This is a genomic window from Streptomyces sp. GbtcB7 (genome assembly GCF_019091445.1).
Taxonomy (GTDB): Bacteria; Actinomycetota; Actinomycetes; order Streptomycetales; family Streptomycetaceae; genus Streptomyces; species Streptomyces mirabilis.
This window is the reverse complement of the sequence record NZ_JAGXJM010000021.1, coordinates 55,002-110,655: the sequence shown is the minus strand read 5'-3', so window position 1 is coordinate 110,655 and position 55,654 is coordinate 55,002. Positions and strand designations below refer to the sequence as shown.

The following is a 55,654-nucleotide window of genomic DNA, read 5'->3' as shown; positions in this document are numbered from 1 at the left end:
CCCAGGAGCGGGCCGTGACCCTGCGCGACTACGAGGAACTGGCCCGGCGCGCCGCCCCCGAGACGGCCCGTATCACCTGCCTGGAGGGCGAGGAGGGCGAGCACGGCGCCTACGCGGTCCGTGTCCTGGTCGTCCCGCAGGCCGTGCCCGACCCCGGCGGACGCCTGCGCTTCGAGCAACTCGTCCCCGGCGACGCCCTGTTGCAGCGCATCACCCGCCACCTCGACGAGCGCCGGCTGATCGGCACCCGCCTCGCGGTCGGGCCGCCCTTTTACCAGGGCGTCACCGTCGTCGCCACCGTGCACGCCTTCCGCGGGGTCGACACCGACCGGGTGCGGCGCCAGACCCACGACGCGCTCTACCGCCATCTGGACCCGCTCACCGGCGGCACGGACGGCACCGGCTGGCCGTTCGGCCGGCCCGTGCAGGCGGGCGAGGTCTTCGCGGTGCTGCAACGTGTGCCCGGCGTCGAACTCGTCGACGCGGTGCAGCTCCACCCCGCCGACCCGCTGACCGGCAAGCGCGGCGACCCGACCGACCGGATCGACCTGGAGGCCCCTTCGCTGGTGTTCTCCTTCGACCACCGGGTCCGCGTCATCGGAGACGGCTCATGAGGGGCTCCATCGACGGCCTGGAGTCCTCGGCGCCGATCGGCGGCATGCTCCCCGCGGTCTTCGCCGACGACGACCTGGCGCTGCGCTTCGTCGCGGGCCTTGACGAGGTGGTCGCGCCGATCCTGCTGGCCCTCGACTGTCTGCACACCTACTTCGACCCGGCGCTCGCACCGGCCGACTTCGCCCGCTGGCTGGGCACCTGGGTCGGCGCCGAGGTCGACGGCACGGAACCGGACGCGCGGCTGCGCGCGGCCGTCGCCGCCGCCGCGTACCTGCATCGCGTACGAGGCACCCGCCGCGGTCTGTCCGAAGCGGTACGCCTCGCCTTCGGTGTCGAGCCGGAGATCACCGAGAGCGGCGCCGCCGCCTGGGACCCGCGTCCGCTCGGCCCGGTCCCCGGCGACCGCCGCCCCCGGCTGCACGTCACGCTCCGGCTGCCCGAGCCGACCCCGGCGGACGAGTACCGGCTGGAGAACCTCGTGGCGGCCGCCCGTCCCGCCCACATGCCCTACACGGTCCAGGTGACCGCCGCCGAAAGGATCCCCGAGAAATGACCACCCAGACCCCAGGCACCGGCCCCGGGCGCGCCCCGGCCTGCGCCGAGTGCGGCACCCGGGCGGAGCCCGGCCAGTCCTTCTGCGACGCCTGCGGCGCGGTGCTCGACTGGGCCGGGGACCCGGCTCCGGCGGGGGTCGCGGCCCGGACCCGTCGTCCCGCGGCTGCCGCCGACGAGGCGGCGCCGACGGCCGGCGACCAGGGCTCCCGGGCGGCGGGATCCGCCGGGTCGGCCGAGGGCGAGCCGGGCTGGGACGCGTTCGCGCGACCGGGCGCCGGTACGGGAACGGCTCGTACGGCGCACGACACGGCGGGCTCCATCGCGGACGCGGACACCGTGAGCGCCGACAGGGCGGGCACCGCGCGACCCCCACGCGACCCGCACGAGGACGATGCCGTCGGCGGCGCACCGGACGCGTCGACCCCCAGTACGCCGGTATCCGGTGCGCCGGTGTTCGGTGACGCGGCGGATCCGAGCCCGATGAGCGACGACACCGCGCGTCCCCACCCGGCCCCCGTCGCCGCCCACGGCTCCGTACCGGCCGCTCCCGCGCGGCCGGACGAGACCGCGGCCACCGAGCCCCTGCCCTCCGCCGCCCCCGACCGGGACTCCGCGGCCGAGCGGGCCAGGTCCCTGCTGGTGCCGGTGGCAGACCCGGAACCGCGGGTCGCGCCGTCGGTGTCACCCGTACTGCCCGGCCGCCCCGCGGCGAGCCGCCCACAGGTCCGTACCCCGGTCGCGGAGCCCGGTGCGGACGGGGGTGTGCCCTGTCCCTGGTGTGCCACTCCCAACCGGCCGGACCGGCACTTCTGCGGGCGTTGCGCGCTGTCCATGGCCGGGGAACGGCAGGCGCCGGGCCGGCTGCCCTGGTGGCGTCGGGTGCTCAACTCCCGCAACGGAGAGGTGCCGTGGGCCGGGGACCGGCCCCGACTGCGGCGGGGCTTCGGACGCGTCATGAACTGGGTGGTCGGCGCGGTGGTGCTCGGCCTGCTGGTGTTCGCCGTGACGAACACCGGTACGGCCGTGCAGGCGGTGAAGGACCACTTCGCCAAGCGGGTCCCGGTCGGCCCGGACCACGTGAAGGCGTCCCGTTCCTTCGCCGGCCACGGCGCGGGGCTCGCCTTCGACAAGCTCAACAACACCTGGTGGGGACCCGGCGTCTCGCAGTCCGGGGACGGCGAGTGGCTCGAGGCCCGCTTCGAGCAGCCCACCCGGCTGCTGGACGTGATCATCACCTCGGGCACCTCCGCCCGCCCGGACCAGCTCACGAAGTCGGCGCTGCCGCACCGTATCGAGGCCCGGATCACCACGGCGAACGGCAAGACGAGCACCCGCTTCCTCACCCTCGACCAGGTTGCGGGCGGTCAGCAGCGCAAGTTCCGCGTGGGCGATGTCACGGCGGTCCGTTTCATCATCCGCTCGGCCTATGGCACCGCCCAGGACAAGCAGGTCTCCATAGCCGAGATCGAGTTGTTCGGTCCGTCGAGCGCCAACGACTCGTAGGAACACCGACGGCTCGTGGGGAAGGTGCCATTCCTTGGTCGGGTGCTTCCGGTTCTGGCCGAACTGGGAGGATGAGTCCCGCGGTACCGCCGCGGCCTTACCGTAGAGGGAAGGCACCAGACCCGAGGAGAAGCGCCACCTGTGCACGACGCACCGATCTACGCCCAACTGATCTCCGAACGAGGGGACATACCCCTGCAGGTCCGCAACGAGGCCCGCAGAATCCAGCGCGAACTGGAATGGATCCTCAACAGGGATCCCTCGTCGGGCGGTCTCCTCCCGAGACCGCCCGGCGCTCCGGGCCCCGGCCCTCGCGCGCTGCCCCCGTCTCTTCCTCCCGGGAACAGCTCCACCGGCTGGCTTTCCTGACGGTACGTCAACTCCGGTGTGCCGCCCGGGTGGAGCGTGCCGCCGTCCCCAGGGAACGGCGGCCGCTTCACTCCGTCACCCGTCCGTCGCCGCACCGAGCCGGGCGCCGCGCCGTTGCGGTGCGGGAACTTCGGGTCAGGTCGTCGAGGACGGACCGCCCTCCGGCTCGTTCCCGTCCTTGTCCTGCTGTTCCGGGGTCCGCCGGTAGCTCTGGAGCTCCAGCAGTCCTTCCGTCTTCTCCGAACGACCTCCGGACTTCTGGTCGCCCGTGTTCTGGCCGTTCAGGTTCTGGCGGACCGAGTCCAGGATCGTCAGGCCCTGGGCGACCAGCCCGGCGGCGATCTCGCCCAGGCCGTCCGCGCCGTTCAGGACGTTGACGTTGGCGCCGGCGAGACCGCCCGCGGCCTCCTTCACGATCAGCGGGAGCTGGTCGATCAGCATCCGGTCGAGCGCCACGCGGTCGTGCGAGGCGGCGGCCTCGGCCTGGATCTTCATGCGTTCCGCATCCGCGATGGCAAGCACCTTGATCCGCTCCGCCTCGGCCTCGGCGGGCTTGACGATCTCGGCGACGAGCTGCTGCTGACGCAACTGGGCCGCCCGCTGGGCCAGTTCGGTCTGCGCGGCGAGCACCTCCTGCTGGGCGTGCGCCTGCGCCAGCGGTCCGGCCTGGGCGGCCTGCGCCTGCGCGCGGTCCACCTCGGCCGAGTACTCCGCCTTGACGACCGCGGTCTGCCGGGCGTACTCGGCCTGGTTGCGCGCGGCCACCTGCTCCGCCTCGACCGAGGCCTGGGTGGCCTGGGCCTGCGCGATCTGGGCCTGGCGCTGGATGGCCGCCTTGTGCGGTGCGGACATGGCCTCGATGTAACCGACGTCGCCGTCGTCGATCGACTGGATCTGCAGCGAGTCCACGATCAGGCCGATCTTGGCCATCTCGACCTTCGAGGTGTCCAGGACCTCCGCGGCGAGCTTCTGCCGCTCGGTGACGATCTCCTCGACGGTCATCGAGCCGATGATGGCGCGCAGATGACCGGCGAAGATCCGGCCCGTCAGCACCGACATCTGGTCCTGGTCGGAGAGGAACCGCTGACCGGCGTTGATGATGCTCTCGTGGTCGTTGCCGACCTTGAACGCGATCACGGCGCGGACGTGCAACGCGATGCCCTGCCGGGTCACACAGGTCTCGGTGACCTCGGCCTCGCACATCGACAAGGTGAGGAAGCGGGTCTTGCGAAAGACGGGGAGCACGAACTTTCCGTGCCCCGTCACCACTCGGAACGGCGCGCCCCCCAGTCCCCGCCTGCCTCCCGAGATCAGCATCGCCTCGTCGGGAGCGGGAACGCGGTAACCGAACATCCTGTTTCTCCTTAACCGGCGTCGACGGAGTCGCCGTCCAACGCGTCCAGCGGATCGACCCAGCGGATGACGTCGACCTCACGACATCCCCGGGATTCGACCACGAGCACAGTAGCCCCCACGGGCAGGGGCTCCTGCGACCAGGCGAGGAAGGTCTCGGATCCGCCTCTGACCCGCACAAGGATCTCGCCGGGACCGGCGGTTCCCCGTGTGCCGATGAGCAGCTCCCCGGTACAGCCGATCACGGCCTCGTCCTGCACCACTGTCGGCCGCCTCCCCGTTTCTCTGGTTCTGCTTCCGACCTTAGACCTCCCCCACCTCGAACGCCTATGCTCCCGTCGCCGCCCGTGTCACGCCCCGGGTACGGACGCTCAGCTCTTGGTGAACCGGTAGGTCTTGCTGTCTGTCAGGACGCAGAAGCCGGGCGACACGACGATCACACGCAGTGTGCCGGTGCGCCGGTCGTAGTCGATGCCCTCGGCCTCGAAGGTGCCCGAGCAGGAGCTGCGCAGCGGGAGCTGACGCAGGGCGGTGACATGGCCCGTCACGTCGCCGCTGCCACTGGGGGCGGCGGACAGGTCGATCTGGAGCAGCGGCTTGGTGATGCCGAAGAGGGTGCCCGCCGGGTCGTCGGAGGAGCACAGCAACTGGGTCGCGGTGACGAAGTCGCAGCCCTGTACGTCACGGACGGCGTGGTCGAGGTTGATGGTGGAGGCCTGCGGGAGGTTGGCCGAGGGAGAGGTGCTCGGGTTCACGCCGGGGGTCGGGAACACCAGCAGCCGGGTCATCGTGCCCCACTCCCCCGACACCATCCACTGGCCGTCCGGGGAGATGGTGTCGAAGGAGTTGTTCAGCGCCTCGCCAGGGCTCAGCGCGTGGACATACTCCGACCAGGCACCGCCGGGTGCCTGCACCCGGAACATCTTGGCGCTGCCGGAGTCGGCCTGGTACGGCTCGACGTAGTAGCCGTTGTAGGAGGCGTCCGGGTCTCCGACGTGGTTCCAGCCGCGGCTGCTGACGCCGATCGGGATGGTGCCGATCCCGGTGTAGTGGTTGGGGCTGCCGGCCGGGACCTCGACCGAGGTCAGGCCCTGGCTCTCGGTCAGCGGGTCGGCACGGTCGGAGCCCACCTCGGTCCAGGTGTCGGCGGCCGAGGCGGGCGTGGTGACGGAGACGGACAGCACGGCGGCCGTGGCGAGGGTGACGAGTCCGGCCAGGACCGCGTGACAACGTTGCCGGGCGGGCATGCGCATGAGGGGCTCCTCGGTGGGGGGTGCGGTTTCGGCGCACAGTCTGACCCGTCAACTGCGGTCATGTACAGGCCAATGAAGGAGCGTTGGCCGTCAACTCACGCACCGGCCAACGGCAGTTACCCACCCCGCCCCCTACACCCTTGTCACCACCCCGAGTTCCGTCCGGGCCCGGGACGCCGCGCCGATCGCCACCGCACGGCTCCCCAGCCGGGCCCGTACGACCCGGATCGGCTGTCCGCTGACCGGTGGCTCGGCGGCGAGCGCGGCGGCGATCGACGGTTCGAGGAGGTCCCAGGCCCGGCTGACCCCGCCGCCGATCACGAAGGTCGTGAGGTCCACCAGGCCCGCCGTGATCAGGATCGCCCGGGCGACGCCGGCCCCCGCGGCCTCGTACACGGCGAGCGCGTCGGGGTCTCCGTCCACCGCCGCCTCGGCGATGCCCCGGGCGGTCAGGGAGCGCCCCGTGCGCTCGCCGTAGCGGGCCGCCAGGGAGCGGCCGGAGGCGAGCGTCTCCAGGTGACCACGGCCGCCGCAGGTGCACGGCAGGTCACCGAAACCGGGGAGATGGCCGATCTCGCCCGCCGCCCCGTGCACCCCCTCGAACAGCGCGCCGTCCAGCCACAGCGCGCCCCCGACCCCGGTGCCGAGCGTCATCCCGAGTGCGGCGGGCTCTCCCGCGACGGCTCCCTTCGCGACCTCGCCGCGCAGGAAGGCGTTGACGTCGTTGTCGAGGAAGGCCGGTACGCCGAGCGCTTCCTCGACCGTCGCCGTCACCGGGAACCCGGCCCAGGAGTGGAAGGAGTCGCTCGCCACGAGGATGCGGCCGGCCCGGCTGTCGACGACGCCTGCCGCACCGACGCCGACGCCGAGCAGCCGCGAGGGCACGCGTTCGCGGAGCAGATCCAGAGCGGCGAGCGCGGCGCGGACCATCGCCCGTCCACCCTCGGCCGCCGGTGTCGGCACCTCCACGGAGTCGAGGACGGTGAGGTCGGCCGCGCAGAGCACGACGTGGGTGGTCGTACCGCCGATGTCGACACCGGCGTACACCTCGGGCGTCGGGGTGCGGTCCCCGGATACGGTCACGCCGTGACCCCCGTGGCGGCCCGCCGTTCCTCGCGCCGACGGCGTTGCAGCACCGGGTCGGGCACGGGCACGGCGGCGATGAGCCGTCGCGTGTAGTCCGTGCGCGGGTACAGGAGCGTGGTCGCGGTACTGCCCTCCTCCTCGATGCGCCCGGCCCGCAGGACGACCACGTGCTGGGCGAATTGCTGTACGACGGCGAGGTCGTGGGACACGAACAGGCAGGCGAACCCCAGCTCGCCCTGGAGCCCCGCGATCACCTCCAGCACAGATTGCTGCACACTCACGTCGAGCGCGCTCGTCGGTTCGTCCGCGACCAGCAGCCGCGGCTCGAGGACCAGCGCCCGGGCGAGGCTCACCCGCTGCCGCTGGCCACCGGACAACTCGCGCGGACCCCGATGGGCCAACTCCCTCGGCAGACGGACAAGTTCGAGTGCGTCCCCGACCCGGGTCCGGCGCTCGGCCGCCGACATGCCCCGGCGGTGCACGCGCAGCGGCTCGGCGACGCACTCCGCCACGCTCATGCGGGCGTCGAGCGAGGCCACCGGGTCCTGCAGGACCACGCCGACACCGGCCAGCAGGGCGCGCCGGGCCCGCCCCCGGGTCCTGCCGAGGTCGGCGCCGAACAGCGACACCGAGCCGGACGACGATGGTACGAGGCCCAGCGCGACGCGCGCCGCGGTCGACTTGCCCGAGCCCGACTCCCCCACCAGACCCACGGTCTCACCGGCCCTGACCGTCAGCGAGACGCCGTCGAGTGCGCGGACGGCGCGGCGCCCGCGGCCGAACCGCACGCTCACGTCCCGCAGTTCGACCACCGGGTCCGCGGCGGGCCGATCCCCATCGGTACGCCGGGAGTCGGCCCCCGGCTCGGCGACGGCCAGCCGCGGCACCGCCCCGAGCAGGCGCTTGGTGTACTCGTGCGTGGGCCGCAGGAGCACCTCCTCCACCGGCCCCGTCTCCACGATCTCCCCCTGGAGCATGACGGCGACGCGATCCGCGAAGTCGGCGACCACTCCCATGTTGTGCGTGACCAGCAGCACCCCCGTGTCGAAGTCGGCGGCGAGCGACCGCAACAGGTCGAGGATCTCGGCCTGCACGGTCACGTCGAGCGCGGTGGTCGGTTCGTCGGCGATGAGCAGGCTCGGGGCGTTGGCGATCGCCATGGCGATGACCACGCGCTGCCGCTGTCCCCCGGAGAGCTGGAACGGGAACGCGGACGCCCGTGTCCCCGGATCCGGGATACCGACGCGGCGCAGGAGTTCGACCGCCTCCCCGGCGGCCTCCTTGGCCGTGACGGGACGGTGGTTGCGGATGACCTCGGCGATCTGGGCGCCGATCCGGGTGAGCGGGTCGAGCGCGGTCGCGGGTTCCTGGAACACCATCGACGCGGTGCGACCCCGTAGACCCGCGAGGTCGGCCTCGGTGGCGCCGATGACGTCGGTGCCGCCGACGACGGCGTGGCCCGTGGCGCGGGCGGTGCCCGGCAGCAGCCCCATCGCGGCGAGCGCGACGGTCGACTTGCCGGAGCCCGACTCGCCGACGAGGGCGAGCGTCTCACCGGGCCGGACCCGCAACGAGACCTCTCGTACCGCGGCCACTTCACCCGTCTCCGCGGAGAAGGTGACGCCCAGGTTCTCGATCCGCAGGATGTCGGCGGTCATCCGCGTCCCCTCACGTCGAAGGCGTCGCGCAGTCCGTCGCCGATGGCGTTGAAGGCACAGACGACGAGGATGATGGCGAGGCCGGGGGGCACGATGAGCCACCAGCGTCCCGAGTACGCGGCTGTCAGACCGGCCGAGAGCATGCCGCCCCAGTCGGTCGACGGGGGTTGGACGCCCAGGCCGAGATAGGACACGTAGGCGACGAGGAGGATCGCGTCGGCGACCTGGAAGGTGGCGGCGACCACGACCGTCGAGACGGAGTTCGGCAGGATGTGCCGGCCGATCGCCCGGCCGTGCGTACCGCCGATGGCACGCAGTGTCAGCACGTAGTCCCGGCCCTTCAGGGTGAGCGTCTCGGCCCGGACGAGACGGGAGGGGACCAGCCAGGAGACCAGGCCGAGGATGACGACGAGCCCCCAGGTGTCCGGGGTGGTGATGGCGGAGACGACGAGGAGGATGAAGAGCGCCGGGATGGCGATTCCGGCGTCCACGACCCGCATCATCACGGCGTCGATCCAGCCGCCCGCGTAGCCCGCGACCGCGCCCCAGAGCGTGCCGATGACGGTCGCGAGCAGGCCGGAGGCGAGGCCGACGAGCAGCGACACCTTCCCGCCGTACATGAGCCGCCCGAGCTCGTCGTGTCCGACGGCGTCGGTGCCGAGCAGGTGCGCGCCGCTCGGTGCCAGGTTCACCTGGGTCAGGTGGGTGTGGGTCTGGTCGGTCGAGTGGAGCAGCGGGCCGGCGAAGCAGAAGAGCAGGAACAGGACGACGACCGCCAGACCCGCGACCGCGAGCCTGTTGCGCGTGAACCGGCGCAGGGCGAGGCGGTGGCCGGCGGCCGCCTCCACGGTGGGTGTCACCGGCAAAACGGCGCTCATGACCGGCCCGCCTTCACTCGGGGATCGACGATCCGCTGGACGATGTCGGCGAGCAGGGTGCCGACGACCGTCGCGACGGAGATGACGAGGACGCAGCCGAGCAGCACCGGATAGTCGGAGGACTGCGCGGCGCTCCAGAACAGCAGCCCCATCCCCGGGTAGTTGAAGAGCTGCTCGACGACGAGGGCGCCGCCGAAGAGGACGGGCACGTAGTAGCCGAGCATCGCGACGACGGGGGTCAGCGAGTTGCGGAACACGTGCCGCCACAGGATCGCGCGGGGCCGGGAGCCGCCGGCCCGCGCGGTGCGTACGTAGTCCTCGGAGAGGTTCTCCAGGGTCGCGGCGCGCATGTACCGGCTGAAGACGGCGACCATGGACGCGGCTCCCGCGACGACCGGCAGGACCAGCGCGTTCGGCTGGGAGAGCACCTGCCCGAGCGTGTCGCCCTGCGGCGCCTGCGAGGGGAACCAGGGCAGCAGCTGCGTGAAGACCAGGACCAGCACGAGCCCGAGGAAGTACACGGGGGTCGAGTACGCGACGAAGCTCAGCGTCGTGATGACGTAGTCCACCGGCTTGTTGCGTCGGACCGCCTGCCACATGCCGAGCGGGATCGCGAGCGCGAGCCCGGTCAGTGCGGACAGCACGGTGAGGACCAGGGTCTTCGGGAGGCGCTGTTCGATGAGCCGGGAGACCGCCTCGTTCAGGGTGTACGAGGTGCCGAGGTCGCCGTGCAGCAGGGTGCGCAGGTAGTAGAGGTACTGGACGGGGAGCGAGCGGTCGAGGCCCTGCTCGTGGTCGAACTGCGCGATCTGCTGGGCCGTCGCCTGCGGGCCGAGGATCCCGCGTGCGGGTCCGCCGGGCAGCGCGTGCAGCAGGCAGAAGACCACCACCGTCACGATGAGGATCACCGCGAGGGACTGCAGGAAGCGCCGGGTGAGATAGAGGAGGGTGTCCATGCGGTCAGCGGTTCCACTTCCACTGCGCCGGGTGGAAGTTGGCCAGTGAGTCCTGTGAGAAGCCGCCGAGGCCGTTCTTGACGACCGAGATCTGGTAGTCGGGCTCCGGCAGCCAGATGACCGGGAGGTCCTTGGCGACGGCCGCGCTGTAGTCCCGTACGGCCTGCGCGGAGTTGGACGTGGTGGAGGCGGTGATCAGCTGGTCGATCTCCGGGTTGGAGTAGCTGCCGAAGTTCGAGCCGCCCTTGCTCTGGAAGAGCGAGTCGCCGGTCGGGAAGGCGTTGAAGTACCAGCTGCCGGCGGTGCCGAAGAACGACAGCTGCCACGCGCAGATCGACTGGCTCGCGGTGCACGGCGGGGTCTGGGACAGCACCGAGTTCACGGGCGCGGTCTTGATCGTGAACTTGATCCCGGTCTTCTCCAGCGAGGACTGGATCGCGCTCATCATGTTGTCGGTGACGGTCGAGCCGGACTGCGACAGCACCTGCATCTGGAACCTGGTGCCCTTGGCGACCCCGTCACCGCACTGCGCGGCACCCGCGCCCGGATCCGTGCACACCATGACTCCACCCTGTTCGGTCCAACCGTGGTCGGCCAGCAGGGACTTGGCGGCCGAGGTCGAGAAGGGGTACGGATTGCCCTTCTGCGTGGGCGAGAGGAAGTCGCTCGACTGCGCCTGCGGGATCGGGCCGTAGCCGGGAACCGCGGTGCCGTTGAAGATGACCTTCGCCAGGCTGCTCTGGTCGATCGACCGCTGGACCGCCTGACGGGCGTACAACTGCTTGAACACGGCGCCCATGGAGGGGTTGTTGAAGTTGTACGGCATGTAGGTGATCGCCCAGCCCGACCAAGGCTTGACCGTGTACCCCTGGGCGGTGAACCGGTCCTTCTGGTCGAGGTCGGTCGCCTCGATGTAGCCGTAGTCGACGCTCCCCGAGCGCAGTGCGTTCTTCTCGGCGTCCGCCGTCGTGAACGGGAGGAGGTTCACGGTGGCGATGTCCGGCTTCTCACCTCCGTCGTACTTCTTGTTGGCGGTGAGCACGACCTTGCCCGCGGTCGAGAAGGACTTGACCGCGTAGGGACCGCTGATGGTCTTCCACAGCGCGTCCTTCTCGTAGCCGGAGATGTTCTTCGCGGCCGTGTTGAGGTACGTCCACACCTGCTTGGCGCCGGCGGCCGTCCGGTCGGCGTCCGACACCGCGGCCGATGCGGCCGTCTTGTCCCATGCGTGCTGCGGGAGCGGGTTGATCGCGCTCAGCTCGTTGGCGAGCATCCAGTCGGAGTTGTAGGCCTTGTCGAACGTGAGCGTGAAGTGGTGGTCGTCGACGGTCTTGAACGAGGTCCAGTTGTCCGGCGCCTTGCCGGGGTTGTAGCCCGCCCACTGTTCCTTGTTCGCCTTGATGAGGTTGAACCAGAACTCCACGTCACGCGAGGTGATCGGCTTGCCGTCGCTCCACCTGCGGTCGCCGAGCGTGAGGGTGACACTCTTGCCGTCGGGGGCGAAGGCGGCGGCGGTGGCGATGGACCCGTTCTTGTTCCAGGCGATCTTGCCAGTCGAGCCGTCGTACGCGACGAGCGGCTCCCAGAGGCTGTTGGCGATGGAGATGTTGTTGGTGTTGAGATGCGCCGCCGTGCCGATCGGCAGGATCCAGTTCGGGGTGAAGTTCGCGGGCAGCGCGTAGTTGATGGAGTCGGGGGACGTGGACGACGTGCCGCTCGTCCCGGAGCAGCCCGCGAGCAGCAGCGTGCCCGCCGAGACGACGGCACCGGCGACGAGTGTCGCGCGAGCAGGGGACATGACTCTCCTCGGGGTGAACAGGGGTGAACGAAGGGGCAAGGGGCGTGGCGGAGCCAGTCAACGACCCGACTGTTCGAAGAAACAGACACCCTCCTGTAAAAAGCCTGTTTCTGCTGTTCTGAAAAAAGTGGAGAGGCGGCTTCAGGGACGTACGCTCGGCATCCCGATCCCGTCGTCGGAAGTTACTTCGTCCATGCCTGAAAAAAGTGCGGTACACCGCAGGGGTGCCACGGGCGTCTCGTCCCTGGCCGAACGCGTCCTCGAACTCCTCGCCTCCGGGCAGGCGACCACGCGCACCGAACTCGCCGATCTGCTCGGGGCCGCGCCCTCGACGATCTCCCTGACGGTCGGTCAGCTCGTCACCCACGGGCTGGTGGCTGAGCAGGGCACGCGCTCCTCCACGGGAGGGCGTCCGCGCAAGGTCCTGCGGCTCGGCGGCAGCGACGGGTTCGCGGTCGCGGCCGAACTCGGGGGCAGACACGCGCACGTCGGTGTCGTGCTGCCGGGCGGCGGGCTCACGGACGTGTCGACGGTGCCGTTCCCGACGGCGGAGGGGCCCGAGACCGCGCTGCCCGGGCTCGCCGAGACACTGGAGGGCCTCGCCGAGCTGCATGGGCGGGAGCTGCTCAAGGGGGTCGGCCTCTCGCTGCCGGGGCCGGTCGACGTCGCCTCCGGAGTGGTGACGCTGCCGTCGCGCATGCCCGGCTGGAACCGGTTCCCCGTCCGGGCCTGGCTGGAGGACCGCTTCGGCGTTCCTGCGGCGATCGAGAACGACGCCAACTGCATGGCCGTCGGCGAGCACAGTGTCCAGCCGGCCGAGCGCCGCCAGTCGATCATGGTGAAGATGGGCTCGGCGATCGGCGCGGGCGTCATCGCCGACGGACGGCTCTACCGGGGCGGGACCGGCGCCGCCGGCGAGATCACCCACGTACGGGTCGAAGCGGGCCACGACATCCCCTGCTCCTGCGGCAACACCGGGTGTCTGGAGACCGTCGCGTCGGGCGCGGCGCTGGTGCGCGTCCTGCGTGAGCGGGGGCTCGACGTCGACTCGATCGAGGACGTCGTCCGGTTCGCGTCCGATGCCGACCCGGAGGCGACCCGCGCCGTCCGTCAGGCCGGCCGCTACCTCGGCATGGTGCTGGCCGCGAACGTCAACTTCTTCAACCCGGACGCCGTGTACCTCGGCGGCATCCTCTCCACGCTCGAACCGTTCGTCGCCGCCGTCCGCAGTCAGCTGTACGAGGGGTGCCATCCGCTGGTGACCAAGCACCTGGTGATCGAGCGGGCGAGCCTCGGCGCGGACGCGGGGCTGGTCGGCGCGGGCCAGTTCGCGCTCCAACGGGCGCTGGTCCACGCACTCCAGGCCGTGACCGGAGCGGGAGCAGGAACGGGACCGCGTACCGACCAGCGCATACGAATCGAGGAGCAATGACGCACCCCCGTACCGCCGTCGCCCGGCCCGTCATCGCCATCGCCGGACTCGGCATCGAGTCGTCGACGTTCTCACCGGCGCGGACCGAGGCACCCGCCTTCCACCCGCAGCGCGGCGAGGACGTCCTCACGCGCTATCCCTTCCTCGCGCCCGGGACGCCCCTGCGTGACGCGGCCTCCTGGCGCGGCGCGCTCGTCGGCAAGGCGCTGCCCGGGGGTACGGTGACCGCGGCCGCGTTCGCGGAGCTCTCCGCGGAGCTCCTGCGGCGGCTCGGGGAGCTGCCGCGCCTCGACGGGCTCTGGTACGACATCCACGGCGCCATGACGGTGGAGGGTGTCGACGACGCCGAGGCCGTCCTGCTCGCCCGGATCCGCGAGACCGTCGGAGCCGACGTCATCGTGTCCACCTCCATGGACCTGCACGGCAACGTCTCGCGCGAGCTCGCGCACATGAGCGACCTCATCACCTGCTACCGGATGGCTCCGCACGAGGACCACATGGAGACGAAGGAGCGGGCCGCCCGTCATCTCGTGGATCTGCTCGCCACCGGTGCGCCCCGGCCGGTCAAGGCCTGGATCCCGGTGCCCGTGCTGCTGGCCGGTGAGCAGACCTCGACGCGCATCGAGCCCGCCAGGAGCGTGTACGCGGCCATCGACGAGGTGGAGGCGACGGACGGCGTGACCGACGCCGCGATCTGGGTCGGGTACGCGTGGGCGGACGAGCCGCGCAACCGCGCCGCGGTCGTGGTCGCCGGGCCGTCCGAGGCCGCCGTCGCGCAGGGCGCCGAGCGGCTGGCGCGCGGATTCTGGGAGGCGCGGGGCGCGTTCGCGTTCGTCGCGCCGACCGGGTCACTGGACGAGTGTCTCGACGAGGCGCTGGCCTCCTCCCCCGACGCCCGGCCGTTCTTCATCAGCGACACCGGCGACAATCCGACGGCGGGCGGGGCGGGCGATGTCACGTGGGGGCTCGAACGCGTCCTCTCCCGGCCGGAGTTCAAGGAACCGTCCGGGCCGACGGTCATCTACGCGTCCGTGCCGGGGCCGGCCGCCGTCGAGGCCGCGGAGAAGGCGGGCGTCGGCGCGACCGTCACGGTCACGGCCGGTGCCGAGGTGGACGACCGGCACGCCGGGCCGCTCACCATGACCGGGGTGGTCCACGCGGTCCGGCACGGGGACCGGGACGCCGGGACGGAGGTCGTCCTGCGGGTCGGAAGCGTGTACGTGATCATCACGCGGCTCCGCAAGCCCTACCACTACGAGCACGACTTCACCGGCCTGGCGCTCGACCCGCGCGGCGCCGACGTCGTCGTGGTCAAGATCGGCTATCTGGAACCGGAGCTGTTCGCCATGTCCGCCGGCTGGAAGATGGCGCTGACCCCGGGCGGCGTCGACCAGGACCTCGTCCGGCTGGGCCACCACCGCATCCGCCGCCCCATGTTCCCCTTCGACCCGCACATGCCCGACCCGGACCTCACGGCCCGCATCATCCCCCCGTCGAACGAACCGCTGAGCGGGACGGACGAGTAACCCACCGAGCGCCCCACATCCAGACCCCCACCGGGACGGGCGGCGCCCCGCCGGGTCGGGGGCGGACTGCCGGGGTCGGGAGACAGAACCCCGGGTCGGGGGCAAACTGCCGGGCCGGGGGGACAGAACCCCGGCTCGGATGGCAGATCGCCGGGCCTGGCAGCGCTCAGCCAGGACCAGTGGCTGTCTGCGGGTGGCGGCCCGCCGCTACCGGTGGCCGCCTGCGGGTGGCCGCCCGCCGGGACCGGTGACCACCCGCGGGTGGCAGCCCGCCGGGACCGGTGACCACCTGCCAGAACGGGTGTCGACCCGCCGGGCCGGGTGGCAGTCCGCCGGGATCGACGGCCATCCGCCAGGACGAGCAGCGGCCCGCCGACACCCGTGGCAGTCCGCCAGGACAGATCCCCCCTCCGCCGGGACCGGTGGCCGTCCGCCAGGACCGGCGACCCGGCGCCGAAGCCGGTGGCCGTCCACCATGTCCGACAGCGGTTCGCCAACACCGACGACCGTGCGCCGAAGCCGGTGGCCATCCGCCAAGACCGGCAGCCGTCCGCCAGAGCACGAGACCACCCGCCCAAGCCGATCACCGTCCGCCAGGAAAACGTGGCCGTCCGCCGGGAAACGGCGACCGTCCGCCAGGACCGGCAGCCGTCCGCCAGAACGGGTAGCCGTCCGCCGATGACCGGCAACCGTGCGCCCACGCCGGTGGCCGTCCGCCAGGACCGATGGCCGACCAGCGCATCCGGCAGCGGTTCGCCATCACCGACGACCGTGCGCCGAAGCCGGTGGCCATCCGCCATGACTGGTAGCCGTCCGCCAGGGCACAAGACCACCCGCCCAAGCCGATCGCCGTCCGCCAGGAAACGGTGGCCGTCCGCCGGGCAGGGGAAGACCTGCCCGGCGCGGCTCGGCGGTCAGCCGGTTCAGTTGTTCGTGCAGGTGTTCCCCGTGGCCGGGTTCAGCAGACTCAGCAGGTCGAGGGAGTTGCCGCAGAGGTTGAGGCCGAGGTCGAGGGGGATCTGGATGACGTTGCCGGACAGGACACCAGGACTGTTCGAGGCGACACCGACCGGGGTGGGGTCGGCGGCGGCGGTCCCGGCGGTGGCCAGCAGGGCCACGCCCGCCAGCCCGGCGGCAGCCATCAGACGAATACGCATTACATGCTCCGATCAGTCGCAGGGGTGCGAGTGCTTCCACCATCACCTCCGCGGCCGACGACCGACATCGTTGTACGTCCGAATGGGGCGCGGGCACCCCGAACCCTCCCTGAACAGCGTCCGCACGGGGCGTGTCGCGCGGGGTGTGCGGAATGCCCGTAGCGTGAGAACAGGTCAGGTGGAAGAGGGAGAGATCATGCCAACAAGCCAGCCCGATTCGTCCTCACCGTCCGACGACAGGGCGACCCCCGACTCGCTGCTGCACACCGGCTCCGAAGGCCCCGTGACCGCCGAGGACATGGTGCTCGCCGCGGGTCGCGACCTCAGTCCGAAGAACCTCGCCTGGGCCGAGCGCAGGCTGCGGGAGGACGGACCCACAGCCATCGAACGACTGCTTCCCTAGCTCGCCCGGCTACCCGAAGCTCGCCCGACTACCCGACTACCCGACTACCCGACTACCCGGCCACCCAGTTCGCCGGCTCCACTTGACCGGCTCCGATGCGGCGGAGCCGGTCAAGGTCATGCGGACGGAGCGGGAGGTCAGGAGGCGGGGCACTCCTTCCAGGCGAGGTGGTAGATGGTGCTGATGTCACCGTCCGTGGAGTCCATGGTCATGAAACTGCTGCTGCCGGGCGTGGACGTGCCCGCGTTGACGCGCAGCTCGGTGTTGATGTTGAAGTTCCGCTGGACACCGCAGGGCGCCCACACCAGTTGGGCCCAGTCGGTGACGTCCGTGGACTGCCAGTTGTCGTTGTAGGGGCCGCGGAAGGGGTGGGTGATGGCCGCCGTGCTCGACGAACCCTGGAAGTAGTACGAGGCCTTCTCGGTGCTGCTCGCGCCCGACTGGAGTGCGGCGAAGCCGCGGTAGTCCGCGCTGGCGATGGCGTACGTGAAGCCCTGCGGCACGTGGACGATCAGGTTGAGCTGACAGTTCTTGCGGAAGGCGGTGGGGTCGGAGTTGCCTCCGACCTGGGCGAGGTAGTCGCTGTAGGTGACCGTGAAGGCCGTGTTGTCCGGGGAGACCGCGACGGCGGCGGTTCCCTGCGGACAGCCGGAGCCGTTCACGGTGGCGACCTTGATGACGATCTTGTCCGGGGGCGGGTCGATGATCCCGGAGGACGGGTCCGGACCCGGTAGTGCGGTGGCGAACAGGGCGGCTATCGCGCCACCCAGAAGCAGCCCACCAGCCATGGTGCTCCAATCCGTTGCGTTGGTGTCTACGGCGGTACGGAACGTGTGCCGCCGTGAATTGGGGGGTGCGGCGCCTCACGCGGACGTGCGGCGCCGTCGCAGACCAGTGCGTTGGATCAAGCGCGGTTCGTTGAAGCATGGACATGTCAAGCACATGTCTGTGCGACCCCGCCCTGTGAAGGAGCTGTGAAGGCCGGGATCGACCGCATCGTATGTACGCCCGTCACGCTTGGGCAGGGCGATCTCCGGCCATTCAGCCCGTACGCCCGTAGCGCCCGACGAGGGTGCCGGAGCCCACGGTGTGACCGGCCAGCGCGCGCCGTACGGCGTCGACGGTGGCGTCCCCGGGAAGGTGCAGCCTCTCGTCGGCGGCGAGGACCGAGAAGACGTAGTGGTGGGGTTTGCCGGCGGGCGGGCAGGGACCTCCGTAGCGGCGCTGCCCGAAGCCGTTGCGGCCCTGCACGGCCCCCTTCGGGACGGCGCCCGCACCCAGCGTCGTCTCGTGCGGGTCGACGCCCCACATGAGCCAGTGCACGAAGGTGCCGGACGCGGCGTCCGGGTCCTCGGCCAGCACGACCAGCTCGGCCGCGCCACCCGGCACACCGGAGAGACGCAGCGGCGGGGACACGTTCGCACCGTCGCAGGTGAAACGGCGTGGGACGGTGCCGCCGTCCCCGAACGCCGGGCTCGTCACCGCGATCGCCCCCGAGGCGCCCGGTGTCGGTGCCGCGGACGCGGCGGGTGGCCCCGAGGCACCCCCGCACCCCGCGGTGAGGGCCACCACGGCTGCCGTCACGACGGTTCCGAGCCAGTTCCCACGGCGCATGTCCGCCACGTTAGCGCCGGCGTGCGGCCCGGGTGGGCAACCCGGCCGCCCGACCCCGCTCCCCCGGCACCGGGCGGCGCGCTTCGTGAATCCCGCGCCGCCTCACCGCTCCCTGCGCGCCCCTGCGACACTGAAGGGCATGGAGCCCCGACACCTCAGAATCGGCCGCCGTCGCATCTGGATGCTCAGCGGGGCCTGCCTCCTCGTGCTCGGCCCGATCGGCTACTTCCTCGGTGGCTGGATTCCTCTTACCTCGCTCACCGTCTCCCTCCTCGCGGCCACCACCGTGGCCCACTGGAAGGCCGCCGCCTGGCTCGGGCCCGCCATCGCGCGGGGACAGCGGGAGAGCCGCCGGGACGTGGCGACCTTCTGCGTGGTGATAGCGGTCAGCGGCTACGCCCAGCCCCCGGCGCGGCCCGCGCCCACCGCCGAGGAACTGACGGCGCTGCGTCTGGAGGCGTACCGGGCCGCGGCGCACGACGACCTCGCCGAGGATCTCCGGGGCCTGGCGGCCGACGCGCTGGCCGCCGCCGACACCGCGCACACCGAGGACACCCCGGTGGCCTGGCGGGCGGCACGCGCGAGCGCGGAGCGCCTGGCGCACTCCGCACAGGAGGGCAACCCGTACGTACGCCAGCTCCTCATCCAGTGGGTCGAGGGCAACCCGGCCGCGGACCGCTAGGACAGGTCGCACACGCTCACAGAGGACCGCCGCATCCGCACTGTACTTACGGTCTGACCTTTGTTATGTTTCGCAGATATCAAAGCTGCGGAGGGGTCCGACATCGTGGACTTTGAGCTGACCGAAGATCAGGAAACCATCCGCAAGGCAGTCGTCGGGCTCCTGCGCGACTTCGACGACCGATACTGGATGGAGAAGGACCGGGACCACCGGTTTCCCGAGGAGTTCTACGCCGCCGTCGCGAACGGCGGGTGGCTGGGGCTCACCATTCCGGAGGAGTACGGCGGTCACGGTCTCGGCATCACCGAGGCCACGCTGCTGCTCGAGGAAGTGGCGCGATCCGGCGGCGGGATGAACGCCGCGAGCTCGATCCACATGTCGATCTTCGGAATGCAGCCCGTGGTGGTGCACGGCTCCGAGGAGCTCAAGCGGCGCACGCTTCCCCGTGTCGCCACCGGCGATCTCCACGTCTGTTTCGGGGTGACCGAGCCGGAGGCCGGCCTGGACACGACGAGCATCACGACCTTCGCCCGGCGGGACGGCGACCACTACGTCGTCAACGGCCGCAAGGTGTGGATCTCCAAAGCCGTGGAGTCCGAGAAGATCCTGCTGCTGACCCGCACCACGAAGGTCGGCGAGGTCGCCAAGCGGACCGACGGAATGACGCTGTTCCTCACCGACCTGGACCGCGGCAGGATCGACGTCCGCCCCATCCCGAAGATGGGCCGCAACGCCGTGACCTCGAACGAGTTGTTCATCGACGACTTGCGCGTCCCGGTCGAGGACCGGGTGGGCGAGGAGGGCCAGGGGTTCCGCTACCTCCTCGACGGACTCAATCCGGAGCGCATGCTGATCGCCGCCGAGGCACTCGGGATCGGCAGGGTGGCGCTGGAGAAGGCCGTGAGCTACGGCAACGAACGCATGGTGTTCGGCAGGCCGATCGGCATGAACCAGGCCATCCAGTTCCCGCTCGCGGACTCGCTCGCCCGGCTGGACGCGGCCGAACTGATCCTGCGCAAGGCCACCTGGCTCTACGACAACGGCCGGCCGTGCGGGCGTGAGGCGAACACCGCCAAGTACCTCTGCGCGGACGCCGGATTCACCGCCGCCGACCGGGCCCTGCAGACCCACGGCGGTATGGGCTACTCCGAGGAATACAACGTGGCCCGCTACTTCCGCGAGGCCCGTCTGATGAAGATCGCGCCGATCAGTCAGGAAATGATCCTGAACTATCTGGGATCGCACACTCTGGGAATGCCGAGGAGCTATTGATGGCCGACAACACCGGTCTGTTCGATCTCAGTGGACGATCGGCCCTGGTCACCGGCGCCGCGGGGGGCATCGGTTCCGCGGTCGCCCAGGCGCTCGCGCACGCCGGGGCGGCGGTGCTCGTCACCGACGTCGACGGGGCGGCGGCCGCGGCGGTCGCCGAGAAGATCTCCGCGGCCGGCGAGCGGGCGGACAGTGCCGTACTGGACGTACGGGACCGCGCGTCCGCCGACGCGGCGGCGGCCCGGGCGGCGGCGCCGACCGGCGGGAAGCTGCACATCCTCGTCAACAACGCCGGAGTCATCGCGCCGGACATGTTCGAGAACCTCCAGGAGGAGGCGTTCCGCCGGATCGTCGACATCCACCTGATGGGCGCCTTCCACTGCGCCCAGGCCGCGCTGCCGTACCTGCCCACCGACGGCACGGGGCGGATCATCAACGTCACCTCGTCGGCCGGCATCGTCGGCACCCTCGGCCAGGTGAACTACTCCGCGGCCAAGGCGGGCATCATCGGCCTGACGAAGTCCCTGGCGCGTGAACTGGCACGCAAGCAGATCAAGGTCAACGCGCTCGCGCCGCTGGCCGCGACGCCGATGACGGAGACGATCCGCACCGACAAGAAGTTCGCGGACGCGATGCTCGCCCGGATCCCGCTGGGACGCTGGGCCGAGCCCGAGGAGATCGCCGGAAGCTTCGTCTTCCTCGCCTCGGACGCCGCCTCCTTCGTCACCGGGCAGGTGCTGCCCGTCGACGGCGGCATGGTCATGTGACCCGCGGCCGCGGCTCGTGGTGGCCATGAGCATCCGTACTATGCTGAATGGTTCAACCAAAGCAGTGGCATCGGTCCCAGGAGTACGTACATGCCCGGTAGGTCTCACCCGCGCTTCGACGCCCTGACGGTTCCGAAGGCATCGGACGTCCTGGCGTCGGAGGTACGTGAGCGCATTCTCTCCGGCGAGTTCACCGAGGGCATGGCGCTGCCGCCGGAGCGTCAACTCGTCGAGCAGACGGGGCTGAGCCGCGCCACGGTACGGGAGGCGCTGCGGATTCTCGAGGTGGAGAAGCTGCTCCAGATCAGGCCGGGCCGCGGGGGCGGCGCCTTCGTGCACCGGCCCGGCCGTGAATCGCTCGCCAGTACCGTGCAGTTGGTCATCCGGGGGCAGCGGATCCGGCTGGAGGCGCTGCACGAGACGCGGGAGGCCATCGAGCCCACGTGCGCCGCGCTGGCGGCGGTGCGCCGCACCGACCGCGACCTCGCCGAACTGGACGCGGCCCAGCGGGATCTCGTCGAGGCCGGGGACGACATCCCGCGCTTCCTGCGGGCGAACATCGACTGGCACAGCGCGGTGGCGAGGGCCAGCGACAACGAACTCCTGATCGGGTTCATGAGCGCGCTCTCGCAGTCGATCTACGCCGCCACGAACCTCGAACAGTTCATGGACGCCGAGATCCGCTCGATCACCGCCCGCGCCCACGCCAAGATCACCGAGGCCATCCGCGACCAGGACGGCCCGGCGGCGATGCGGCGCATGTCGCGCCATGTGTGCGGTTTCGCCGACGCGGCCGCGCGGGTGGACCGGCGGGGCCAGGTGGAGCTGTCCGGGCCCACGGAGGACTGACTGCCGCGAGCTCGAGGCGGGCCTCTCCGGATCATTGACGACCATTCGGTCTGACCTTTAATATCATCTGAGGTTGGGGCGACTGAGGCACTGGAGATGGGGTCCCCATGGGCGAGGTCAGCTCCGTCATCACCGTCGAGGCCGACGGCGACATCCGTATCGTCACGCTCAACAGGCCCGAGCGGCTGAACGGCGTGTCCGAGGAGCTCCACCGCCGACTGGCCGACGTCTGGCGGGAGTTGGCGGACGATCCCGGCGCACGGGCCGTCGTCCTCACCGGCGCGGGCCGGGCGTTCAGCGCGGGCGGCGACTTCGACCACCTGCGGCGCCACCACAGCGATCCGGAGCTGCGCGAGCGGTCGATCCGGCTCGACCGCAGCATCCAGACGGCGATGATCCGCTTCCCGCTGCCCGTCGTCGCGGCGGTCAACGGCCCCGCGGTCGGGCTGGGTTGCAGCCTGGCGCTGGGCTGCGACCTGGTCCTGATGGCGGAGGACGCCTACCTCGCCGACCCCCATGTCTCGGTCGGCCTGGTGGCGGGCGACGGCGGGGTGACCCTCTGGCCCCTGCTCACCAGCCTGCTCCGCGCGAAGGAGTACCTCTTCACCGGCGACCGCATTCCGGCCGCCACGGCGGTCGAACTGGGCCTGGCGAACCGTACCGTTCCCCCCGAGGACCTGCAGAAGGAGGCCCTCGCGCTGGCCCGGCGGCTGGCGGCCCAGCCGGCCGAGGCGCTGCGCGCCACCAAGATGGCCCTCGCCGTGGTGGTCGAGCAGGTGTCCCGGGGCGGCATGGAGGCGGCGCTGATGGCCGAGCGAGCGACCATGACCAGCCCGGACCACATCCGGATCGTCGAGGAGTTGGCGTCCCGCGCCCGGCGACGGCCGACCGTCACCGAGGCCGAGGAGGACTGACGGTGGAGGCCGAGGAGTTCCTGCTCGTGCGGGACATGTTCCGCACGTTCGCCGCACGGTTCCGGATCGGCTCGGCCGACGAGGTGAAGCCGACCGCGCGCACCGCCGCACAGGAGGCGCTCGGCGAACTGGGTCTCGCCGAACTGCGCCGCTCCTCACCCCCCGCCGCCACCGTCCAGGAGTGCGCCCTGCTCGCCGAGGAACACGGCCGGCAGCCCCTCAGCACCTCCCTGCTCGGCACCGTGCTCCTCGCCCCCGAGCTGCTGCGGCTCCTCGACCGTGCCGAACCCCCGCCCCACGGCACGACACCGACGATCGCCCTCGCCCACGACCTACGCTTCCCGGACTCCTCCCCGTCCCGACTCCTCGCCTGGGACTGCGAGGGAGCGGACAGCGCGCTGTGCGTCACACCCGATGGAACGGTGACCGCCCTCGAACTCGGCGCGACCGCACCGGGCATCGACCTCCTGCGCGGTATCCGCTCGGTGTCGTCCGAGTCGCCCGCACGGGTCCTCGGCCGGCTCGACGCACAGGAGTACCGGCACTGGCAGGCCTACGCGCTCGTCATGGTGAGCAGTGAACTCGTCGGCGCGGCCGGGTCGTTCGTCCGGCTGAGCGTGGAGTACGCCCGGGAGCGCCGTCAGTACGGGCGGGCGGTCGGCTCGTTCCAGGCGGTCCAGCATCTGCTCGCCGACGCGACGGTCCTCGTCGAGGCCTGCACCAGTGCCACCCGGTACGCCGCGTGGTGCCTGGACAACGAGTCGCCCGCGAGGGCCCTGACGGCCGCGCGCGTCGCCAAGGCCGAGGTGAACACGTCGGCCCTCAACGCGGTGTACACGGGCATGCAGGTCTTCGGCGGTATCGCCCAGACCTGGGAGCACATCGCGCACCTGTACCTCCGCAAGGTCCGCCTGGGCGCCATGACGCTGGCGACGACGGCCGATCTCCTGACGACGCTGGCCCAGCCGGAGCTGACCCGATGACCGACACGCCCCTGGACTTCGGCGACCCCGCGGACCTCGACCGGCTGCGCCGTCGGTTCCGTGCCTGGCTGGCCGACCACCCGCTGCCCGAACGCCTCCCGGACGAGCCGGTCCCGGTCTTCCTCCACCGGTGGCACCGCCTGCTGTACTCGGGCGGCTGGGTGGGCCTCGACGTCCCCGTCCAGTACGGCGGCCAGGGCCTGAGCGCGCTGCACCAGGTCGCCATCAGCGATGAACTCGGCGCCTGTCACGCCCCCGGGGTCCCCCGGATCGGCTATCTCGCCCACGCGCTCCTGGAGTTCGGCTCCGAGGAGCAGCGCCGGCGCTGGCTGCCGCGCATGCTCGCCGGTGACGACGTGTGGTGTCAGGGCTTCAGCGAGCCGGGGGCCGGATCGGACCTCGCGGGGATGAGCACGGTCGCGACCCCGCACGAGGACCACTACACCGTACGCGGGCAGAAGCTCTGGACCAGCTACGCGCAGTACTCGGGTCTGTGCCTGCTGCTCGCAAGGACCGACCGGTCGGCGCCCGCGCACCAGTCGATCTCGGCGTTCGCCCTGCCGCTGGACCGGCCGGGAGTGACGGTACGGCCGCTGAGGGCGGCGAACGGCGACGACGAGTTCTGCGAGCTGTTCCTCGACGACGTACGCGTCGCCCGCTCCGAGCGCATCGGCGCCGAGGGCGACGGCTGGCCGCTGGCCATGACGACGGTGTCGTACGAGCGCAACGCCCTGGACACCGGCCACCTCTCGAAGTACGGGCTGCTCGTCGAACGGCTGCGGCGCACCGCCCGGGAACGCCGGGCAGACCTCCCTGACGGGCTGCTGTCCGAGATCGGCCGGTGCTTCGTGGACTACGAGGTCCTGGTGGCGCACGCCCGGCGCCGCACCGCCGAGCGGCTGGGCGGACAGCTCGCAGGACCGGAGTCGTCCATCGACAAGCTGCTGATGACCAGGGCCGAGCAGCGGCTCTACGAGACGGCGCTCAAAGTCTTCCCCGAAGCACAACTCCGGGGCGAGGAAGAAGAAGGCGAGGAGCGAGCAGGGGAAAGCGAGCTCTTCGGGGACTACCTCTATTCCAGAGCCGCGTCCGTGTACGGCGGAACGTCGCAGATCCAGCGCAACATCATCGCGAAACGGGTCCTGGGTCTGCCGTCCGGCAACTAGGACCTGGATCAGCGGGATTTCATGTCCGATGGGAGTTCACCCGTGCGATACGACCTCGAATACCGGAGCATTCCCCATGTGATCAGAGTTGCCGCCAAGCAATTCGCGGACGCGCCGGCCCTCGTCGACGAGAGTCGCCGGTGGAGTTTCCGTGAGGTGGAGCAGCACATGGTCCGGGCCGTGAAGGCCGCCGTCGCGCTGGGGATCGAGCCGGGGGACCGTGTCGGTCTGTGCGCTCCGAACTCCGCCGAGTGGATCCTGGCCGCGCTCGGCATCCAGGGCGCCGGGGGCATCGTGGTGCCGCTCAACACGAGGTTCAAGGCACAGGAGATCTCCTACATTCTGCGCAAGTCCGGAGCGAAGGCCGTCTTCGCCTCGTCCTTCCTCGGCCATGACTACATAGCCGGGTTGAGGAACGCCGATCCGGATCTGCCCGCGTTGCGCAGGACGGTGTCGATTCTCGGCCCGCAGGGGGCGGCGGACCTCGCGTGGGAGGACTTCCTTCGCGCGGGAGAGGCCGACTCGTCGTCCACGGCCCACGACTTGATCGACCGGCTGACTCCGGACGACGTGTCCGACGTGATGTTCACCTCCGGCACCACCGGCCATCCCAAGGGCGTCGTGCTGACCCATGGACAGTCCCTGCGCGCCTATGGCTGGATGTCCGAGGAATACACGTTCACGCATTCCGACAGCTTTCTGATCATCCCGCCGTTCTTCCACTGCTTCGGTTACAAGGCGGGGTGGCTCGCTTCCCTGATCCACGGTGTGAAGGTCATCCCCATGCGCACCTTCGACGCGGGGCGGGCGCTCGAGATCATCGGCCGGGAACGGGTCAGCATTCTCCTGGGGCCTCCGACCATTTTCCAGGACCTGGTCAACCATCCGGACCGTTCCGCGTCCGACCTTTCCTCACTGCGGGTGTCCATGACGGGCGGCACCACCATTCCGGAATCGCTGATCCGCGCCATGAAGTCGGAACTGTCCTTCGACATCGTGATGAGCGCGTACGGGCTGACGGAGTCGACCGCGTTGGTGACGACCACCCGGATCGGGGACTCGGAGGAGACGGTCGCGCGGACCACGGGACGGACCATCCCGGACGTCGAGGTGAGCATCGTCGACGACCAGGGCCTGGCCGTTCCCACCGGGCAGGACGGCGAAGTCCTGGTACGTGGCTACAACGTCACCCGCGGGTACTGGGACGACCCCGAGGCCACCGCCACCGCCGCGGCCGTCGACGCCGAGGGCTGGCTGCACACCGGTGATGTCGGGCGCCTCGACGAGAGGGGAAACCTCTCCATCGTCGACCGCAAGAAGGACCTGTACATCGTCGGCGGTTTCAACGCCTATCCGGCCGAGATCGAGAAGCTGCTGCTCGGGAACGAGGCCATCGAGCAGGCCGCCGTCATCGGAGTGCCTGACGAGCGTCTCGGTGAGGTCGGCTGCGCCTTCCTCGTCGTGAGACCGGGCCACCGGCTGACCGAGGCCGACGTCGTCGCGTGGGCACGCGAGAACATGGCCAACTTCAAGGTCCCCCGGCATGTCCGGTTCGTCGACGCGCTGCCGCGCAATGCCGGCCAGAAGGTGCTCAAGGACGGGCTGCGGCGCGATTGGAGCAAGCCGAGTGGCAACTGATCGCGTGGACGCACCAGGACACGGCTCGGCCGGTCCCCTCGCGGGCATCACCGTGGTGACCCTGGAGCAGGCGGTGTCGGCTCCCATGTGCACCCGCACGCTGGGTGACTTCGGGGCGCGGGTGATCAAGGTGGAGAACCCCCGGGGCGGCGACTTCGCCCGGCACTACGACGACGTGGTGGGCGGCCTCGCGGCCCACTTCGTCTGGCTCAACCGGGGGAAGGAGTCGGTGGCCCTGGACCTCAAGTCCCCGGCCGGGATGGCGGTGCTGCGCCGGCTGCTCGACCGCGCCGACGTCCTGGTCTCCAACCTCGCGCCCGGGGCGACCGCGAAACTCGGCATCGCCCCGGCCGACCTGGCCGTGAGCCATCCCGGGCTCATCGCGGTGGAGATCGACGGGTACGGGCCCGGCGGGCCGCTCTCCCACAAGCGCGCCTACGACCTGCTGGTCCAGGCCGAGTCGGGGGCGTGCGCGACCACGGGCCGACCGGGCGCGCCGGCCAAGGCGGGACCGCCGATGGCCGATGTGAGCACCGGTCTGTACGCCGCCCTGTCGATCATGGCGCTGCTCTGCGGGAAGGAGCGCGGCCGGGTGCAGGGGCCCACCTCCGCCGCGGTCAGCCTGTTCGACACCATGACGGAGTTGATGGGCTATTCGCTGACCTACACCCGGCACACGGGCGTGGACCAGGAGCCGAAGGGCATGGGCTCGCCCGCGGTGGCGCCGTACGGGGCCTATCCCACGGCCGACGGTCACACCGTCGTCCTCGGCACCACCAACGACGGCGAGTGGCAGCGGCTCGCGCGTGAGCTGATCGGCCGCCCGGACCTGGCGGACGACGAGCGCTTCCGGAGCAACTCCGGCCGGGTCGCGCACAGTGAGGTCCTCGACGCGGAGATCGGCGCCTGGTGCGCGCGTCATGACCTGGCCCACGTCCAGGACCGTGCGGATGCCGCGGGGATAGGGAACTCCCGCTACAACACCCCGAGCGACGTCGTCGCGCACCCGCATCTGACGGCCCGCGACCGCTGGCGCGAGATCGACACGCCGGGCGGTCCGGTACCCGCGCTGCTGCCGCCGCCGGTCATCTCCGGCTACGAGCAGCCGATGGGGCCGATCCCGGCCCTCGGCGAACACACCGCGGCCGTCCTCGCCGAGCTGGGGATCGGCGCCGAGGGGGAGTCGCTGTGAGCGAGGAGCCGGTGCTGCTCTGCGACGACTCGGGCGGCGTACGGACGCTGACGTTGAACCGTCCGCACCGCAGGAACGCGATCGACGAGGAGTTGTGGCGCGCCCTGCGGGACGCACTCACGGACGCGGGGAACGATCGGTCCGTACGGGCACTCGTGCTGACCGGGGCGGGCGGCGCGTTCTGCTCCGGCGCGGACATCTCGGGGGGACTCAGTGCCGCGCACCCCATGTACCGGATGCGCACCCTGAGCGAAGTGACCCTGCTGCTGCACGAGTTGCCCGTCCCGACCGTCGCCAGGGTCAGCGGGGTGGCGGTCGGCGCGGGCTGGAATCTGGCGCTCGGGTGCGATCTGGTGGTCGCCACTCCGGAGTCGAGGTTCTCGCAGATCTTCGCGCGGCGCGGGCTGTCCCTCGACTGCGGGGGATCCTGGCTGTTGCCGAGGCTCGTGGGTCTGCAGCAGGCCAAACGGCTCGCGCTGCTCGCCGAGACGATCGACGCCGAGGAGGCGCGGTCGCTGAACCTGGTGACGTGGGTGGTGCGCGCGGAGGAGATCGACGACTTCGTGGCGCGCCTCGGCGCGCGTCTGGTGGCGGGCGCCCCGGTGGCCCTCGCCCAGAACAAGGCGCTGCTGAACGAGGGCGCCGACCGCACACTGCGGGACGCGCTCGCGAACGAGGCGCGGGCCCAGGCGGTCAACTTCGCGACGGCGGACGTCCCGGAGGCGTACTCCGCGTTCAAGGAGAAGCGTGCGCCGGTCTTCACGGGCCGTTGGGCGGTAGCGGGTTCGAGGCCATCTCACCGACCGGAAGGGTCGACATGCGGGAAGCAGTGATCGTGGAGGCGGTCCGTACCGCCGTCGGCAAGCGCAACGGCGGGCTGTCGGGCATGCACGCCGCCGACCTCTCCGCGGTCGTCCTGGGCGCGCTCGTCGAGCGGACGGGGATCGATCCGGAGGTCGTCGACGACGTGATCTGGGGCTGTGTCTCCCAGGTCGGGGACCAGTCGAGCAATATCGGACGCTATGCGGTGCTGGCCGCGGGCTGGCCCGAGAGCATCCCGGGGACCACGGTCAACCGGGCCTGCGGATCCAGTCAGCAGGCGCTGGACTTCGCCGCGCAGGCGGTCATGTCCGGCCAGCAGGACGTCGTCGTGGCGGGCGGGGTCGAGGTGATGAGCCGGGTGCCGCTCGGCGCCGCGCGCTCCACCGGAATGCCGTACGGGCCCCAGGTCCTCACCCGCTACCAGGACTTCTCCTTCAACCAGGGCGTCTCCGCCGAGAAGATCGCGCAGAAGTGGGGCTTCGCACGGGAGCGGCTCGACGCGTTCTCGGCGCTGTCGCACGAGCGGGCCGCGGCGGCGCAGGACGCCGGTGCCTTCGAGGCCCAGATCACCGCCGTGTCGCCCGAGGGGGCGACGATCGTGACCCTCGACGAGGGCATCCGGCGCGGTACGAGCGTCGAGACCCTCGCCAAGCTCAGGCCGGCGTTCACCGAGGACGGTGTGATCCACGCGGGCAACGCCTCCCAGATCTCCGACGGGGCGGCGGCGCTGCTGGTGACGACGCCGCAGAGGGCGCGCGAGCTGGGGCTCACACCGCTGGTGCGCTACCGCGCGGGTGTGGTCACCGGCTCCGACCCGGTGCTCATGCTCACCGGTCCGATCCCCGCGACCGAGAAGGTGCTGCGGAAGGCGGGCGTGGGCCTGCCGGAGGTCGGCGTCTTCGAGGTGAACGAGGCCTTCGCGCCCGTACCCCTGGCCTGGCTCGCCGAGACCGGCGCGGACCCCGCGCTGCTCAATCCGCTGGGCGGCGCGATCGCGCTCGGCCATCCGCTCGGCGCGTCGGGGGCCGTGCTGATGACCCGCATGGTCCACCACATGCGGGACCACGGGATCCGCTACGGCCTGCAGACCATGTGCGAGGGCGGCGGCACCGCCAACGCGACCCTCGTAGAGCTCGTATCCCCCGCATCCTGAGCACCCTCACGGAGGACGTCGTGCGCCGAGAACTCTTCACCGCCGACCACGAGGCGTTCCGGCAGCTCGTCCGGGAGTTCGTGGCCAAGGAGGTGGTCCCCCACTACACGGAGTGGGAGCACGCGGGCCGGCTGCCGCGCGAGCTCTTCGAGAAGCTCGGCTCACTCGGAGTGCTGGGCATGTCGGTACCCGAGGCGTACGGCGGAGCGGGCCTGCACGACTACCGCTACAACGTCGTGCTCCAGGAGGAGGCGGCCCGCGCCCTGGTCACGCTCGGCACGGTACGCACCCAACTCGACGTCGTCCTCCCGTACTTCCTCGCGTACACCGACGAGGACCAGCGTGAGCGCTGGTTCCCCGGCCTCGCGGCGGGCCGGCTCCTGACCGCCGTCGCCATGACCGAACCGGGCACGGGCTCCGATCTCGCGGGCATCCGCACCACCGCCGTACGCGACGGGGACACGTACGTCCTCAACGGGGCCAAGACGTTCATCACGGGCGGTCTCCTCGCCGACCTGGTGATCGTGGTGGCGCGCACGTCGACCGATCCCGGCGACCGGCGGGCGGGCCTGACCCTGTTGGTCGTGGAGGACGGCATGCCCGGGTTCGCGCGCGGGCGGGTGCTCGACAAGATGGGCATCAAGGTGCAGGACACCGTGGAGTTGTCCTTCGACGAGGTGCGGGTCCCGGTCGCCAACCGGCTCGGCGAGGAGGGCGCGGCCTTCGGCTACCTCGGCCACAACCTTCCCCAGGAGCGGATGACGGTGGCGGTCGGCTCGGTCGCGCAGGCGAAGGCGGCACTCGAGACGACCCTCGAATACGTCAAGGAGCGGCAGGTGTTCGGGACTCCGGTCGCCTCCTTCCAGAACACGAAGTTCGAACTCGCCGCGGTGGCGGCCGAGATCGAGGCCGCGCAGATGATGCTCGACCGGGCGGTGCGCGAGCTCGTCGACGGCGAACTCTCCGGCGCGGACGCGGCCAAGGTCAAACTGTTCTGCACGGAGATGCAGGCACGCGCGGTCGACCGCTGTCTGCAACTCTTCGGGGGGTACGGGTACATCCTGGAGCACCCCATCGCCCGGCTGTACGCGGATGCGCGCATCACCCGTATCTACGCCGGCACGAGCGAGGTCATGAAGGTCATCATCGCCAAATCCCTGGGACTGTGAGCAGCATGGCGGACTTCTCCAGCAGGACCGGTGTCGCGTTCGTCGCGGGCGGCACCGGCGGCATCGGCGCGGCCGTCGTGCGCATGCTGGCCGAGCGCGGCAGCGACGTGGCGTTCACGTACCGCACCAGCCAGGCCGGGGCCGACGCCCTAGCCGCCGAGGTGAAGGCGTACGGACGCCAAGTCCTCGCCCTGCGCCTCGACCTGGGCGACGAGCGGGCCACGGCGGAGGCCGTCGCCGAGGCGTCCGACGCCTTCGGGGGCCTGCACACGCTGGTGTACGCGGCGGGCCCGCATGTGCCGATGGTGCACCTCAGCAAGGTGACGCCGAGTCAGTACCGGGCCCAACTGGACGCGGACGCGGTGGCGTTCTTCAACCTCGTCCATCCCGCGCTGCCCCTGCTGCGGGAGACCCGGGGCTCCATCGTCGCCGTCACCACCGTGGCCACCCGCCGGTTCCCCGTGCGCGACGGGCTGTCGTCGGGCACGAAGGGGGCGGTCGAGGCGGTGGCACGGGCGCTGGCCGCCGAGGAGGGCCGCTACGGCGTCCGCGTGAACTGCGTCGGCCCCGGCATGCTGACCGACGGCATCGCCGCCCGTCTGATCAGCTCAGGCGAACTCGACACGGCGGCCCTGGACATCACCCGGCGCAACATCCCGCTGCGCCGTTTCGGCGAGGCGAAGGACATCGCGGAGGCGGTGGCGTTCCTGGCCTCGGACCGGGCCGGTTTCATCACCGGGCAGGCGCTGGGGGTGGACGGCGGGTACAGCGTGTAGCCCCCGGTTCCTCACTCCGGCGGCGTGATCCGCCGGCCGCCGACGAACGTCGCGCGTACGACGTCGGCCGACATGAGGTCGAGGGCTTCTTTCAGCGGTACGTGGAGGAGGCACAGATCGGCGATCGAGCCGACCGTCAACCGCCGCACTCGGGAGGGGTGTTGGGGCTCTCCCGCGAACAGGTCAAGCGCCGCGCGCCGGGCCACCGCCTCCCCGCCGGAGCGCTCGACGGCCGCCCGCATCACCGCCCAGGGGTCGGCACTCCCGTACGGCGCGTCGGTCCCGGCGGCGAGCGGAATCCCCGCCTCGGCCAGGGACCGGCAGCGGTACAGGTGGGCCTGGTCGTCCGGGTCCACATCGGTCGCGTACTCCCGTCCCCGCTCCTCGGGAAAGTGCGGTTGCGTCACGACCGTCACGCCGAGCCGCGCGAGCCAGGGCATCGTCTCGGCCGGGATCACCGACCCGTGCTCGATCCGGTCGCCCGCGACCGGCCCGGCCTCCTCCAGGGCGAGCAGGGTCACGAGCAACTGCACCCGGGTCACGCAGTGCACGGCCACCGGGCGGGGCCGCACGGCCGCCACGGATGCCGCCAGCTCACCCGGCGTGGGCAGGGTCGCGTCGTCGAGCAGGAACTTCGCCGGCGCGTCGCCGATCCCCATCACGACGAGCCGCTGCGGCAGTACCGACAGCAACTCCGGCAGGCCCTGGCCCGGATGCGGATCCGCGTTGGTGAACCCGGTGATCCCGTACGCCGCGGCGCGGGCTCCCACGCCGCGCAGATCCAGCCGTACGGGCGGAGTGAACCCGCGCAACCGCTCGTCCTGCCTCCAGAACCGCCCGTCACCCTCGCCGTCCAGCCCGGCGGCCCGCAACGCGGCGCTGTTCCACACCCACAAGGCCCCGCTGCGATGCTGGACCCGCACCGGCCGATCGGGCGCGAACCCGTCGAGCACCCGTCGGTCGAGCTCCCCCGCGACGCTCTCGTGGTAGCCGACGGCCCGCACCCACTCCCCCGGGGGCCCGCTCCGCAGAGCCGCCACCAGTCCGTCCCTGTCGCCCGCCTCCGCCGGACCGACCCGCACCGACGCGGCCTCGGCCGCCAGTGCCGCCAGGTGTACGTGGTGGTCGTGCAGGCCGACCAGCAGCGCGCCGCCCCGGCCGTCTACATCGCCGCGCCCCGCCCGCCGTCGGCCGATCCCGACGACCCGTCCTCCTCCGAGGCGCACGTCCACCCTGCCGTACCCCTCGACCTCCACGTCCGTGATCAGCACGTCAACGGCTGCCGGTGAGGGCGGCGGCACAGGCGGCCATGGAGAGACTGAGCAACTCGCCTCCGCCGTCGGCCAGCGAGCGGGCGACGGCATGGGCGGCGAAGACGCCGGTGACGGGGTCGGCGAGCGCGTCGCCCAGAAAGACGGGGTCGCCGGCGCGGTCGAGGCCGGTGAGGCCGCCAGCGACCGCCGCGTCGTCACCGAAGGCGATACGGTCCTCGTCGCGCCCGTAGCCGGTGATGCTCAGCCACACACGGCCTGGGCGGGCCGCGAGGAACTCCTCGGCGTGGATGCCGAGTCGGCGCAGTGCCCTCGGGCGTGACGCCTCGATGACGACGTCCGCCTCGGCGACGACCTCGGCCGGCGCGCCGGAGGCGAAGTCGAGCACCAGGCTCTCGTGTCCGTCGTGCAGCCAGCGGTAGAAGGCGGGCGATCCCCTGCGCGCGCCGTCCGGTCTGGTGGTGCTCTCCACCTTCACGACCCTCGCGCCCGCCGCCCCCAGCAGCCGGGCGCACAGGGGGCCCGCCCACAGGGCCGAGAAGTCGACTATCCGCAGCCCGGCCGGGCCCCGTGGGCTCGCCGCCCCGCCTCGCTCGGCGCGTACGGGAGCGCGGGTGCCGCGGGCCGAACCGTGGGCGGCGGCCGCGATCCCGAGCAGTTGCGCGTGCGCCGCGACGTCGGCCGCCGCGGCACGGCGCGCGGCCTCGTACGGTTCCTCCGTCCCGGCTCCCCCGAGCAACGCGACGAGAGCGGGCACGGCGGCCAGGTCGTCGGGGCGGGCCAGGTTCACGGCGGCCCAGCCGTCGGCGGTCTCGAGGAGGTGGCAGGAGCCGCCGGCCGAGACCCTGCCGGGGAGGGGGAGGCCGGTGAGGCGGGCACGGAGGAAGAGGGCGTTCGGTAGGTCCACGGGCACGCCGGTGAGGCCGGTGAAGGCCTTCGCCACGTCGTGGAGGGGGCCGAGGAACGGCTCGACGGGTTCCATCCAGCTCCGGAGAGTATCGTTCTCCAATTCATGAACCCCCTTCTCGGCCGTGGCGATCTCCCATTACACTCCAGTCGCCGCCGGTTGGGGAGGGGAACGACATGACCTTGGACTCGCCCTTCCACCTGGTCGACCTCGACCGGGAGGCGCCGGTGCGGGCCGACGCGAAGGATCGGGTTCTCGTCGGTGTGGCGGCGGAACCGGTCGACGCGAGCCCGGAGTTCCACATCCTGCTCACCGGTGTCGCCGATCCCCCGCGACCGTGGGTGGGGTGCGCGGACCTGGACGCCGTCACCCAGCGCCTCGCGGCGGTCGTCGCGGCGCAGCCGGCCGCCTCCGTCGCGCTGACGCAAGTGCTGCGCATGGGCGGGCACGTCACTCCGCCCGAGCGGCTGGTACTCGAATCCCTCGCCTACTCGGTGCTCCAGAGCGGCGCGGGCTTCCGTGCCTGGCTGGCCTCGGCGCGCCCGCGCACTCCACGTCCGGCCGCCGAGCCCGTACGGCTGTGTCGTGACGGCGACCGGCTCGCCATCACCTTCGACCGGCCGTGGGTACGCAACGCGTTCGACGCCGGGACCCGGGACGCCCTGTGCGAGGCGCTGCACGTCGCAGTGGCGGATCCGTCGATCACGCACGTCGACCTGTACGGGAACGGTGCCGCGTTCTGCAGCGGAGGTGACCTGGCGGAGTTCGGGACGTCCCGTGATCCGGCCCAGGCCCACCTGCTGCGGGTGCGGCGCAGTCCGGCCGCGCTGCTCCAGGAGTGCGGTCCCCGGGTGACCGCGCATCTGCACGGCGCCTGTGTCGGCGCCGGGATCGAACTGGCGGCGTTCGCGGAGCGGGTGCTGGCCGCGCCGGACACGGTGATCCGGTTGCCGGAGGTCGGGATGGGGCTGATCCCGGGCGCGGGCGGCACGGCGAGTCTCCCGGTCCGGATCGGCCGGGAGCGCACCGCGTATCTCGCCCTGTCGGGCGACACATTGAGCGCGGCGGAGGCGCTCGGCTGGGGCCTGGTCGACGAGATCGGCGAGGCCACCGCGGCGGGCGTCCCCTCGCCACCCGCCACGGCCACCGGTGCCCCGTCCGCCACGGCGTCGGACGCCCCCTCCTCGTCCGACGCGACGGCGGCCGGGCGCTGAACCCACCGCGCGGCACGGCGGTCAGCGGGTCACGTGGGCACCGTACGACGGCCGTCGGGGAACGCCGCGCGTCAGCTGCCGTTCCACACCGGCGTCCTGCGCTCCGCGAAGGCGCGGGCGCCCTCCGCCGCGTCCTTGCTGCGGAACACCGACATGACCTCGTCCGGTTCGGCCCAACGGCGTTCCCTTATCAGCTTCTTGGTCATGGCGACGCCCAGCGGACCGTTGGCGGCGATCCGCCCGGCCAGGGCGAGCGCCTCCTCCCGTACCCGGTCGGCGGGGACGGCACGGTTCACCAGGCCGGCCCGCTCGGCCCGCGCGGCCGTGACCGGATCGCCGGTCAGGCCCATCTCCAGGGCGACCGCCAGCGGCACCCGGTCGGCGAGCGTCGTACCGCCCCCTGCCGCGAACAGGCCCCGCTTGACCTCGGCGATCCCGAGCTTGGCGTCCTCGGCCGCGACGACCAGGTCGCAGGCCAGCACCATCTCGAAGCCGCCGCCGAGCGCGGAGCCGTTCAGCGCCGCGATCACGGGGGTGCCGATGCCGTCCCGGAAGAACCACACCAGGCCGTCGAACTTGCCGCCGCCCTTCGCGAACGCCTTGAGGTCCATGCCCGCGCAGAACACGGTTCCGGCGCCCGTCAGGACGATCGCCCGGACCCTCGGATCGGCGTCCGCCTCCCGCAGTACGTCCGACAGGTCGTCGATCAGCTCCGGACTCAGGGCGTTGCGGGCCTCGGGCCGGTTCAGGGTGGCGACGAGGACGTTGTCGACCCGTTCGGTCAGGACCAGGTCGCTCATCGGGCGGCGCCCGTCGCCGCGCGCGCCCGGGAGCGGTACGCCTCCAGCTTCTCGGCGGGTTCGATCAGACGGTGGCTGCGCGACTGGATGGACACGTCGTGGCCCTCGGCCCGCTTGCGCAGCGCCCCCACCGTGGCCTGCTCACGCGGGACATGGGTGAAGGGATCGAAGGAGTACCAGCGCATGGCGTTCTCGTGGGTCATCTTGTCGATGTCCGAGTCGGACACGTCGAAGCGCTCCATCACGCCCATGAGTTCCTCGGGCGCCTCCGGCCACATCGAGTCGCTGTGCGGGTAGTCGCACTCCCAGGCGATGTTGTCGATACCTATCTCGTGACGGAGTTTCACCCCCATCGGGTCACTGATGAAGCAGGTGAGGAAGTGCTCCCGGAAGACCTCCGACGGCAGCTTCCCGCCGAAGTCCTGGAGGGTCCAGGCCGCGTGCATCTCGAAGGTGCGGTCCACCCGCTCCAGGAAGTACGGGATCCAGCCCGTCCCGCCCTCCGACAGGGCGATCTTCAGATCGGGGAAGTCCTTGACCGGCTGGGACCACAGCAGGTCGGCGGCGGCCGAGACGATGTTCATCGGCTGCAGGGTGATCATGACGTCGGGCGGCGAGTCGACCGCCGGGATCGCCAGCTTGCCCGAGGAGCCGATGTGCACCGACAGGACGGTGCCGGTGTCGGACAGCGCCCGCCAGAGCGGGTTCCAGTAGGGGTCGTGGAAGCTCGGATACCCGAGCACCGCGGGGTTCTCGGTGAACGTCAGCGAGTGGCAGCCCTTGGCGGCCACCCGGCGGACCTCCGCCGCACACAGTTCGGCATCCCAGATGACCGGGATCGCCATCGGGATGAACCGCCCGGGATGCGCCCCGCACCATTCGTCGATGTGCCAGTCGTTGTAGGCCCGTACCAGCGCGAGCGAGAAGTCGGCGTCCTCCGTGGCGAACAGCCTGGCCGCGAACCCCGGGAAGGACGGGAAGTTCATCTGGGCGAGGATGCCGCCCGCGTTCATGTCGGCGACGCGCTCGTTCACGTCGTAGCAACCGGGGCGGATCTCGTCCAGGGCCTGCGGTTCGAGGCCGTACTCCTCCTTGGGCCGGCCGGCCACCGCGTTGAGCGCGGCGGTGCGGATCACCGTCTCCCGGAACGTCCAGGTGTCGGTGCCGTCGTCCTGGTGGACCAGTTGGGGCGCGTCGTCCTTGTACCGCTCGGGGAGGTGGTTCACGAACATGTCGGGGGGTTCGATGATGTGGTCGTCGACGCTGATGAGGATGAGATCGTCTCGATCCATGACGGGTTCCCTTCCGGAAGGGGGAGGCAGGCGGCTCGGGTGGGGGTGGAGGGGCGTACGGCTAGTCGGAGGCGGGCAGCGGCTTGGCCGCCTTGACGGTCATCAGGACGCCGTCGCAGCTCAGTTCGCCGGTGCCGGAGGAGGTGCAGAGCACTTCGAGGGCCCCGTCGGCGTCCACGTACCGCTTGCCGATGAGGGTGACGGCCTCGGCCGCGCCGCCGGGCGCCGGCTTCGCGGCGGTCGCGGGGACCATCGGACTGCCTCCGCAGGAGAGCTGGACCGAGCCGCCGGCGGGGGCGCGGACGACGACCACCCGCGTGCTGCAGACGGCGCTGGCGAGCTGGTCACCGGGGCGCGGCGTCGTTACCGGTGGGGTCATGGTGGATGTCCCTTTCGAGCAGGCGATCGGCGAGCAGGTTGATGTCGTAGGACTGTCGGGCCATCCAGAACCGCAGGAAGCCGGTCAGCGAGTACCGCAGGAAGAGCGCGGAGCCCACCACGGTCGCGGAGATGCCGCCCAGTCCGAGCGCGAGTCCGTCGCCCTGGACGAGCGGGTCGACGGTGTTGTGGGACACCAGGTAGCCCGAAACGCCGAGCCCCAGGCCGCCCACCATCAGCAGGACTCCGAGGCGCAGCCAGAGGGTGGCCCGGGCGGCGGCCGGGTCGGGGATCTTCAGTACCGCCAGTTCTCGGACGAAGCGGTCCGCGCGCGGCTCGGTGGTGGTCATGCGGAACTCCCCAGGTAGAGGGCGGACAGTTCGGCGCGCAGCCCGCCGTCGGGGTGGCCCTGCCGTTGGACCCGGCCACGTACGAGGACGGCCGCGTGGTCGGCGATGTCGAGGACGGCGGCCGCGAACTGCTCCACCACCAGGACGGCCACGCCCTGCCGGGCGATCTCGGCGACCTGTTCGTAGAGCCGGCCCACGATCAACGGGGCGAGTCCCATGGAGAGTTCGTCGAGCAGCAGGACGGCGGGATCGGTGGCGAGGCCGCGGGCGAGGGCGAGCATCTGCTGCTCGCCGCCGGAGAGGGTGCCGGCCGCCTGCGAGGCGCGGCGGTGGAGGATCGGGAAGCGCTGGAAGGCGATCTCCTCGATCTCCGCGCGGCTGCGGCCGGTGAAGGTCATCATCAGGAGGTTGTCGCGGACGGACAGGTTGGGGAACACGCCGCGGCCCTCGGGGATCAGACAGACCCCGGCGCGGGCCAGGTCGCGGGGGTCGGCTCTGGTCATGTCCCGGCCGCCCAGCCGCAGACGGCCGGATTCGAGGGGGTGGACTCCGGAGGCGACGCGCAGGGTGGTGGTCTTGCCCGCCCCGTTCGGGCCCAGCAGTGCCACCACCTGCCCGGCGGCGACCTGGAGGTCGACGCCGTGCAGGACCGTGATCCGGTCGTAGGCGGCACGGACGCCGCTCAGTTCGAGAATGGCGCTCACGCGTCCCCCAGGTAGGCCGCCAGGACGGTCTCGTCGTTCCGGATCACCTCGGGCGGGCCGGACGCGATGACCTTGCCGAGATCGAGTACGTACACCTCGTCGCACACGCCCATGACGAGGCTCATGTCGTGTTCGACGAGGACCACGGCCGTGCCGTCGTCGGTCAGCGAGCGCAGCAGCGCGGCGAACCGTTCGGTCTCCTCGCTGTCCTGTCCTGCGGCGGGTTCGTCGAGGAGGAGCACCTTGGGCCGGATGACCATCGCGCGGCCGACCTCGACCAGCCGGCCGACTCCGGTGGGCAGTGCGTCGGGCGGGCTGTCGGCGAGATCGGTCAGGCCGAGCCTGGTGAGGGTCTCGGTGACGGCGTGGTGCGCCCGGCGCCGGTCGGGACCTAGTTCGGCCGCGACGAGGAGGTTGTCGCGGACGGTGAGGCGGCCGAAGAGCTCCAGCCGCTGGAAGGTGCGGGCGAGTCCGCGCCGGGCGCGGCCCGCGGGGCTGGTCCGGGTGACGTCCTGTCCGTCGAGGAAGACCTGTCCGGAGGAGGGCCTGCGCAGTCCGGAGGCGACGTCGAACAGGGTGCTCTTGCCTGCTCCGTTGGGGCCGATGAGTCCGGTCACGCGGCCCGGTTCGGCGCTCAGGGCGACGCCGTCCAGAGCCCGGTTGCCGCCGAAGGCGACGGTCACTCCGCTAATCCGCAGCGAGGCCACGGGCGAGCACCTCCCTGTCCTCGGGGCGCCAGGCGCGCCGCAGTCCCCACCACTCGACGGGGATCTCCGGTTCGGTCGGTGCGGCGGTCCGCCGGGCCGTCGCCCAGATTCGCAGCGCCACCCCCGCGGCCACCGAACAGCCCAGGAACGTCCAGCCGTTGATCAGGTCGCCGAGCCGCAGGACCCACAGCAGGGCGAGCACGCAGAGCAGGCCGGGCAGGGCGATCCGGTCCCGGCCGAGCGGCTCCCACTCGCGGCGGAAGCGGACCACGATGCCGTCGGGGTTGTGGCCGAGTCCGAGGCCGGCGAGGCCGGGCAGCAGGGCGACGAGGTTCTGCGCCCAGGGCGCCACGGCGACCAGCGCGTTCGTCGGGCCGATGTAGGCGGTCCCGGCGAACAGTCCGTTGCCCACCGCGCCGAGGCCGCCGACCACCGCGACGAGGAAGATCGGCAGTCCCGCCACCAGGTTGAACTGGTCGGCGGTGATCGACCGTTGTTGCATTCCGTACAGTGCGCCGCCGAGCCCGGCGATGCCCGAGGAGAGCGCGAACACCAGGACCTTGGCCCGCAGCAGGCTGCCGCCTAGGGTCGCGTAGGCGGCCTCGCTGTCGCGCAGCGCGATCAGCCGCCGTCCGAACCGGCCCCGGCGCACGGCCGCCACGACCAGTGAGGCGAGCGCGAGGCAGACGGCCGCAAACACCAACTGCTTCGCCGCGGTGTCCAGTTCTAGGCCGAAGAGCCGGGGTCCGGCCACGTCCACCGAGCCCTGGTCGAAGAGGGCGATCCGCATCCCGAACAGGTGGAAGGACGGCAGGGTGAAGATCCACCGGTCCAGGACGACCGCGAAGGCGGCGGTCCCGAGCGCCAGGTACACCCCGGACAGCCGCAGTGCGGGCAGCGCGACGACGGCGCCGGCCACCGCGGAGACCAGGATCGCGGCCCCGAGGGCCCAGAACTCCCCGTGCGCGCCCAGGTGGGCCCAGACGACGGCCCCGATCCCGGCCATGCTCAGCTGGCAGAGCGAGATCTGTCCGGCGTACCCGGCCAGGGGTACGTACGACAGGGCCACCACGCCGAGCGAGAAGATGGCGCCGTAGGTGATGAGGTCGGCCTCGCCGAGGACCGAGGCCAGTACCGCGCCGAAAGCGACGACGCAGACGGCGAACACAGCGGTGCCGCGGGCCGTCGGAACCGGCACCGGGCGCAGCTTGCGGTCCCGGCCGCGCAGTCGTCGGTGCGGGAACGCCAGCAGGGCCACGAACAGCAGTAGCGCGGGGGCGGCCAGTCTGAGGCCGGGCAGGTAGGCGTTCTGCGGGAGATAGCCGGTCAGATAGCTCTCCATGCAGCCGACCACGATCGCGCCGACGAAGGTCAGGGGCACGCTGCGGAGTCGGCCGAAGATGGCCGCGGTGTAGGCGCTGACGATCAGCAGCGAGAGCTGGGCGGCGTCGAGGGTGACGGTCGGCGCGATGAGGATGCCGCCGATCGCGGCGAGTTGGGTGCCGAGGATCCAGGCGGTCTTGTTGGCCCGTACGGGATGGGCTCCCGTCAGCCCGACCAGGGCGCGGTCGTCGACGGTCGCCCGCATCTCGGCGCCGGGGCGGGTGCGGTAGAGCAGGATCCGCAGGCCGACCGCGACCAGCACCGCGACGGTCATGGTGAGGGCCTGGTGCCAGGTGACCACGGCCGAGCCGATGTGGAGGGGCTTCCGGTCGGCGAAGAACGTGGGCAGCGTGCGCGGCACGTTGGGGTCCCAGATCCAGCGGGCGACGGCGATGAGGCCGCTCAGCAGCGCCACCGTCATGACCAGCCGTTCGGCCTCGCCCAGCGCCTGGACGGGCCGGAGGACGACCTTCTCGACGAACAGGCCGAAGGCCGGGGCGAGGACGAGCAGGACCACGGCCAGCGCCACCGGTACCGGCCAGCCCCAGCCGCCGGTGAGCTGCCAGTAGGTGAAGGCCGACAGCATGCCCGCCGCGCCGTGCGCGAAGTTGAAGACGCCGGTCGTCGTGTAGGTGAGCACCAGTCCGCTGCCGATGACCGCGTAGATCGCGGCGGTGCTCAGGCCGACGATCCCGAAGGTGAGGAACTGCTCCATGACGGGCCGTCACTCACACTCTCGCCGGGGCCGGCGAGGACGAATGGTCTCGGCGGCCGGTCGACCGGGAGGCGGTGGCACTGGCACTGGCACCGGCGCACGAGCAGAGGGCCGCGTCCTCGCAGGGCGCGGCGGACGTGGCGAACGTCAACCAGGCCTGAAAGGGCCGCAGCGGCGGCGGTGCCATCTGCTGCAAGGCGTACTTGGCGACCGCCCCCAGGGCGGCGAAGGGTGTGGGCTGGTTCAAGGGGTCTCCTCCTCGGTGCTGTCCCCGAGCGGCCGGCGGGAACAGGTGATCGCCCCGGCCACCTTGAGCGCGAGGTGGTTCTCCTCCTCTCTATTCGTGGAAACTAGCTTCTCACTAAGAGAGAATCAACCATTCACACAAAGGCAGGAGAGACGATGAGCGGACAACGCAGGGGAACCGCGATCGCCATGACCGACCCCGAGCGGGACACCTTCCTGCGAACCCAGCCGCTGTGCCGGGTCGCGACCGTCGGACGGGACGGAGATCCCCATGTCAGCGCCCTGTGGTTCGTGTGGGACGGATCCACGCTGTGGCTCAACTCGCTGGTACGCAGCCAGCGCTGGACCGATCTGGACCGGGATCCCCGGCTCAGCGTGATCGTCGACGACGGGGGCACGGACTTCATGGCGCTGCGCGGCGTCGAACTACGAGGCGGCGTCGAGGTCGTCGGCGAGGCACCCCGCAAGGGAGATCCCCTGGACGAGCTCGTGCGCCCCGAACAGCTCTTCGCGGACAAGTACATGGGCGGCGGCGCGTTCCGGTACGACGGGAAGCACGGCTGGCTTCGGCTCACCGCGGAGAAGGTCGTGAGCTGGGACTTCGCGAAGCTCCGCCGCGACCGTTGACGCCATGACCAGTGACGCCATGACCGTTGACGCCATGACCGTTGACGCCATGACCCACACATGGAAACCTGCCACTCGTGAATTGAGAATGATATTCTCACCGAAGGGCGGAAAGGTCCTTGTCCACTGACGACCTGATGGAGATTCAGCAGCTGCTGGGCCGCTACGCGGTCCACATGACCCGGGGCGACATCGACGGGGTGCTCGCGGTCTTCACCCCCGACGGCACCTACAGCGCCTTCGGGGACACCTACGGCCTCGACGAGTTCCCGGCCCTGGTCGCCGCCGCGCCCAAGGGTCTGTTCCTGGTGGGTACGGCCGTGATCGAGCCGCCCGGGCCCGGGGAGGCGGACGGGAACACCGCGACCGGCACCCAGCCGCTGTGCTTCATCGACCACGCCACCCACGCCATGCGGATCGGCTACTACAACGACACCTATCTGCGGACCGCCGACGGCTGGCGGCTGCGGACGCGGGCGATGACGTTCATCCGCCGCAGCGGGGCGCACGACTCGGGCCGCCCGCACGCCTTCGAACGCCCGGGCGCGTGAACGTCACGGAGTTCCGGTCGGGTCTGGGCCACTGGCTCGACCGGAACGACCTCTCCCCCGGGCCCGATCACTCCCTCGACGGCCAGGTCGCGCAGCTGGCCAGGGTCCGGCGCGCGCTCTACGAGGCGGACTGGATGCGGTACGGCTGGCCCACCGAGGTGGGGGGCCTCGGCGGGCCCGCCGTGCTGCGGGCCGTGCTCGGCGAGGAGGTCGCCTCCCGGGGCCTGGCCGAGCCCGGCATCTACTCGATGATCGAGGTGCTCGCCCCGACGATGATCTCGTACGCCCGTCCGGAGCTGGCGGCAGAGATGGTCCCGCTGCTGCTCGGCGGCCGGGAGCAGTGGTGCCAGGGCTTCTCCGAACCCGGCTCGGGCAGCGACCTCGCCTCCCTCACCACCCGGGCCGTCCCCCGAGGCGGGGACTGGGTGGTGACGGGCCAGAAGGTGTGGACGAGCCTCGCGCAGTACGCGGCGCGTTGTGTCCTGCTCACCCGCACCGCGCCGGGCCACGACGGGATCACCGCGTTCTTCGTCGACATGGACACCCCCGGCATCACCGTGCGGCCGTTGCGCACGATGCACGGCGTGGACGAGTTCGCCGAGGTGTTCTTCGACGACGTGGTCGTCCCCGCCGACCGGATGCTCGGCCGCCCCGGCGACGGCTGGCGACTCGCGATGGACCTGCTCCCGCACGAGCGCTCCACCTGCTTCTGGCACCGCGTCGCCCACCTCTACACCCGGCTCGACCGGCTGCTCGTGGAGAGGACCGAACCGGACGACACGAGCGACGACCTGGCCCTCGGCGCCGCCTATCTGGCACTGCACACCGTGCGTTGCCGCTCCCACGGCACCCAGCGGCGCCTCGCGGCGGGCGCCCGACTCGGCCCGGAGACCTCCGTCGACAAGGTGCTGCTGGCCACCGCCGAGCAGCAACTCTTCGACACCGCCCGGGACCTGCTCCCCGGCGTGCTGGAGCTGACGGACACGCCGTGGCGCGAGGAGTACCTGTACTCGCGGGCGGCGACCATCTACGGCGGCACCGCCGAGATCCAGCGCAACATCATCGCCCGTCGGCTGCTGGACCTGGGAAGGGACTGACACACGATGGATGCCGCCGAGCGGGACCTGTTCGCGCAGACGCTCCGCAAGACGATGACAGCGGCGTCGGGCCGCGCCCTCGACACGGCCCTGGCCGACCTCGGCTGGTCCGACCTGCTGACGGAAGTGCCGGACGTGGCGGTCCCGCTCACCTTCGGGCTGCTCGGCGAGACCGGCGCGCACGCGCCGCTGCTCAACGACGTCCTGCTGCACGCGGCGGGACGTGCCGTCGGGGGCACACTGCCCCTGCCGTACACGGGCGGCGCGTGGGTCGTGTGGGGGCGCACGGACGAGGCGGGCGACGCGCTGGACGGCGAGCTGCCGCTGCGGACCGTCGCGGCCGGGGATCCCGTCCCGCTCGCCGCGGGACGCCGGGCGCTCGGCTGGTGGCTCCTGGGCACCGGCCGGGCGATGCTCGCGCTCGCCCGCTCGCACGTGCTCGACCGGACCCAGTTCGGCCGTCCCCTGGCCTCCTTCCAGGCCGTACGGCACCGGCTCGCCGAGACCCTTGTCGCGCTCGACGGCGCCGAGTCGACCCTCCTGGCCGCCGAGGACGACCTCGGCTGCCTGCTCGCCAAGGCGGCGGCCGGACAGGCGGCGCTCACGGCCGCCCGGCACTGTCAGCAGGTCCTCGGCGGGATCGGCTTCACCGCCGAGCACGACCTGCACCGGCACGTCCGGCGCACCCTCGTACTGGACGGACTGCTGGGCAGCGCACGGGAGTTGACTCGGGAGGCCGGCGCGCTGATACGCGAGGGCCGCTCGGCTCCGCGACTCGTACAGCTGTGACGCGGGCCCGCGAAGTCGTCGTTCAGCTCCGCCTCTCACCCGCGATGTCGTCCAGGGTCCACCACGTGACGGGCCCACGGGCGGGGCCGCGTAGGGGATGCCGCGCCAGGCGAGGACGCCCTCGCCGATCTCGACGCCACGCACCAGGACGTCAGGACCGGGCCCGCGTCCGTCCCCGCGCGGTGACGTCGACGCGCCGGGCGGCGACCTCACTCGTCCCCGGCTGCCAGGTCTCGGCCATGTACCCCTCGATCAGGTGCGCCTCGTCGAGGGTGGCCGCGCCCGCGATCTGGCGGTAGTGCCGCAGCAACCGGCGGACACCGCGCTGGTCGTTGTTCACGATGTCGGCGGCCAGCCCACGGGTGAAGGGCAGCAACTCCTCGTGCGGGACGACGTGGTTGACCAGTCCGAGGCCGAGCGCCTCCTCGGCGGTCAGGAAGTTGCCGGTGAGCGACATCTCGACGGCCCGCCGGTGCCCGACGGCCTGGGCGAGGAGTACGGTCGCGCCGCCGCCCGGCATGATGCCGAGCCGGGCGTGGGTGTCGGCGAACCGGGCGCGCCGCGACGCCACCAGGAACGTGCACTGCAGGGCCACTTCGAGCCCGCCCGTCACCGCGACGCCGTTGACCGCCCCGATGACGGGCTTGCCGATCACCGGCAGGAAGCGGAAGAGCCCGTTGGCGTCGCGCTCCGGTCCTTGACCGGGCGCCCGGGGGACCGCGGTCGGCGGCGACTCCCCCGACACCTCCTTGAGGTCGACCCCGGCGCAGAACGCGGGATCCGCGCCGGTCAGGATCACGGCATCGACATCGAGGGCCTTGCCCGCGGCCGTGACCGCGTCCCACAGCGCGAAGGTGGCCTCCCGGCTCAGCGCGTTGCGCGCCTCGGGCCGGTTGAGCGTCACCGTCGCGATCCGCTCCTCGACGTCGACAAGGACAACAGGCTCCCGCCCGGCCAAAACGCCACCTCCACCCTCCACCCGAAAGAACCTCACAGCCGACGCGACCTCACAGCCGTAAGAACCTCGTTCTCAGAATGTGCATACCTTACTATCGTCACATGAAAATCGACGGTACGTTCCGCGGGTTGTCGGACGCCGCGGAACGGGCCCGCACCCTCGAGGAGCACGGCTACGACGCCGCGTGGGCCGGAGAGGTCAATCAGGACCCCTTCCTCCCCCTGGCCGTCGCCGCCGGGGCGACCGGACGCATCACCCTGGGCACGTCCATCGCGGTGGCGCTCGCCCGCTCCCCGATGACCCTCGCCCACACCGCCGACGACCTCCAACGGCACAGCCGCGGCCGGTTCGTGCTCGGTCTCGGCTCCCAGGTGAAGGCCCATGTCGTACGCCGCTTCTCCATGCCGTGGGGCAGACCGGCCGCGCAGCTGCGCGAGTACGTCCTCGCCCTGCGGTCGATCTGGTCGGCGTGGCACGACGGCACCCCCCTGGACTTCCAGGGCGAGTACTACCGCCACACCCTGATGCCCCCGGACTTCGTCCCGCCCCCGCACGACTTCGGTCCGCCGCGCGTGCTGCTCGCCGGCGTCGGCGACCTGATGACCCGGGTCGCGGGTGAGGTCGCGGACGGCTTCCTCTGCCACGGCTACACCACCGCCCGCTGGATCCGCGAACGGACGCTGCCCGCCCTGCGCGAGGGGCGCGCACGCGCCGGCGCTTCCCTCGACGACTTCGAGGTGCTGGGCACCCCGTTCCTCGTCACGGGCACCGACAAGGAGATCGAAACGACCCTCCCGGTGCTCCGCGGCCGTATCGCCTTCTACGCCTCCACACCGGCGTACCGGGGCGTCTTCGCACTGCACGGATGGGACGGCGCGAGCGAGGAGCTGACCGCGCTGTCGAAGGCGGGGCGCTGGCAGGACATGGCGGGGCTGATCACGGACGAGATGGTGGACGCGTTCGCGATCGTCGCCCCCGCGGACGAGCTGCCCGCACGGGTCGCGGAACGCTTCGGCGGGCTGCTGACCCGTCTCTCGTTCACCCCTCCGCCGAGCCTGGACCGTGAAGCCGCCATGGACCTCGTCGCGCGTCTGCGCGCCTGCTGAACCACGCGCTGAACCACGCCGCACCACAACCCATCGCATCCCCTGTCATCCCCTCGCATCCCACCGAACCGCACCGGGAGTGCCTGTGACCGACCTCTGGAACGACCTGCTCACCTGCCTGGAGCTGCGCCCCGACCCCTCGGCGCCCGAGCCCGACACGGGCTTCGAGGGATCCAACCAACACCTCAGCTATCACCGGCTGTTCGGCGGGCAGCTGCTCGCCCAGTTCGTCCGGGCCGCCGCTCTCACCTGCCCGGACAAGGCCGTCAAGTCCCTGCACGCCCAGTTCCCGCGCGAGGGCCTGACCGACGAACCCGTGCGCTACGAAGTGACGCGCCATCGCGAGGGCGGCACCTTCGCGACACTGACGATCGTCGCCCGGCAGACGCCGGGCGTCATCGCCACCGCCTCGGCGTCCCTGCACGCCGAGGAGGACGGACTCGACCAGCAGAGCGACGTCAAGGTCCCCTCCGTGCCCGGCGCGGAGCACGACGTGGACCTCGGCCTCATCCCCTGGACGACCCGGTCGATCACCGACCTGGAGTCCCCGAAGGCGGAGCCGCCCGAGTACGACCTGTGGATGCGCACGCCGGAGGTCGCCCCCGAACTCGCCCCGGCGCTCATCGCCTACGCCACCGACCTGACGCTCATCGGCACCGCCGTGCGCCGCCTCGACGGGATCTCCCAGCGGGACTCGCGCACGGTGTTCACCTCCGCCGTCACCTCGCACAGCCTCTGGTTCCACCGGCCGCTGCGCACCGAGGGCTGGCTGCTGCTGCACCAGCACAGCCCGATCCTCGCCCACGGCCGCTGCTTCGGCCGGGGGGACGTCCTGACCGAAAACGGCGCTCTCGTCGCCTCGTACGCCCAGGAGGCGCTGCTCCGCTTCCGGAACTGATCCACCGACGGCGGGGTTCGTCCGGGGTGCCGATCAGTGGGGCGCCCCGGCCCGGCACGGGAACGCGCCCTGCGCCGGGCCTGCGCGCCGGCAGGTCAGGGAGCCGGGACCTCGATGACCGTCGCCGACCCCATACCGCCGCCCGCGCACAGGGCGGCCACCCCGATGCCACCGCCGCGCCTGCGCAGTTCGTGGACGAGCGTGACCAGCATGCGGGCCCCGGTGGCGGCGACCGGGTGGCCGAGGGAGCAGCCGCTGCCGCTGAAGTTCACCGTGTCCGGGTCGAGTTCGAGCAGCCGGACGGCGGCGACGGGCACCGAGGCGAACGCCTCGTTGATCTCGAACAGGTCGACGTCGGCGATCGACAGGCCCGCGCGGGCCAGGGCCTTGGGGATCGCCTTCACCGGGGCCAGGCCCATCTCGGCGGGGTCGACGCCGACGGACGCCCAGGACCGTACGGTGGCGAGGGCCGTCAGCCCCTCGCGGGCCGCCGTCGCCTCGCTCGCGACGACCAGAGCGACCGCGGCGTCGTTCGCACCGCCCGCGTTGCCCGCCGTGATGCTGAACCCGTCGATCTCCGGGTGCAGCGGCTTCAGCTTGGCCAGTTTCTCGGCGCTGGTGTCCCGGCGCGGGTGCTCGTCGACGGAGAACAGCCCGTGCGGGGTCTCGATCGGGACGATCTCCTCCTTGAAGCGGCCCTCGTCGATGGCCGCCACGGCGTTGCGGTGCGAGCGCAGTGCCCAGGCGTCCAGCTCGGCGCGCGTGAGGCCCACCGCGACGGCGGTGTTCCAGCCCACCGTGATCGACATGTCCTTGTTGGGGGCGTCGGGACGGTCGGGGTGGGTGGGCGACATCCAGGGTTCCCACTCGCCGTTGACCCGGAAGAGCGCCTTCGGGGAGGTGGAGGCCGAGTTGACGCCGCCGGCGATGACGAGTCCATCCATGCCCGCCATCACGCTCGCGGCGGCGCTCTGGACGGCGGCCATGCCCGCCGCGCAGTGCCGGTTGTTGGCCAGCCCCGCGACCGAGATGAGCCCCGCGGTGACCGCGGCGTGCCGGGCCAGGACGCCGCCGCCGTAGAGGCCCTCGCCGAGGATCACGTCGTCGATGAGGGCCGGGTCGAGGCCTTCGGCCGCCGCGGTGACGATGTGGTGGGCCAGGTCGAACGCGGTCGTGTCGCGCAGGGTGCCCTTGACGGCGGTGCCGATGGGGGTGCGCAGGGCGGACGCGATGACTGCTTCAGGCATGGGTGGTCTCCAACTCGGCCAGGAGGGTGCGGCGCAGCACTTTTCCGGTCTCGGTCTTGGGGAGTTCGGCTCGGAACACGATGGCGTCCGGCGTCTTGGACGAGCGGAGCCGGTCCTTGACCCACTGCCGGATCTCGGCCGGGTCGCCCGCGCCGACGACGATGGCGACGATCCGCTGCCCCCACTCGGGGTCGGGCAGCCCGACGACGGCCGCCTCGACGATGCCGGGGTGGGCGAGGAGTACGTCCTCGATCTCGGCCGGGGCGATGTTCTCGCCGCCACGGATGATGGTGTCGTCGGCGCGCCCCTCGATGAAGAGGTAGCCCTCGGCGTCGAGCCGTCCGCGGTCCCGGGTGGCGAACCAGCCCTCGGCGTCCAGGGCGCTGCGGCCGCCGTACTCGCCGGAGATCTGCTCCCCCCGTACGAAGACCAGCCCGGTCTCCCCCGCCGGGGCCGGCTTGTGGTCGTCCGTGCGGATCTGGATCTCGATTCCGGGCAGCGCCCGGCCCACCGAGCCGAGGCGGTCGCGAACCGCGGGGTCGTCCGACACGGACGCCTGCCAGTGGTCGTCGGGGCCGAGGACGGCGATGGAGGAGGCGGTCTCGGTCAGGCCGTAGGCGTTGACGAAGCCGGTCTGCGGGAAGATGCGCAACGCCCGTTCCACGATGGGCCCCGGGGTGCGCGCACCGCCGTAGGCGAGGCTGCGCAGCAGGGGCGTCCCGGCGTCGTCGCCGGGCACCTCGGCGACGATCCGGGCGAGCATGGTGGGGACCACGAGGGCGTGGGTGATCCGCTCCCCGCGTACGGTCTCCAGCCACTGCCGTGGTTCGAAGGCCGGCAGGTACACGATCCGGCGGCCGGAGTAGAGGTTCGTCAGCAGGTTCATGAGTCCCGCGACGTGGTACGGCGGTACCGCCACCAGCGACGCGTCGTCCTCCTCGGCCGACGCGAACTCCTGGGTGTTCAGCACGTAGGCGAGCAGATGGCGGTGCCGGAGCACGGCCGCCTTGGGCTCGGCGGTCGTGCCGCTGGTGTAGAGCAGCACGGCGACGGAGTCCTGGTCCTGCGGCGGGTCCAGGAACTCCACGTCCGGCCGCTCGTCGAGGAGGGCGTCGAGGCCTGCGGGGCGCAGGACCACGGCGCCGGGATGACGGGCCAGCAGAGCATTCAACTGCTGCTCGCCCAGCCGGTAGTTGACCGGGACGAAGGGAACGCCCGCCAGAGCGGCTCCGAACAGAGCGACGGGATAGGCGAGTTGGTTGGTGCCGAGATGGACGACGGCCTGACGGCCCCGGAAGCGGTGGGCGGCTGCATGGGCGCGGCGCAGCAGTTCGGCGGCGGTCAGCGAACGGCCGCCCGCCGTTATCACCGCCCGATCGCCGGCCGAAGCCGCCATCTCAAGGATCATGGTGATATTCATGAGAATGCTATTCTCATATACACAGAGCCCTGCTTGCAAGAGAGGATAACCTTGATGCAGATCAGTGGGAGTTCCGCGGTCGTGGTCGGTGGGGCGGGGGGCCTGGGCGAGGCCACCGTCCGTCGCCTCCACGCGGCAGGAGCGAAGGTGGTCGTGGCCGACCTCGCCGACGAGAAGGGCAAGGCGCTCGAATCGGAGTTGGGGGTCCGTTACGTACGGACCGACGCCACGGACGAGAACGACGTCAAGGCGGCGATGGCCGAGGCCGAGGCGGCGGGACCGCTCAGGATCTCGGTGGACGCGCACGGTGGCCCGGCCAGTGGCGGCCGGCTCGTCGGCAAGGACGGCGAACCCCTGGACCTCGCGGGCTTCCGGAAGACCATCGACTTCTACCTCACGGCCGTCTTCAACGTCATGCGCCTGGCGGCCGCGGCCATCGCACGACAGGAGGCGGTCGACGGCGACCGGGGCGTCATCGTCAACACCGCGTCGATCGCGGCGTACGAGGGGCAGATCGGGCAGATCCCGTACGCCGCCGCCAAGGGCGGGGTGGTCGGCATGACCCTCGTCGCCGCGCGCGACCTCTCGCCGCTCGGCATCCGGGTCGTCACGATCGCGCCGGGCACCTTCCTCACCCCGGCCTACGGCGCGGCGGGCGACCAACTGGAGGCCTACTGGGGGCCCAAGGTCCCGCATCCCAAGCGCATGGGCCGCTCCCCCGAGTACGCGGCTCTCGTGGAACACATCTGCGCGAACGACTACCTCAACGGCGAGGTCATCCGCCTCGACGGCGCCCTCCGCTTCCCGCCGAAGTGAACGGCCGACCGGACATGAGCGGCGGGCTGAAGGGGAAGGTGGCGTTCGTCGCCGGGGCGAGCCGGGGCATCGGCCGCAACATCGCCCGGGGACTCGCGGAGGCCGGAGCCGCGGTCGCGGTCGCCGCGCGCTCCGAGGAGGAGGGCCGGATACCCGGCACGATCCACGCCGTCGCCGAGCGGATCACGTCGGCGGGTGGCCGCGCCCTCGCGGTCGCGTGCGACGTGACCTCCGAGGCGTCAGTCGAGGCCGCCGTGGCCGCGACCGTCGCGGAGTTCGGCGGGATCGACATCCTGATCGCCAACGCCGGGGTCATGTGGCTCGGCCCGGTCGAGTCCACGCCGCTCAAGCGCTGGCAGCTGTGCCTGGACGTCAATCTCACCGGGGTCTTCCTCGTCACCAAGGCCGTCATCCCCCACATCAGGGCGCGCGGCGGAGGCTCGCTGGTGGCGGTGACCACCAACGGGGTCGGCATGACCGACAGGGGCGCCAACGCGTACTGGGTCTCCAAGGCGGGCGTCGAGCGCCTCTATCTCGGGCTCGCCGCCGCCCTCAAGTCCGACAACATCGCGGTCAACTGCCTGGCCCCGTCGCGTGTCGTCGTCACCGAGGGCTGGCAGGCCGGGGGCGGCGGACGCGAGATCCCACCGGAGATGATCGAACCCCCGGAGGCGATGGCCCACGCCGCGGTACGCCTGGCCGGCCAGGACGCAGGCGGTATCACCGGCACGGTCCAGAAGTCGGAGTCGATGCCGGGGTGAACGGAAGGGGTCCCGGGAGTCGAACTCCCGGGACCCCTTCGCGTGTCCGCTGCGAACGGCCCACGCGCTACGAGCCGTGCTCGCCCAGGCGGGGCGGGGGTCCGTACGCGGGCTCGTACCCGGCCACCCGCACGGGACCGCGTACGAGGCGGAAGTCCCCGGCCGTCACGATCGCCTCCGGTGTCGCCGCCAGCGCCTGCGGCAACGTCCGTACGGCCGCCGCGGGTACGCCCAGGGGACGCAGGCGTGTCTCCCAGGCGGTCGCGGTGTCGCTCGCCAGGGCCTTCGTCACCACGTCGAGCACCTCCTCGCGACGCGCCGCCCGTTCGGCCATCGCCGGGAAGCCCTCGATGCCCGCCTCCGCGGCGAAGGACTTCCAGAAGCTGTCGTGGGTGATGAACAGGGCCAAGTGGCCGTCCGCCGTGGGGAAGAGCTGCGCCGGTACGTAGTAGGAGTGCGCGCCCAGCGGCAGACGGCGCGGCTCGACTCCCTCGTTGAGGTAGGCGGACGCCCGGTAGTTGAGCTGGGAGAGCATCACGTCCCGCAGCGACACCTCGACCTGCCCGCCGCGGCCCGAGACGATCTGCGCGAGCAGACCCAGTGCCGCGGTGAGGCCGGAGGAGTTGTCGGCCGAGGAGTAGCCGGGCAGGGTCGGCGGCCCTGCCGGGTCGCCGGTCAGCGCGGCGACGCCGGTGGCCGCCTGGACGACGTAGTCGAAGGCAGGGTCGTCGCCCGCGTCCAGGCCGAAGCCGGTGAGCGCGACACAGACGATCCGTTCGTTCCACTTCTTCAGAGCCTCGTAGGTGAGGCCGAGCCGGTGGATCGCCGACGGTTTGAGGTTGACCAGCAACGCGTGGGCGTCCGCGGCGAGTTCACCGAGTCGTTCCTGACCGCTCGACGTGGTCAGGTCGAAGCGGACACTGCGCTTGCCCCGGTTGAGGCTGGCGAAGTACGCGTCGCTGACCTGCCGGGAGATGTCCCCGCCCGGCGGCTCGATCTTGATGACCTCGGCGCCGAGGTCGGCGAGCATCATCGTGGCGTAGGGGCCGGCCAGCATGTGGCCGACCTCCAGGACGCGGATGCCGGCCAGCGGCCCGGGGGTCGCGGGGCCGGTGGTCATCGGAAGTCCGCCGCGATCCCGGCGAGCACCTCGCGGGTCCGGCGCTTGGAGGCGATCAGTTCCTCGCGGCTCTCGCCGATCGGCAGCAGCCGTACCGACAGATCGGTGACCCCGGCGTCGTCGAAGCGCCGGAAGCGGGCCGCGATGGCCGTCTCGTCACCGGCCGCGCACAGGTCGCCGATGTCCCGGGCGTCGCCGTAGTCAAGCAGCCGCTGATAATTGGGCGAGATCTCGGCCTCCCCGAGGATCCGGTTGGCCCGCTCGCGCGCCGCGTCGACCTCGGCGGGCCGGCACAGACACACCGGGATGCCCGCGACGATCCGCGGCGCCGGACGCCCCGCGCCGTCCGCCGCCTTGGTGATACGGGGTACGACGTGGTCGGCGACCGCGCGTTCGTCGGCCATCCACAGGACGGTCCCGTCCGCCCGCTCGCCCGCGAGTGCCAGCATGACCGGGCCGAGCGCGGCGAGCAGCACCGGAAGGGGGGCCACGGGTGCGAGGTCGAGCGGGTTGTGCACGGTGAACGTGCCGTTCTCGACGTCGACCGGGCCCGGTCCGTGCAGCGCCGCGTCCAGGACCTCCAGATAGTCACGGGTGAAGGCGGCGGGCCGCTCGTAGGGCAGTCCGAGCATGTCCTGGACGATCCAGTGGTGGGAGGGTCCTAGGCCCAGGGCGAGCCGCCCGCCCGCGGCACCCTGCGCGGACAGCGCCTGGCGCGCGAGGGCGATCGGGTGCTGTGTCTGGAGCGGTACGACCGCGGTCCCGATCTCGATCCGCTCGGTCCGCGCGCCCATCAGGGCCACGGCCGTCAACGCGTCGAAGTCCGTGGGGATCTGGGGCACCCAGGCGGTGTCGAGGCCCGCCCGCTCCGCCCAGGTCACGTCGTCGATCATCCGCGCGACCTTGCGCGCGGAGTCCCCACGCTCCGGCCCGATCATCACACCGACCCGCACAGTGCCTCCCAGTTTTCGAGGTTTCGGGGCTTCGGGGTTCCGTTGTTTCGAGGTTCCGATGCTTCGAGTGACCGGCCTCCCGCGTCACCCGGCAGCGGCGGGTCAGGGGGTCGCGGGCAAGGCGGGGACGACCGCCGTCAGGGCGCGCATCTGCGCCACGATGGCGTCGAGGGGTGTTCCGGTGGGGAAGACCGCCGCCGCACCCGCCGCCTTCATGCGGGGCACGTCGGCCAGGGGGATGGTGCCGCCCACGACGACGGCGATGTCCTCGGCCCCGGCGGCCCGCAGCCCCTCCACGACCCGCGTCGTCAGCGCCAGGTGCGCACCGGAGAGGATGCTGAGGCCGACCACGGCCACGTCCTCCTGGAGCGCGGTCGCCACGATGGTGTCGACGCGCTGGCGGATGCCGGTGAAGACGACCTCGAACCCGGCGTCGCGCAGCGTCCGCGCGACGATCTTGGCCCCCCGGTCGTGGCCGTCCAGACCGGGTTTGGCGATGAGCACACGGGACGACATCAGAACACCACCGGTTGCCGGAACTCGCCCCAGACCGCCTTGAGGGCGGCGACCATCTCGCCGACCGTGCAGTAGGCCTTGGCGCAGTCGATGAGCAGGGGCATGAGGTTGTCGGTGCCCTCGGCGCCGCGGGCGAGGGCGGCGAGGCGGTCCCGTACGGCCGCGGCGTCGCGGGTGGCCTTCACGTCGGCGAGCCGCTTCAACTGCCGGTCGCGGCCTTCTCCGTCGAGCTCGTACGTCTCCAACTGGGGCGGCGGCTCGGGCGTGGCGAAGCGGTTGACGCCGACGACCGGCCGGGTGCCCGCCTCGACGTCCTGGTGGAGGCGGTAGGCCTCGTCGGCGATGAGGCCCTGGAGGTAGCCGTCCTCGATCGCCCGGACCATCCCCCCGTGGTGTTCCAGGTCCGCCATGATCTCGACGATGCGTTCCTCGGTGGCGTCCGTGAGTGCTTCCACGAAGTACGAGCCGCCGAGCGGGTCCGCGACCCGGGCGACGCCGGTCTCGTGGGCGAGGATCTGCTGGGTGCGCAGGGCGAGCGTCGCCGACTCCTCGCTGGGCAGCGCGAACGGCTCGTCCCACGCCGCCGTGAACATCGACTGCACGCCGCCCAGCACCGAGGCCATCGCCTCGTACGCCACACGGACCGTGTTGTTCTGCGCCTGCGGCGCGTACAGGGAGGCCCCACCGGCCACACAGCCGAAGCGGAACATCGACGCCTTGTCGGTGCTCGCCCCGTACCGCTCGCGGACGATCGTCGCCCAACGTCTGCGACCCGCGCGGTACTTGGCGATCTCCTCGAAGAAGTCGCCGTGGGTGTAGAAGAAGAAGGAGATCTGCGGGGCGAACCGGTCGATCGTCATCCGGCCGCGCGCCAGCACCGTGTCGCAGTAGGTGACGCCGTCGGCGAGCGTGAACGCCATCTCCTGCACGGCGTTGGCGCCGGCGTCGCGGAAGTGCGCGCCGGCCACCGAGATCGCGTTGAACCGCGGCACCTCGGCCGCGCAGAACTCGATGGTGTCGGCGATCAGCCGCAGCGACGGCTCGGGCGGCCAGATCCAGGTGCCCCGGGAGGCGTACTCCTTGAGGATGTCGTTCTGGATCGTCCCGGTGAGCTTCGCCCGGGGTACTCCGCCCCGCTCGGCGGCGGCCACGTAGAACGCCAGCAGGATCGCCGCCGTGCCGTTGATGGTGAAGCTGGTGCTGATCCGGTCGAGGGGGATGTCCTCGAAGAGCACCTCGGCGTCGGCGAGCGTGTCGAGGGCGACGCCGACCCGGCCGACCTCCTCGCT

The 55,654-nt window shown here is 71.6% G+C and carries 56 protein-coding genes (2 of these 56 only partly in view); 28 read left to right on the top strand and 28 right to left on the bottom strand.

The window, feature by feature from the left end; translation table 11 throughout:
• The 3 genes in view from KVT44_RS31150 to KVT44_RS31140 are tightly spaced (each overlapping or abutting the next) and all read left to right on the top strand, a layout consistent with a single transcriptional unit that may run on beyond the window.
• Positions 1-614: the 3' portion of a putative baseplate assembly protein gene (locus KVT44_RS31150; RefSeq protein ID WP_217570334.1), read on the top strand. The gene continues 1,345 nt to the left of window position 1, outside the view; 614 of the gene's 1,959 nt are visible here — the last part of the coding sequence; its start codon lies beyond the left edge, outside the window; its stop codon occupies positions 612-614.
• The gene (locus tag KVT44_RS31145; protein ID WP_060901264.1) at positions 611-1,168 is read left to right on the top strand and encodes a phage tail protein; all 558 of its coding nucleotides are present in this window, start codon (positions 611-613) and stop codon (positions 1,166-1,168) included. The genes KVT44_RS31150 and KVT44_RS31145 overlap by 4 nt, the downstream gene beginning before the upstream one ends.
• Positions 1,165-2,673, top strand: coding sequence for a zinc ribbon domain-containing protein (locus KVT44_RS31140; RefSeq protein WP_217570332.1), 1,509 nt, complete (start codon positions 1,165-1,167; stop codon positions 2,671-2,673). The genes KVT44_RS31145 and KVT44_RS31140 overlap by 4 nt, the downstream gene beginning before the upstream one ends.
• A gap of 504 nt (positions 2,674-3,177) precedes the next feature.
• Here KVT44_RS31140 and KVT44_RS31135 read toward each other — a convergent pair.
• The 8 genes from KVT44_RS31135 to KVT44_RS31100 form a co-directional block, all read right to left on the bottom strand.
• On the bottom strand, positions 3,178-4,395 hold the full coding sequence (locus tag KVT44_RS31135) for a flotillin family protein (RefSeq protein ID WP_254650109.1): 1,218 nt from the start codon (positions 4,393-4,395) through the stop codon (positions 3,178-3,180).
• Between the two features lie 11 nt (positions 4,396-4,406).
• Positions 4,407-4,658 carry a hypothetical protein gene (locus KVT44_RS31130; RefSeq protein WP_067374690.1) on the bottom strand — a complete coding sequence of 84 codons (252 nt, stop codon included), beginning with the start codon at positions 4,656-4,658 and terminating at the stop codon, positions 4,407-4,409.
• 108 nt (positions 4,659-4,766) lie between these two features.
• Complete coding sequence (locus KVT44_RS31125) at positions 4,767-5,648, bottom strand: hypothetical protein (RefSeq protein ID WP_099924713.1); 882 nt, start codon at positions 5,646-5,648, stop codon at positions 4,767-4,769.
• Between the two features lie 132 nt (positions 5,649-5,780).
• A complete protein-coding gene (locus KVT44_RS31120; protein ID WP_217570459.1) occupies positions 5,781-6,695 on the bottom strand; it encodes an ROK family protein in 915 nt (304 codons plus the stop codon).
• A gap of 32 nt (positions 6,696-6,727) precedes the next feature.
• Positions 6,728-8,392 carry an ABC transporter ATP-binding protein gene (nikE, locus tag KVT44_RS31115; RefSeq protein ID WP_217570330.1) on the bottom strand — a complete coding sequence of 555 codons (1,665 nt, stop codon included), beginning with the start codon at positions 8,390-8,392 and terminating at the stop codon, positions 6,728-6,730.
• The gene (locus KVT44_RS31110; protein ID WP_217570328.1) at positions 8,389-9,270 is read right to left on the bottom strand and encodes an ABC transporter permease; all 882 of its coding nucleotides are present in this window, start codon (positions 9,268-9,270) and stop codon (positions 8,389-8,391) included. Before KVT44_RS31110 ends, nikE begins: the two co-directional genes overlap by 4 nt.
• Positions 9,267-10,226, bottom strand: a complete 960-nt coding sequence (locus KVT44_RS31105) for an ABC transporter permease (protein ID WP_217570326.1) — start codon at positions 10,224-10,226, stop codon at positions 9,267-9,269. Before KVT44_RS31105 ends, KVT44_RS31110 begins: the two co-directional genes overlap by 4 nt.
• A gap of 4 nt (positions 10,227-10,230) precedes the next feature.
• The gene (locus KVT44_RS31100; RefSeq protein ID WP_217570324.1) at positions 10,231-12,024 is read right to left on the bottom strand and encodes a peptide ABC transporter substrate-binding protein; all 1,794 of its coding nucleotides are present in this window, start codon (positions 12,022-12,024) and stop codon (positions 10,231-10,233) included.
• Positions 12,025-12,217: 193 nt separating this feature from the next.
• On the opposite strand from KVT44_RS31100, the gene KVT44_RS31095 reads away from it, so the two are divergent.
• Both KVT44_RS31095 and KVT44_RS31090 read left to right on the top strand, forming a co-directional pair.
• Positions 12,218-13,456, top strand: coding sequence for an ROK family transcriptional regulator (locus KVT44_RS31095; RefSeq protein ID WP_217570322.1), 1,239 nt, complete (start codon positions 12,218-12,220; stop codon positions 13,454-13,456).
• Positions 13,453-14,982 carry a M81 family metallopeptidase gene (locus KVT44_RS31090; protein WP_217570320.1) on the top strand — a complete coding sequence of 510 codons (1,530 nt, stop codon included), beginning with the start codon at positions 13,453-13,455 and terminating at the stop codon, positions 14,980-14,982. The genes KVT44_RS31095 and KVT44_RS31090 overlap by 4 nt, the downstream gene beginning before the upstream one ends.
• Positions 14,983-15,905: 923 nt before the next feature.
• Here KVT44_RS31090 and KVT44_RS31085 read toward each other — a convergent pair.
• Positions 15,906-16,139 (bottom strand): chaplin, encoded by a 234-nt coding sequence (locus KVT44_RS31085; RefSeq protein WP_054235275.1) that lies wholly within the window; start codon positions 16,137-16,139, stop codon positions 15,906-15,908.
• Positions 16,140-16,335: 196 nt separating this feature from the next.
• On the opposite strand from KVT44_RS31085, the gene KVT44_RS31080 reads away from it, so the two are divergent.
• The gene (locus tag KVT44_RS31080; RefSeq protein ID WP_075029382.1) at positions 16,336-16,542 is read left to right on the top strand and encodes a hypothetical protein; all 207 of its coding nucleotides are present in this window, start codon (positions 16,336-16,338) and stop codon (positions 16,540-16,542) included.
• A 137-nt stretch (positions 16,543-16,679) separates the two neighbouring features.
• Here KVT44_RS31080 and KVT44_RS31075 read toward each other — a convergent pair whose 3' ends face one another.
• Both KVT44_RS31075 and KVT44_RS31070 read right to left on the bottom strand, forming a co-directional pair.
• Positions 16,680-17,330 (bottom strand): DUF4360 domain-containing protein, encoded by a 651-nt coding sequence (locus KVT44_RS31075; protein WP_190173822.1) that lies wholly within the window; start codon positions 17,328-17,330, stop codon positions 16,680-16,682.
• Positions 17,331-17,583: 253 nt separating this feature from the next.
• Positions 17,584-18,156, bottom strand: coding sequence for a YbhB/YbcL family Raf kinase inhibitor-like protein (locus KVT44_RS31070; protein WP_217570318.1), 573 nt, complete (start codon positions 18,154-18,156; stop codon positions 17,584-17,586).
• Between the two features lie 139 nt (positions 18,157-18,295).
• Here KVT44_RS31070 and KVT44_RS31065 point away from each other — a divergent pair, with 139 nt between their 5' ends.
• The 13 genes from KVT44_RS31065 (at position 18,296) to KVT44_RS31005 (ending at position 31,539) form a co-directional block, all read left to right on the top strand.
• Positions 18,296-18,838 (top strand): hypothetical protein, encoded by a 543-nt coding sequence (locus KVT44_RS31065; RefSeq protein WP_099924703.1) that lies wholly within the window; start codon positions 18,296-18,298, stop codon positions 18,836-18,838.
• Between the two features lie 105 nt (positions 18,839-18,943).
• Positions 18,944-20,110, top strand: coding sequence for an acyl-CoA dehydrogenase family protein (locus KVT44_RS31060; RefSeq protein ID WP_217570316.1), 1,167 nt, complete (start codon positions 18,944-18,946; stop codon positions 20,108-20,110).
• Positions 20,110-20,877 carry an SDR family NAD(P)-dependent oxidoreductase gene (locus tag KVT44_RS31055; protein ID WP_217570313.1) on the top strand — a complete coding sequence of 256 codons (768 nt, stop codon included), beginning with the start codon at positions 20,110-20,112 and terminating at the stop codon, positions 20,875-20,877. Before KVT44_RS31060 ends, KVT44_RS31055 begins: the two co-directional genes overlap by 1 nt.
• Positions 20,878-20,967: 90 nt before the next feature.
• On the top strand, positions 20,968-21,726 hold the full coding sequence (locus KVT44_RS31050; protein ID WP_217570311.1) for a FadR/GntR family transcriptional regulator: 759 nt from the start codon (positions 20,968-20,970) through the stop codon (positions 21,724-21,726).
• Between the two features lie 107 nt (positions 21,727-21,833).
• Entirely contained in the window at positions 21,834-22,640 is an 807-nt protein-coding gene (locus tag KVT44_RS31045; protein ID WP_217570309.1) for an enoyl-CoA hydratase/isomerase family protein, read from the top strand.
• 2 nt (positions 22,641-22,642) lie between these two features.
• Complete coding sequence (locus KVT44_RS31040; RefSeq protein WP_217570307.1) at positions 22,643-23,623, top strand: acyl-CoA dehydrogenase family protein; 981 nt, start codon at positions 22,643-22,645, stop codon at positions 23,621-23,623.
• Complete coding sequence (locus tag KVT44_RS31035) at positions 23,620-24,789, top strand: acyl-CoA dehydrogenase family protein (protein ID WP_217570305.1); 1,170 nt, start codon at positions 23,620-23,622, stop codon at positions 24,787-24,789. The genes KVT44_RS31040 and KVT44_RS31035 overlap by 4 nt, the downstream gene beginning before the upstream one ends.
• Before the next feature lie 78 nt (positions 24,790-24,867).
• Complete coding sequence (locus tag KVT44_RS31030; protein WP_308314162.1) at positions 24,868-26,427, top strand: FadD3 family acyl-CoA ligase; 1,560 nt, start codon at positions 24,868-24,870, stop codon at positions 26,425-26,427.
• Positions 26,417-27,619, top strand: a complete 1,203-nt coding sequence (locus KVT44_RS31025) for a CaiB/BaiF CoA-transferase family protein (RefSeq protein WP_308314161.1) — start codon at positions 26,417-26,419, stop codon at positions 27,617-27,619. The genes KVT44_RS31030 and KVT44_RS31025 overlap by 11 nt, the downstream gene beginning before the upstream one ends.
• Positions 27,616-28,452, top strand: a complete 837-nt coding sequence (locus tag KVT44_RS31020; RefSeq protein WP_308314160.1) for an enoyl-CoA hydratase-related protein — start codon at positions 27,616-27,618, stop codon at positions 28,450-28,452. Before KVT44_RS31025 ends, KVT44_RS31020 begins: the two co-directional genes overlap by 4 nt.
• Positions 28,437-29,594, top strand: a complete 1,158-nt coding sequence (locus KVT44_RS31015; protein WP_217570299.1) for a thiolase family protein — start codon at positions 28,437-28,439, stop codon at positions 29,592-29,594. Before KVT44_RS31020 ends, KVT44_RS31015 begins: the two co-directional genes overlap by 16 nt.
• A 20-nt stretch (positions 29,595-29,614) precedes the next feature.
• The gene (locus KVT44_RS31010; protein ID WP_217570297.1) at positions 29,615-30,763 is read left to right on the top strand and encodes an acyl-CoA dehydrogenase family protein; all 1,149 of its coding nucleotides are present in this window, start codon (positions 29,615-29,617) and stop codon (positions 30,761-30,763) included.
• Positions 30,764-30,768: 5 nt separating this feature from the next.
• Positions 30,769-31,539, top strand: a complete 771-nt coding sequence (locus KVT44_RS31005) for an SDR family NAD(P)-dependent oxidoreductase (protein ID WP_217570295.1) — start codon at positions 30,769-30,771, stop codon at positions 31,537-31,539.
• A gap of 11 nt (positions 31,540-31,550) precedes the next feature.
• On the opposite strand, the gene KVT44_RS31000 is transcribed toward KVT44_RS31005, so the two are convergent.
• Together KVT44_RS31000 and KVT44_RS30995 are read right to left on the bottom strand one after the other, a co-directional pair.
• Positions 31,551-32,810 carry an amidohydrolase family protein gene (locus tag KVT44_RS31000; protein ID WP_217570293.1) on the bottom strand — a complete coding sequence of 420 codons (1,260 nt, stop codon included), beginning with the start codon at positions 32,808-32,810 and terminating at the stop codon, positions 31,551-31,553.
• A 1-nt stretch (position 32,811) separates the two neighbouring features.
• Entirely contained in the window at positions 32,812-33,792 is a 981-nt protein-coding gene (locus KVT44_RS30995; RefSeq protein WP_217570291.1) for a CoA transferase, read from the bottom strand.
• Between the two features lie 101 nt (positions 33,793-33,893).
• Between KVT44_RS30995 and KVT44_RS30990 the strand changes: the two genes are divergently transcribed.
• Entirely contained in the window at positions 33,894-34,931 is a 1,038-nt protein-coding gene (locus KVT44_RS30990) for an enoyl-CoA hydratase/isomerase family protein (protein ID WP_217570289.1), read from the top strand.
• Positions 34,932-35,002: 71 nt separating this feature from the next.
• Here KVT44_RS30990 and KVT44_RS30985 read toward each other — a convergent pair whose 3' ends face one another.
• The 8 genes from KVT44_RS30985 to KVT44_RS30950 form a co-directional block, all read right to left on the bottom strand.
• Positions 35,003-35,731, bottom strand: coding sequence for an enoyl-CoA hydratase-related protein (locus KVT44_RS30985; RefSeq protein ID WP_217570287.1), 729 nt, complete (start codon positions 35,729-35,731; stop codon positions 35,003-35,005).
• Complete coding sequence (locus KVT44_RS30980; protein ID WP_217570285.1) at positions 35,728-37,023, bottom strand: amidohydrolase family protein; 1,296 nt, start codon at positions 37,021-37,023, stop codon at positions 35,728-35,730. Before KVT44_RS30980 ends, KVT44_RS30985 begins: the two co-directional genes overlap by 4 nt.
• Before the next feature lie 61 nt (positions 37,024-37,084).
• Positions 37,085-37,402, bottom strand: coding sequence for a hypothetical protein (locus KVT44_RS30975; protein WP_217570283.1), 318 nt, complete (start codon positions 37,400-37,402; stop codon positions 37,085-37,087).
• Positions 37,368-37,751 (bottom strand): hypothetical protein, encoded by a 384-nt coding sequence (locus tag KVT44_RS30970; protein ID WP_217570281.1) that lies wholly within the window; start codon positions 37,749-37,751, stop codon positions 37,368-37,370. Before KVT44_RS30970 ends, KVT44_RS30975 begins: the two co-directional genes overlap by 35 nt.
• Positions 37,748-38,455 (bottom strand): ABC transporter ATP-binding protein, encoded by a 708-nt coding sequence (locus tag KVT44_RS30965; RefSeq protein ID WP_217570279.1) that lies wholly within the window; start codon positions 38,453-38,455, stop codon positions 37,748-37,750. The genes KVT44_RS30970 and KVT44_RS30965 overlap by 4 nt, the downstream gene beginning before the upstream one ends.
• Entirely contained in the window at positions 38,452-39,162 is a 711-nt protein-coding gene (locus KVT44_RS30960; protein WP_217570277.1) for an ABC transporter ATP-binding protein, read from the bottom strand. The genes KVT44_RS30965 and KVT44_RS30960 overlap by 4 nt, the downstream gene beginning before the upstream one ends.
• Complete coding sequence (locus tag KVT44_RS30955; protein ID WP_217570275.1) at positions 39,143-41,260, bottom strand: ABC transporter permease; 2,118 nt, start codon at positions 41,258-41,260, stop codon at positions 39,143-39,145. The genes KVT44_RS30960 and KVT44_RS30955 overlap by 20 nt, the downstream gene beginning before the upstream one ends.
• A gap of 13 nt (positions 41,261-41,273) precedes the next feature.
• Complete coding sequence (locus KVT44_RS30950) at positions 41,274-41,507, bottom strand: hypothetical protein (RefSeq protein ID WP_217570273.1); 234 nt, start codon at positions 41,505-41,507, stop codon at positions 41,274-41,276.
• Between the two features lie 155 nt (positions 41,508-41,662).
• Between KVT44_RS30950 and KVT44_RS30945 the strand changes: the two genes are divergently transcribed.
• From KVT44_RS30945 to KVT44_RS30930, 4 genes are all read left to right on the top strand, one after another.
• Positions 41,663-42,133 (top strand): pyridoxamine 5'-phosphate oxidase family protein, encoded by a 471-nt coding sequence (locus KVT44_RS30945; protein WP_099924688.1) that lies wholly within the window; start codon positions 41,663-41,665, stop codon positions 42,131-42,133.
• 119 nt (positions 42,134-42,252) lie between these two features.
• Positions 42,253-42,684 (top strand): nuclear transport factor 2 family protein, encoded by a 432-nt coding sequence (locus KVT44_RS30940; protein WP_254650106.1) that lies wholly within the window; start codon positions 42,253-42,255, stop codon positions 42,682-42,684.
• Positions 42,681-43,781 carry an acyl-CoA dehydrogenase family protein gene (locus tag KVT44_RS30935; RefSeq protein WP_217570271.1) on the top strand — a complete coding sequence of 367 codons (1,101 nt, stop codon included), beginning with the start codon at positions 42,681-42,683 and terminating at the stop codon, positions 43,779-43,781. Before KVT44_RS30940 ends, KVT44_RS30935 begins: the two co-directional genes overlap by 4 nt.
• A 6-nt stretch (positions 43,782-43,787) precedes the next feature.
• The gene (locus tag KVT44_RS30930; RefSeq protein ID WP_217570269.1) at positions 43,788-44,570 is read left to right on the top strand and encodes an acyl-CoA dehydrogenase family protein; all 783 of its coding nucleotides are present in this window, start codon (positions 43,788-43,790) and stop codon (positions 44,568-44,570) included.
• 151 nt (positions 44,571-44,721) lie between these two features.
• Here the strand turns inward: KVT44_RS30930 and KVT44_RS30925 are convergent, their stop codons facing one another.
• Positions 44,722-45,528: an enoyl-CoA hydratase gene (locus KVT44_RS30925; protein WP_217570267.1), complete on the bottom strand. Its 807-nt coding sequence runs from the start codon at positions 45,526-45,528 to the stop codon at positions 44,722-44,724.
• A 101-nt stretch (positions 45,529-45,629) separates the two neighbouring features.
• On the opposite strand from KVT44_RS30925, the gene KVT44_RS30920 reads away from it, so the two are divergent.
• Both KVT44_RS30920 and KVT44_RS30915 read left to right on the top strand, forming a co-directional pair.
• The gene (locus tag KVT44_RS30920) at positions 45,630-46,634 is read left to right on the top strand and encodes a TIGR03617 family F420-dependent LLM class oxidoreductase (RefSeq protein ID WP_217570265.1); all 1,005 of its coding nucleotides are present in this window, start codon (positions 45,630-45,632) and stop codon (positions 46,632-46,634) included.
• Positions 46,635-46,719: 85 nt separating this feature from the next.
• A complete protein-coding gene (locus KVT44_RS30915; RefSeq protein WP_217570263.1) occupies positions 46,720-47,532 on the top strand; it encodes an acyl-CoA thioesterase domain-containing protein in 813 nt (270 codons plus the stop codon).
• A gap of 95 nt (positions 47,533-47,627) precedes the next feature.
• Here KVT44_RS30915 and KVT44_RS30910 read toward each other — a convergent pair whose 3' ends face one another.
• Both KVT44_RS30910 and KVT44_RS30905 read right to left on the bottom strand, forming a co-directional pair.
• Complete coding sequence (locus KVT44_RS30910; protein ID WP_217570261.1) at positions 47,628-48,779, bottom strand: thiolase family protein; 1,152 nt, start codon at positions 48,777-48,779, stop codon at positions 47,628-47,630.
• Complete coding sequence (locus KVT44_RS30905; RefSeq protein ID WP_254650105.1) at positions 48,772-50,199, bottom strand: class I adenylate-forming enzyme family protein; 1,428 nt, start codon at positions 50,197-50,199, stop codon at positions 48,772-48,774. The genes KVT44_RS30910 and KVT44_RS30905 overlap by 8 nt, the downstream gene beginning before the upstream one ends.
• A 54-nt stretch (positions 50,200-50,253) precedes the next feature.
• Between KVT44_RS30905 and KVT44_RS30900 the strand changes: the two genes are divergently transcribed.
• Positions 50,254-51,015, top strand: a complete 762-nt coding sequence (locus tag KVT44_RS30900; RefSeq protein ID WP_217570259.1) for an SDR family NAD(P)-dependent oxidoreductase — start codon at positions 50,254-50,256, stop codon at positions 51,013-51,015.
• Positions 51,012-51,776, top strand: a complete 765-nt coding sequence (locus KVT44_RS30895; RefSeq protein ID WP_308314159.1) for an SDR family NAD(P)-dependent oxidoreductase — start codon at positions 51,012-51,014, stop codon at positions 51,774-51,776. Before KVT44_RS30900 ends, KVT44_RS30895 begins: the two co-directional genes overlap by 4 nt.
• A gap of 67 nt (positions 51,777-51,843) precedes the next feature.
• Here the strand turns inward: KVT44_RS30895 and KVT44_RS30890 are convergent, their stop codons facing one another.
• From KVT44_RS30890 to KVT44_RS30875, 4 genes are all read right to left on the bottom strand, one after another.
• Complete coding sequence (locus KVT44_RS30890) at positions 51,844-52,896, bottom strand: CaiB/BaiF CoA-transferase family protein (protein ID WP_217570257.1); 1,053 nt, start codon at positions 52,894-52,896, stop codon at positions 51,844-51,846.
• Positions 52,893-53,834: an LLM class F420-dependent oxidoreductase gene (locus KVT44_RS30885; RefSeq protein ID WP_302832127.1), complete on the bottom strand. Its 942-nt coding sequence runs from the start codon at positions 53,832-53,834 to the stop codon at positions 52,893-52,895. The genes KVT44_RS30890 and KVT44_RS30885 overlap by 4 nt, the downstream gene beginning before the upstream one ends.
• A gap of 117 nt (positions 53,835-53,951) precedes the next feature.
• The gene (locus KVT44_RS30880; protein ID WP_217570253.1) at positions 53,952-54,365 is read right to left on the bottom strand and encodes a cobalamin B12-binding domain-containing protein; all 414 of its coding nucleotides are present in this window, start codon (positions 54,363-54,365) and stop codon (positions 53,952-53,954) included.
• Positions 54,365-55,654 carry the 3' portion of a methylmalonyl-CoA mutase family protein gene (locus KVT44_RS30875; RefSeq protein WP_254650103.1) on the bottom strand. The gene runs 339 nt beyond the window's last position, so 1,290 of the gene's 1,629 nt are visible here — the last part of the coding sequence; its start codon lies off the right edge, out of view; the stop codon is at positions 54,365-54,367. Before KVT44_RS30875 ends, KVT44_RS30880 begins: the two co-directional genes overlap by 1 nt.

Coding starts and splice junctions, on each gene's coding strand:
- KVT44_RS30975 (WP_217570283.1), bottom strand. CDS start 37,402: ATGACCCCACCGGTAACGACGCCGCGCCCCGGTGACCAGCTCGCCAGC.
- KVT44_RS31090 (WP_217570320.1), top strand. CDS start 13,453: ATGACGCACCCCCGTACCGCCGTCGCCCGGCCCGTCATCGCCATCGCC.
- KVT44_RS30880 (WP_217570253.1), bottom strand. CDS start 54,365: ATGTCGTCCCGTGTGCTCATCGCCAAACCCGGTCTGGACGGCCACGAC.
- KVT44_RS31080 (WP_075029382.1), top strand. CDS start 16,336: ATGCCAACAAGCCAGCCCGATTCGTCCTCACCGTCCGACGACAGGGCG.
- KVT44_RS30970 (WP_217570281.1), bottom strand. CDS start 37,751: ATGACCACCACCGAGCCGCGCGCGGACCGCTTCGTCCGAGAACTGGCG.
- KVT44_RS31145 (WP_060901264.1), top strand. CDS start 611: ATGAGGGGCTCCATCGACGGCCTGGAGTCCTCGGCGCCGATCGGCGGC.
- KVT44_RS31110 (WP_217570328.1), bottom strand. CDS start 9,270: ATGAGCGCCGTTTTGCCGGTGACACCCACCGTGGAGGCGGCCGCCGGC.
- KVT44_RS31035 (WP_217570305.1), top strand. CDS start 23,620: ATGACCGACACGCCCCTGGACTTCGGCGACCCCGCGGACCTCGACCGG.
- KVT44_RS30910 (WP_217570261.1), bottom strand. CDS start 48,779: ATGCCTGAAGCAGTCATCGCGTCCGCCCTGCGCACCCCCATCGGCACC.
- KVT44_RS31100 (WP_217570324.1), bottom strand. CDS start 12,024: ATGTCCCCTGCTCGCGCGACACTCGTCGCCGGTGCCGTCGTCTCGGCG.
- KVT44_RS31140 (WP_217570332.1), top strand. CDS start 1,165: ATGACCACCCAGACCCCAGGCACCGGCCCCGGGCGCGCCCCGGCCTGC.
- KVT44_RS31085 (WP_054235275.1), bottom strand. CDS start 16,139: ATGCGTATTCGTCTGATGGCTGCCGCCGGGCTGGCGGGCGTGGCCCTG.
- KVT44_RS31075 (WP_190173822.1), bottom strand. CDS start 17,330: ATGGCTGGTGGGCTGCTTCTGGGTGGCGCGATAGCCGCCCTGTTCGCC.
- KVT44_RS30900 (WP_217570259.1), top strand. CDS start 50,254: ATGCAGATCAGTGGGAGTTCCGCGGTCGTGGTCGGTGGGGCGGGGGGC.
- KVT44_RS30920 (WP_217570265.1), top strand. CDS start 45,630: ATGAAAATCGACGGTACGTTCCGCGGGTTGTCGGACGCCGCGGAACGG.
- KVT44_RS30955 (WP_217570275.1), bottom strand. CDS start 41,260: ATGGAGCAGTTCCTCACCTTCGGGATCGTCGGCCTGAGCACCGCCGCG.
- KVT44_RS30945 (WP_099924688.1), top strand. CDS start 41,663: ATGAGCGGACAACGCAGGGGAACCGCGATCGCCATGACCGACCCCGAG.
- KVT44_RS31095 (WP_217570322.1), top strand. CDS start 12,218: ATGCCTGAAAAAAGTGCGGTACACCGCAGGGGTGCCACGGGCGTCTCG.
- KVT44_RS31125 (WP_099924713.1), bottom strand. CDS start 5,648: ATGCGCATGCCCGCCCGGCAACGTTGTCACGCGGTCCTGGCCGGACTC.
- KVT44_RS30980 (WP_217570285.1), bottom strand. CDS start 37,023: ATGGATCGAGACGATCTCATCCTCATCAGCGTCGACGACCACATCATC.
- KVT44_RS30990 (WP_217570289.1), top strand. CDS start 33,894: ATGACCTTGGACTCGCCCTTCCACCTGGTCGACCTCGACCGGGAGGCG.
- KVT44_RS31065 (WP_099924703.1), top strand. CDS start 18,296: ATGGAGCCCCGACACCTCAGAATCGGCCGCCGTCGCATCTGGATGCTC.
- KVT44_RS31070 (WP_217570318.1), bottom strand. CDS start 18,156: ATGCGCCGTGGGAACTGGCTCGGAACCGTCGTGACGGCAGCCGTGGTG.
- KVT44_RS31015 (WP_217570299.1), top strand. CDS start 28,437: ATGCGGGAAGCAGTGATCGTGGAGGCGGTCCGTACCGCCGTCGGCAAG.
- KVT44_RS31105 (WP_217570326.1), bottom strand. CDS start 10,226: ATGGACACCCTCCTCTATCTCACCCGGCGCTTCCTGCAGTCCCTCGCG.
- KVT44_RS31045 (WP_217570309.1), top strand. CDS start 21,834: ATGGGCGAGGTCAGCTCCGTCATCACCGTCGAGGCCGACGGCGACATC.
- KVT44_RS30985 (WP_217570287.1), bottom strand. CDS start 35,731: ATGAGCGACCTGGTCCTGACCGAACGGGTCGACAACGTCCTCGTCGCC.
- nikE (WP_217570330.1), bottom strand. CDS start 8,392: ATGACCGCCGACATCCTGCGGATCGAGAACCTGGGCGTCACCTTCTCC.
- KVT44_RS31055 (WP_217570313.1), top strand. CDS start 20,110: ATGGCCGACAACACCGGTCTGTTCGATCTCAGTGGACGATCGGCCCTG.
- KVT44_RS30885 (WP_302832127.1), bottom strand. CDS start 53,834: ATGATCGGGCCGGAGCGTGGGGACTCCGCGCGCAAGGTCGCGCGGATG.
- KVT44_RS31050 (WP_217570311.1), top strand. CDS start 20,968: ATGCCCGGTAGGTCTCACCCGCGCTTCGACGCCCTGACGGTTCCGAAG.
- KVT44_RS30890 (WP_217570257.1), bottom strand. CDS start 52,896: ATGACCACCGGCCCCGCGACCCCCGGGCCGCTGGCCGGCATCCGCGTC.
- KVT44_RS30930 (WP_217570269.1), top strand. CDS start 43,788: ATGGATGCCGCCGAGCGGGACCTGTTCGCGCAGACGCTCCGCAAGACG.
- KVT44_RS31135 (WP_254650109.1), bottom strand. CDS start 4,395: ATGTTCGGTTACCGCGTTCCCGCTCCCGACGAGGCGATGCTGATCTCG.
- KVT44_RS31005 (WP_217570295.1), top strand. CDS start 30,769: ATGGCGGACTTCTCCAGCAGGACCGGTGTCGCGTTCGTCGCGGGCGGC.
- KVT44_RS30995 (WP_217570291.1), bottom strand. CDS start 33,792: ATGGAACCCGTCGAGCCGTTCCTCGGCCCCCTCCACGACGTGGCGAAG.
- KVT44_RS30905 (WP_254650105.1), bottom strand. CDS start 50,199: ATGAATATCACCATGATCCTTGAGATGGCGGCTTCGGCCGGCGATCGG.